Raw genomic sequence first — 55605 nt, forward strand, 5'->3', positions numbered from 1 at the left:
AGCCCGAAGGCCCGATGAAGGCCGTAACCGCCCGGTCCCGGATGTCCACGTCCACGTCCTTCAGCGCGTGGTTCTGGCCGTAATAGACCTGCACCCCCCGCGCCGAGATCTTCGCCGTCGCATTCTCCACGGCCGCTGCCGCCGCCCGAATGTCATCCATGACCTGCTCCGTGCCGCCAACATGGGCGATCGCCCACATTGCTCTAGACCGCCATGGTGAAGCATGTGCGACGATTTTGTAACAGAAGAATGACACGCCCGCCCCCCCTTGCAGCCGACCAGGCGGCTGGGCACAGTCTGCCGAGCCTGACCGGAGCATGCCCGTGACCCCACCACCCTATCGCTGGCCCGACCCCGACCGTGATTATGCGAACGGTGCCTTCATCCCCGGTGCAGCCGCCTATCCGCAGCGTTGGGCCGAAGCCGCCGCAGCCTTCCGGCAGGCCATGGGACGGCGCGCCGAGCTGGATCTCGCCTACGGCCCCTCCCCGCGCGAAAGGCTGGACCTGTTCCTGCCCGATGGGCCGCCGAAGGGCGTGGTGATCTTCGTCCACGGCGGCTACTGGCACCTGTTCTCGAAATCGCACTGGTCGCATTTCGCCGCCGGCCCCCTGGCCCGCGGCTATGCGGTCGCCATGCCCGGCTACACTTTGGCCCCGGCGGCCCGGATCGCCGAGATCACGGCCGAGATCGCCCGGGCCGCCTGGTTCGTCGGAACGCGCGTGCCCGGTCCGGTGGTGGTGACCGGACATTCGGCCGGTGGACATCTGGCCGCCCGGATGGGTTGCGCCGACATCCCGGTTCCGGTGGCCCGGGTGGTGCCGATCTCGCCCCTGTCGGAAATGGGGCCGCTGCTGGCCACCGGGATGAACGCGACGCTGAAACTGGACGAGGCCGAGGTCGCCGCGGAAAGCCCGGCCCGGCAGCGTCTCCGCGACGGGGTCGGCGCGCATGTCTGGGTGGGCGCAGGCGAACGCCCGGCCTTCCTCTGGCAGGCCCGCGTCCTGGCCGAGGAATGGGGCTGCCCCTGGACCGTCGATCCCGGACGGCACCACTTCGACGTGATCGAGGGTCTCCGCGACCCCGACTCTCCGCTCTGCGCGGTGCTGATGGACGGGCTCTGACCGGGGCTGTCCACGCCGGACAGTCCCGCCACGCCCAGCAATTCCAATGCCCTGGCTGCGGACATTCACGTCCCGTAAACCAAGGCGCAATCCCTCCGGACCGCTCGTCGTGCGACCCTGTCGCCTCCTCGCCGGGCGGCCCCCGGCGAGGAGCGACGCAGTCGACGACGAGCGTCCGGTCAGAGCATCGCCGCCTCGGCCCTCCGCGCCTCGGCCTCGCGTTCGGCCTCGATCCGCGCCTTGCGGCGGCGGTTGATCTCGTAGACCAGCGCCAGCACCAGGGTCACGCAGATCAACAGGAACGCGAGCGCGTTGATCGTCGGCGTGATCCCCGACCGCACCTTCGAGAACACGTAGACCGTCAGCGTATCCGCCCCGCCCCGGGTGAACTGGGTGACGTTGAAGTTCTCGATCGACTGGAAGAAGGCTACCGCCGCCCCGGCCCCGATCGCCGGGTAAAGGTGCGGCAGAAGGATCCGGCGCATCACCTGGGCGTGGCTCGCGCCGAGGTCCAAAGCCGCCTCTTCCAGCCCCGCATCAAAGCTTTGCAACCGCGCCAGCACCAGAAGCATCACCATGGCGGCGATGTAGCTGACCTGCCCGAGGACCGAGAGGTGCAGGCCAGGAATGAAAGGCCAGGGCTTGCCGTCCGGTCCGAACAGCGCACCGCCCAGTTTGGTCCACATGATCATGGTGGAAATGCCGATCACCACGCCTGGGATCAGGATGGTCGAGATCATCAGGCCATAAAGCACCGTGCGCACCCGGCCCGAGATCGAATTGATCAGGATCGCCGAGGCGGTGCCGATGATGACGGCGATCACCGCCACCGCCAGCGCGACCCAGAGCGTGTTGACGAAGGCCCACATCATGCGCTGGTCGTTGACCATCTCGGTGAACCAGACCGTCGTCCAGCCCTTCCACGGCACGATCGAGGGCAGCTTGCTGTCGTTGAACGCCGCCCCGGACATGACGACCAGCGGCGCCAGAAGGAAGACGAGAAACAGCACCATGTAGAGATGCGCGAGGTTCTGTCGCACTTTGTGCATGGCGGCTCCCTACTTCGCGATGTCCGACAGCTTCACGCGGAACACCCACATCGCCAGCGTGACGAAAAGGGTACAGACGAGAAGCAGCAGGAAGGCATAGGCCGAGGCCGTGTTCCAGTCGAGCGCGTCCTTGAACCACTGGTCGATGGTCTGGGTGAACCATTGCGAGGTGGTGGAACCCAGGATCGAGGGCACCAGCAGCGAGCCTGCCGACAGCATGAACACCATGACCGAACCCGAGGCGATGCCCGGCTTGGCATGGGGCAGCACGATGCGCCAGTGGATCTTCCACCAGGGCGCGCCCAGGTCCTCGGCCGCCTCGATCTGGTTCGAATCCAGCGACTGGATGGCGTTGTAGACCGGGAACAGCATGAACAGGACGTAGGTATAGACCAGACCGATCACCACGCCGGCATAGCCCATGTTGGTCCAGCGGATCGGGTCCTCGATCAGGCCGATGCCTTGCAACAGCGCATTGAGCGGCCCCTTGAAGGCCAGGATGATCCACCAGGCGAAGGCCCGCAGCACCTCGGACACCCAGAGCGGGATGAAAAGCAGCAGAAGCAGCGTCGGCAGCGACTTGGGGTTGACGATCTTGGCGAGGTAATAGGCCAGCGGATAGGCCATCAGGAAGCAGATCACCGTGACCAGCATCGAATAGAAGATGGTCAGCGAGAAGGTGTAGACATGCACCGGGATGGTGAAGGCGAAGCCGAGGAACGACTTTTCCACCTTGCCGTCGAATACCTTGAGGTAGTTGTTCAAGGAATAGGTGTCGCGCGGGCCGCCTATCTCGACCACCGGCAGATAGGGCCGGAAGCTTTGTTCGAACAGCGTGATATTCGGCACGATGACCAGCATCAGCAGCCAGAAGGCCACCAGAAGCCCCATCATGAAGGTCAGGCCCGGCCCATAGCGGCGAAGAAGGTCCTGCATCGGATCAGCTCCTGACGTTTGCGTCGGGTAGAAGCGCCGCGCGGGCGGGGTCGAAGCTCGCGTGCAACCGCGTCCCCAGTTCCGGCACCGTGGCCAGCCCGTCGTTGCGGATCTCGGCGGAAAGGATCATGCCCTTCTCGGTCCGGGCATGGACCGAGATGAAGGCGCCCTCGAAGGCGACTTCCGTCACCGTGACCGGGATCGAGTTTTCTCCCGCCCGGTCGGACAGAAGCGTGTGCTCTGGCCGGACGTACAGCTTGACCGGCTTGCCCTGCGCCTCGGGGGCGATGCGCGCGCGGAAGCTGCCCTCGGGCGTCTCGAAGGCGGCCATGCCATTGGACACCGCACCCACAGTGCCGGTGAAGATGTTGTTCTCGCCCACGAAACTGGCGACGAAGCCGTTCACGGGGTTGTTGTAGATGTCCTTGGGATCGGCGATCTGCTGGATGCGGCCCTGGCTCATGACGCCCACCCGGTCGGACATGGCCAAGGCCTCGCCCTGGTCGTGGGTGATGTAGATGAAGGTCACGCCAGTCCGCTTCTGGATCGCGCGCAGTTCCGCGCGCATGTGCTGGCGCAGCTTCAGGTCCAGCGCCGACAGGGGTTCGTCCAGAAGCATCACCTGCGGCTCGACCGCCAGCGCCCGCGCGATCGCCACGCGCTGCTTCTGCCCGCCCGACAGCTGGCTGACCATCTTGTCGGCCGCACCGGGCAGATCGACCAGTTTAAGCAATTCCTCGGCCTTCCTGCGGCGGGTGGCCTTGTCAACGCCCCGAACCTCCAGCCCGAAGGCGATGTTTTCCCAGATCGGCATCAGCGGGAAAAGCGCAAGGTTCTGGAAGATCAGCGCGGTCGGGCGCTGGTTCGGCCGTGTGCCCTTCACATCCTTGCCGCCGATGCGGATCGTGCCCTCGGTCGGCTCGATGAAGCCCGAGACCATGCGCAGGATTGTGGTCTTGCCGCAGCCCGAGGGGCCCAGGAACGAGAAGAACTCGCCGGGGCGGATGGACACGTTTGCATTATCCACGGCGCGGAAGGTGCCGAAATCGCAGCACACGTTTTCAAGATCGATACCGGCGCTCATGGCGCGTCTGTCTCCCTGAGGTCGTTTCTTGTTTTGGGGTGCAGGCTAGCAGGCCGGCAGGCCAGCGCAATGTGTATCGCCAGATCGCGGCAGAGTTTGCGTCCAGATTCCGTGCCAGCGCCCATAAAAGTCACGCCGGGCCGCTGGGGCCCGGCGTGGATCGCGGCAGGACGGCGATCAGGCCGCCTTGTACTTGTCGGCGTATTCGGTCCGCTTGGCGATGAACTCGGCCGACTGTTCCGGCCACCACCACAGCTTGTTCAGGGCCTCGTCGTTGAAGGTGCCGTTGTAGTATTCCGCCACCGCCGGGTCCATGAACTCGCTCGAGCCCTTGCCGACCGGGTTCGACGAGAAGGCGGTCGCCCAGAGCGCCGAGCCTTCCGGGGTCGAAGCCCACTTGGCCCATTCGTGCGCCTGCTCGACGTTCTTGGCGTTCTTCATCAGCACGAGGCCCTGGTGCCAGGCGAAGGCGCCTTCGGCCGGGGCGATGTACTTGTAGCCGTCATTGCGCAGGTTGAAGCCGGTCGAATCCCAGCACAGGCCGATGGTTGCACCGTTGGCGGTGAAGCCGGCATTGGCCTCGTTCTCGCCCGACCACCACTGCACGACGTTGCCCTTGGCCTTGATCGCCTCGGCCAGCGCGATGTCCCACAGCTCGGTCATCGCGGCCATGTCGGTGTAGCCGTCCATCCACGGGCGCGGCAGCTTGCCCTGGGCGTCCAGCCAGCGGCCCATCGCGGCCAGCGTCGAATGGGGGCGCAGCACGGCCGGGTTCTCCGGGTTGAACAGGTCGCCCAGCGAGGGCGGCGAGGACAGCTTGGCCTCGGCCTCGTTCACCACCAGCGCCTCGGTGCCCCAGTTTGACGGGACGTAGAACAGCTTGCCATCGGCGCGGCTGCGCTCGCCCGCCGCACCGTCGGCCAGGCCCGGCAGGTAGTTGTCCATCGCCAGTTTCGATTCGTCCCACGGCTGCAAGAGGCCGTTCGAGTTCCAGCCGCCCCAGCGGTCGATCGTCGGCTCGATCACGTCGATGCCGCCGGCTTCCAGCGCGACCTTCGCCTCGGCGAACATCGTGTCCTGGTCCGGCAGTTCCTTGAAGTTGACCTTGATGCCGGTCGCGGCCTCGAAGGTCGGGAAGATCTTCTCCTGGAACAGCGGATAGCCGGCCCAGCCGGTGAAGTTCAGTTCGCCCGACGAGGCAAGCGCCTTCGACGAGATGATGGCCGGAGCGGCCAGGATGCCGGCCCCGGCGGCCGAGCCCTTCAGGAACCGGCGGCGGCTGAAGGCAGAAGTGTCATGTTTCACGGTTGGTCTCCCAGTTTGATATCCCAAAGGCGCGAGCTGTCCCCGGATCTTTTCGTTCACGCGGGCGCGCTGGCCCCTCATTGCAATGCCCATGTAACAGGACGTTGTCAGCCTCAGGCGGCGGCCCATGCCGGGGAAGCTTCTCCCGCTTCGGGTGGGGCTGTCAACGACGCTCTGCGGCTCTTCAACCTGCGGTGAACCCCTGGCAGGGCCGCTGCACGCTGTGGCACTACCCTGCCGTCTGCCGGGCATCCCCGAACCCGCAGCCGGAGCCACGCGGACGGCGCGCGCCGAGTGCGCCGCCCTGCCCGGCCCCGCTGCATCCGTCGCCGCCGCAGGGCAAGAAAACCGTTGCATTTCGGTTCCGAAATGTTTCGGATACCTATCAAAGGGGTTTGAGTCAGATTGAATCGCCCATGGCCACGCTGAAAGACATTGCCCGCAGTCTCGACCTGTCGATCACCCAGGTCAGCCGGGCGCTGAACGATCATTCCGACGTCAGCGAGGAAACCCGGCTGCGCGTCAAGGCCACGGCGCGGGCGATGAACTATCACCCGAACGTCTCGGCCCGCAAACTGGTCTCGGGCCGGTCCGGCATCGTCGGCCTCGTGGTTCCGCAGCACCGCAACATTGGCCAGGACGGCATCTTCATGGAGGTTGTCGCAGGGTTGTCGGCCCAGTTCTCGGGCCGGGGGATGCAGTTCGTGCTGCACATCATGGCCGAACAGGAACCGCCGCTTCCTGTCTACCAGAAATTGATCGGCACGGCGCTTCTGGACGGCTTCGTCCTGATCGACCCGATGGAACGGGACCCGAGGATCGACTTCCTGCGCCGCGCCGGGATCGCCTTCGTCGTCCACGGCCGCAGCGGGGAAACGATCGACTATCCCTACTTTGATATTGAAAATGAACAACTTGCCTATGATCTGACCGAATATCTTCTTGCGCGCGGGCATCGGCGGATCGCCTTCCTGAACGGTATCGCCGGTCGAAGCTATGTCAGCAGGCGCGAGGCCGGCTATCTGCGCGCCCTGGGGGCTGCCGGGACGCCGCACATCCCCGAGTTGCATCTGAACGGCGACATGGACGAGGCGCAGGGCCTGACCGGGACCATCCGCCTCTTCTCGGGCAACGCCCCGCGTCCCACGGCGATCGTCTGCGGCAACGTCCGTCTGGCCCGCGGCGCCTACCAGGCCCTTGCCGCGCTTCGACTTTCGGTGCCGGGCGACGTCTCGGTCGTGGCGCATGACGACGAGTTACCGGCCCTGCGCGCCTCGGCCTTCTTCCCAGCGCTGACCGTGACCAAGGCCCCGCTGCGCGACAGCTGGGAGCCGCTGGCCGATTGCCTGGCCGGAGCGATCGCGGGCAAGCCGCTGGCCGGACTGCAACGCGTAGGCCACTACAGCTTCATCGAGCGTAACTCGGTCGCCCCGCCAGCCGACCGTTGACCCACATCGAATCGTTGACCGAAAGCGCTTTGGATACTATCTTTTCCGAAACGTTTCGGGATCGTCCGGACGTTTTTGCACCGAAGAAGGCATGCCACACCGGCGGCCCCAGGGAGGAAAACCAATGACCATCATGAAAGGCCGCGCCTTGCGCGCGACCGCCACCGCAGCCATGCTTGCAGTGTTCGGCGCCCCGATAGCGGCAGAAGAACTGTTCTATGTCTCCGGCGCCGTCGGCAACGCCGTCGAGAACTTCAAGGCGCTGGTCAAGCCGTGGGAAGAAGCCACCGGCAACACCGTGACGCTGGTCCCGATGCCGGCCTCGACCACCGACCAGTTCGGCCAGTACCGGCTGTGGCTCGCCGCCGGCGCGACCGACATCGACCTCTACCAGACCGACGTGATCTGGGCGCCGCAGCTGGCCGACCACTTCGTGGACCTGACCGAGGCCGCCAAGGACCTTATCCCGCAGCACTTCCCCTCGATCATCGAATCGCAGACCGTGAACGGCAAGCTGGTCGCGCTGCCGATCTTCACCGACGCGCCCGCGCTCTACTACCGCAAGGACCTGCTGGAGAAGTACGGCAAACAGCCGCCGAAGACCTGGGCCGAGCTGACCGAGACCGCGCAGATGATCCAGGACGCGGAACGCGCCGAGGGCAAGAAGGACCTCTGGGGCTTCGTCTGGCAGGGCAACGCCTATGAAGGGCTGACCTGCGATGCGCTGGAATGGGTCAAGTCGCACGGCGGCGGCCAGATCGTCGAGCCGGACGGCACGATCTCGATCAACAACCCGAACGCGGTCGCGGCGCTCGAGCAGGCGAAATCCTGGGTCGGCACGATCAGCCCGGCAGGCGTCCTGGCCTACCAGGAAGAGGAAGCCCGCGGTGTCTGGCAGACCGGCAACGCGGTCTTCATGCGCAACTGGCCCTATGCCTACACGCTGGGCAACGGCGACGACTCGGCGGTCAAGGGTCTCTTCGGCGTGACCACCCTGCCGGTCGGCAAGGAAGGTGATCCGTCGGCGGCGACGCTGGGCGGCTGGAACGTGGCCGTGTCCAAATATTCGACCAAGCAGGAAGCCGCGATCAGCCTGGCGATGTATCTCGCCGGCCCCGAGGCGCAGAAGCAGCGCGCGATCGCCGAATCGAACCTGCCGACGATCATCGCACTTTACGACGATCCCGACATCGCCGCCGCGCAGCCGATCATCCCGCAGTGGAAGGACGTGTTCCTGAACGCCGTTCCGCGGCCCTCGGCGCCCACGCTCGGCAAGTACAACGAAGTGTCGGCGAAGTTCTGGTCGGCGGTCCACAACACCCTGTCCGGCAAGGGCTCGGCGGCCGAGAACCTGGAACTGCTCGAAATCGAGCTGAACGACATCAAGGGGTCGGGCTGGTAAGTCCTCCCGGACCTGACTGACCCCACCGGCGGGCGGCTCCTGACCCCAGCAGCGGCCGCCCGCCTCGACAACAGACGGGCCTCGGAGGGGGGGCCCGCAGGGGAGGGACACATGTCAACACAGAACGGGACATCCAATGCCGGGGGGCTCAGCCTTACCCAGCAGCGCCAGCGCGCGGCCTTCTGGTTCATCGCGCCGATGCTGGCGGCACTGTTCTTCGTCGCGGCCTGGCCGCTGATCCGCACGATCTGGTTCTCGCTGACCAACACGGCGCTGTCGAACCTGTACGGCGGCGAGTTCATCGGCTTCGACAACTACCTGTCGCTGCGCATCCTGGAATCGGGGCGCTGGATCTGGCGCGGGACGCTGGTCGATCCGGCCTGGTGGAACGCGGTCTGGAACACGGTGCGCTTCGCCTTCGTCTCGGTCTTCTTCGAGACCGTCCTGGGCCTGATCGTGGCGCTGGTCCTCAACGCGGAATTCAAGGGCCGCGGCATCGTCCGCGCCGCGATCCTGATCCCGTGGGCGATCCCGACCATCGTCAGCGCGAAGATGTGGGCCTGGATGCTGAACGATCAGTTCGGGATCATCAACGACATCATGCTGAACCTCGGGCTCATCAGCCAGAAGATCGCCTGGACCGCCTCGACCGAGACGGCAATGTATGCCGTCCTCATGGTCGACATCTGGAAGACGACGCCCTTCATGGCGCTGCTGATCCTCGCGGGACTCCAGATGGTCCCCCGCGACATCTACGAGGCGGCAAAGCTGGACGGCATCAACCCGGTCAGGGTGTTCTTCAGGATCACCCTGCCGCTGATCCGCCCCGCGCTGGCCGTCGCGATCATCTTCCGCATGCTCGACGCGCTGCGCATCTTCGACCTGGTCTATGTGCTGACTCCCAACTCGGCCGCCACCAAGACCATGTCGGTCATCAGCCGCGAGAACATGATCGACTTCGACAAGTTCGCCTATGGCGCGGCGCAGTCCACGCTGCTCTTCGCCATCATCGCCGTCTTCGTCAGCCTCTACATCTGGCTGGGCAAGGTCGATTTGTCCGGGGAGGGCCAGAAATGAGCGGTCAGAAGCTTCTGTCGACCATCGGCTTCTACGCGCTGGTCGTGGTGATCGTCGTCTTCTCGGTCTTTCCGTTCTACTACGCGATCGTGACCTCGTTCACGACCGGGACGGACCTGTTCAAGATCAACTACTGGCCCCGGGTCTTCTCCTGGGCCAACTACGAGACGGTGCTGGGCGGGCGCAACTTCGTGCGCTCGATCTGGAACTCGGTCTTCATCGCAACGACGACCGTGGTCTTCGCCCTGTTCCTCGCCGTCACCGCCTCCTACGCGCTGGCCCGGGTGCGGTTCCGGGGGCGGGGGCTTCTGCTCATGATGATCCTCGCGGTGTCGATGTTCCCGCAGATCGCGGTCCTTGCCGGCCTGTTCGAGCTGGTGCGCTTCCTCGGCATCTTCAACACGCCCTGGGCGATGATCCTGTCCTATGTGATCTTCACCCTGCCCTTCACGGTCTGGGTGCTGACCACCTTCATGCGCGACCTTCCCGTGGAAATCGAGGAAGCCGCCATCGTGGACGGCGCTACCCCCTGGATCATCATCACCAGGGTCTTCCTGCCGCTTCTCTGGCCCGCCCTGGTGACGACCGGCCTCCTGGCCTTCATCGGCGCCTGGAACGAATTCCTGTTCGCGCTCACCTTCACCTCGTCCGAGACGACCCGGACGGTGCCGGTGGCGATCGGCCTTCTTTCCGGCGCAAGCCAGCAGGAGATTCCCTGGGGTCCGATCATGGCGGCCTCGGTCATCGTGACCGTTCCGCTCATCATCCTCGTCCTCATTTTCCAACGCAAGATCGTCGCGGGGCTCACCGCGGGCGGCGTGAAGGGCTGACATCATGGCAAAGATCGAACTGAAGAACGTCACCAAGTCCTATGGCGCCGTCCAGGTCATCAAGGGCATCGACCTGACCATCGAGAAGGGCGAGTTCATGGTCTTCGTCGGGCCTTCGGGCTGCGGCAAGTCCACGCTTCTGCGCCTGATCTCGGGGCTGGAGGAGATCACCACCGGCGACATGCTGTTCGACGGGGAAAGGGTGAACAACCTGATCCCGTCCAAGCGCGGCATCGCCATGGTGTTCCAGAGCTACGCGCTGTATCCGCACATGAAGGTCTATGACAACATGGCCTTCGGGATGAAGCTGGACAAGACCAGCGACGCCGAGATCAGGAAGCGCGTGGAGAACGCCGCCAAGCTGCTCCAGATCGACCACCTGCTCGACCGCCTGCCGAAGCAGCTGTCGGGCGGCCAGCGCCAGCGCGTCGCCATCGGCCGCGCCATCGTGCGCGACCCGCGGGTGTTCCTGTTCGACGAGCCGCTCTCGAACCTCGACGCGGCGCTGCGGGTGCAGACGCGGCTCGAGATCGCGAAACTCCACCACTCGATGTCGAACGTCACCATGATCTATGTGACGCACGACCAGGTCGAGGCGATGACCCTGGCCGACCGGATCGCGGTCCTGCGCGACGGGCGGCTGGAACAGGCGGGCACGCCGGCCGAGCTTTACGAGCATCCGAACTCGCTCTTCGTCGCGGGCTTCATCGGCAGCCCGAAGATGAACTTCCTGACCGGCAAGTTCGCCGAGGCCGAGGGCTGCACCACGCTCGGCGTCCGGTCGGAACATCTGGAGGTGGTGGACAACAGCCCCTGGACCGGCGAGGTCCTGCACGTGGAGGACCTGGGCTCGGACCATTTCCTCTTCGTGGAGATCGGCAGCGACGAACCCGTCATCGTCCGCCGCCCCGGCAAGGCGACGATCCCGGTGGGCACCCGCGTCTCGATCGCGCCGAAGCCCGGTCATCTCTACCGCTTCGACAAGGACGGCAAGCCCGTCCGCTGACACCTGTCCCGCGCGCTTGGGGCCGATCCCGGGCGCGCATCATTTCCAAGGAGACTATCCATGACCATCCGCGTCACCGTGTGGGGCGAGAACGTCCACGAGCAGAAGAACAAGGTGGTGGCCGAGGTCTACCCCAAGACCATGCACGGCACGATCGCCGAGTTCCTGAACAAGGAAGACGGGATCACCGCGACCACGGTCACGCTGCAGGACCCCGAACACGGGATGACCGCTTCGAGGCTCGCGGAAACCGATGTCCTGATCTGGTGGGGCCATGCCGCCCATGGCGAGGTCAAGGACGAGGTGGTGGAGCGCGTGGCCGAGGCCGTCTGGTCCGGCATGGGCGTGATCTTCCTGCATTCCGCGCATTTCTCCAAACCCTTCAAGCGTCTGATGGGCGCGCCGTGCAACCTCTCGTGGCGCGAGGCCGGGGAACGGGAGCGTCTGTGGGTCACCTCGCGCCAGCACCCCATCGCCCGGGGGATCCCCGACCACTTCGAGATCGAATACGAGGAAATGTATGGCGAGCCCTTCGGCGTGCCGGAGCCGCTGGAAACCGTCTTCGTGTCGTGGTTCCAGGGCGGCGAGGTGTTCCGGTCGGGCCTGACCTACCGGCGCGGCGCGGGCAACATCTTCTACTTCCGCCCGGGGCATGAAACCTATCCGACCTATCACCAGCCCATGGTGCAGAAGGTCATCGCGAACGGCGTCCGCTGGGCCTTCAACCCCGAGGCACGGCTGGCCAAACCCACCGATGCCCCGAACCGGCCGATCGGCAAGACGCTGGAGCCCTTGGAGGAACGCGGGCCCCGCCTGCACCACGACGGCGAGGCGGGGTTCCGCTGATGCAGCCCGTCCGCCTCCTGATCCTCGGCACCGGCGGCATGGCGAAGAACCATGCCGAACATTTCGCCGCCATCCCCGGCGTAACGCTCGTCGCCGGGATCGACACCCGGCCCGAACAGCTCGCCGCCTTCCGTGCCGCCCATGACATCCCGCATGGCTTTGCCTCGGTGGACGAGGCCCTTGCCTGGGGCGAGTTCGACGCGGTGACGAACGTCACGCCCGACGCCGCCCATTACGCGACCACCCTGCCCTTGCTGGCGGCGGGCAAGCATGTGCTGTGCGAAAAGCCGCTGGCCACCAATGCCGCCCATGCACAGGAAATGGCGGCGGCGGCGGCCAGGGCGGGCGTCGTCAACATGGTGAACCTCACCTACCGCAATGTCCCGGCCCTGCAGCAGGCCGCCCGGATGGTGCGCGAGGGCGCCATCGGCGACATCCGGCATTTCGAGGCGTCGTATCTGCAAAGCTGGCTCACCCAGCCCGCCTGGGGCCACTGGGACCGCGAGCCGCAATGGCTCTGGCGGCTGTCCACACGGCATGGATCGAAGGGGGTGCTGGGCGATGTCGGCATCCACATCCTCGACTTTGCGACCTTCATCGCCGGGATGGAGGCGACGCAGGTCTCCTGCCTCCTCCAGACCTTCGACAAGGCGCCGGGCGGGCGGATCGGCGATTATGTGCTGGACGCCAACGACAGCGCGACGATGCAGGTCCGGCTGGCCAATGGCGCGCTCGGCACCGTTGCGGCGACGCGCTTTGCCACCGGGCATCTCAACGACCTGCGGCTTCGGCTCTACGGGCTGAAGGGCGGAATTGAGGTGCGCTTCGAGAAGGGAATCAGCGCGCTGCGCGCCTGTCTGGGCGAGGAGGACATTCGCGAGGGCCGCTGGCACGACGTGGACTGCCCGCCCGTGCCGACCGTCTATCAGCGCTTCATCGCCGCGATCCGCGGCGAGGGCCCCGCCGAGCCCGATTTCGCCCGCGGCGCCGCATTGCAGGTGCTGCTCGACAAGGCCGAGGCCTCGGCAGGCCAGGACGGGAAACTGCTCGCGGTCTGACCCGTCCGGCGACGGGAGCCGAAAGGAGCGCTGACGCGCAAGCCTTTGCTCTCGTCGTCGGCCTGCGCCTCCTCCTCGGAGGGCGCTCCGCGCGGGAGTATTTGGAAAAAGGCAATTGCACTTGCCCTTTCACAAATACTCTCGGGGGGTTTGGGGGGCGAAGCGCCCCCAAGGACGCGAGGAGGAGGCGAAGGCCGACGACGACACGAGGAGTCTCCGCGCGTCAGCGCTCCTTCAGTAAACCGCCCCGCCCGGCGCTGCCTTCACCCGATCAGCGCCTTGACCCGTGCGGTGAAATCCTCGCCGCGCTTCTCGAAGTTCGGATACTGGTCGAAGCTCGCCGCCGCCGGGGCGAGGAGCACGACCTCTCCCGCCTGCGCCTCTTCGGCCGCGCGGGCCACGGCACGCTCCATCGTCTCGCAGATCTCGTGCGGGGTCTGCCCGATCTGCAAGGCGAAGTCGCGGGCGGAATGGCCGATGAGATAGGCCTTCACCACCGATCCCAGATGCGGCGCGAGCGCGGCGATGCCCCCCTCCTTGCCCAGCCCCCCGGCGATCCAGCGGATCCTCGGGAAGGCCTGCAACGCCTTGGCGGCGCTGTCCACGTTCGTGGCCTTCGAGTCGTTCACGAACCGCACCCCGCCGCGTTCGTCCACCAGCTGGCTGCGATGCGGCAGGCCCGCGAAGGAGTGCAACGCCCCCTCGATCAGCTTCGGAGCGATGCCGAGCGAGCGGCACGCCGCATAGGCCGCGCAGGCGTTCTGGTGGTTGTGCGCCCCCGGCAGGCCCTTGACCTCGCGCAGATCGATGGAGGCCACCTGCCGCCCCTTGCGCCATTCCGCCAGGAACCCCTTCCGGGCAAAGACCGACCAGCCGAAGCCTTCCAGCTTCTGCCCCGACGAAACCCGGATCACCCGGTCGTCCCCCGGCCCCTGCGCAAGTGCGCCGGCAAGATAGCGCCCCTCGACCTCGTCCACGCCCACCACGGCCCGGTCCGGCCCACCCATCGTGAAGAGCCGCGCCTTCGCCGCGAAATAGCCGCCCATCCCGCCGTGCCGGTCCAGGTGATCGGGCGAGAGGTTGGTGAAAACCGCCACATCGGGCGTAAGCGCCCGGGCAAGCTCGGTCTGGTAGGAGGACAGTTCCAGCACCACCACCTCGCCGTCGCCAAGCGGGTCAATCGACAGCACGCCCTTGCCTGTGTTGCCCGCCATCTGCGTGGGCTTCCCTGCCACTTGCAGGATATGATGGATCAGCGCCGTCGTCGTCGACTTGCCGTTCGAGCCGGTGATGGCAATGACGCGGGGGGGAGTCTCGAAATCGTCCCAGGCGGGGGTAGCGTAACTGGCGAAGAACAGGCCGATGTCGTTGTCGACCGGGATGCCCATCTCCAGCGCGCGGGCGATGATCCTGTTGGGCTGGGGGTAGAGGTGGGGGATGCCGGGCGAGGTGATCAGCGCGGCGACTCCGTCCAGCGCCGAGTGCCGGGTCAGATCGCTGAGGCTGTGGCCCGCCGCTTCGGCCTTGGCGCGGGCTTCGGGGCTGTCGTCCCACAGAAGCGGAGTGGCGCCCCCGGCGGCCAGGGCCTCGGCGGTGGCAAGGCCCGAGCGGCCGAGGCCGAGGACGGCCACCTTCTGGCCCTTGTAGCCGGTAACGGGGATCATGGGTGCCCTCCTTGCGTTCGGGGCAAGGGATAGGGGAGCGGGCGGGAGGCTGCAAGGGATTTGGACCCTTCCCACGGAGGAGAGGGGGTATGATGTAATAATTTCAACATGTTGGATAGGAGATCAGGGGCAGGATCTTATCGGCTGGCAGGACAGCTTGGCCTGCCAAACATCAAACCGGATCAGAGCAGGCGGTTCGGACTGGCACGGGAGGATTCCGCTTCCGTTGTCGCTTGGACCGCAGGCACTGCCTGCATAGAGGTCCCATGATCCCCAAAGGCCTCGTAGGTATAGGGTCGGAGCATTTGCAGGCGCAAATGCCGTTCGAGCAAATCGCCATCCAGATCGAGATCGGCCATTTCGGCACTGAGCTCCTGCAACACCCCTAGAGGCGAGATCAGGCGAATGAGCAAGGGGATGATCCAGACGAAGACAGGCGAAAAGGCCGGGGCATCCTTCGGATCAGGAAAATGATCGACAAGCCGGAAGAAGGCAGGACTGAAGGCCACCGGGTCCAGATCAAGGGTATGCGACCTTCCCTCTGGCTGAGGGGAATGCTGGTCCCCGTTTTCCGGCCCGTCCGCATGACGCAACGCAAATTCCGGGTCCGCCATTTCAATGACGCTGATCGGACGGGATGTCCGGAAATGGGAGATCACCGGCAGAAACCTGCCAAGGCACGCGCCCAGCGCCTCGGGGCTATCCGCGCCATTGGGCGGACCGGGCTGCGCCGCGCCCGCCCTAAGCCTGTCGGCGGATTGTTCGAGGCTTCTCAGCCGTTTGAAAAAGCCGCCCTCGGGCAACCGTGCTCTGGACAGGACAGCATCGGCGCAGTCTTTCGTCCGGGTGAAGGCAAGTGGTTCAAACCGGGGGAAAAGGTCGGGCAGATCGCTGATGGAGGCATAGCCTCTGGCCCGCAGGTCCGGGGTCGGCCAACGTGCAAATCCGTCGAACTGAGGATGCGCCGGTCGCGCAAGATGGGATGGCTAAGCCGCGTAAGGTCCGGCCAGCAATTCGTCGAAGCGACGCGACAGCACGCGGTGCATGAGACCCGAGCGGGGCGAGGACGCATCCTTGCAAAAGGCGTCGAAGGCCTGCCGGGCCTGATCAAGAGCCGAGTGCAGATCGGCCGAAGCCCGGTCCATGGCAAAGTGCTCGGCCATGAAGTCCCGATACCATTGCCAATGGGGAAAACGGCCATGCGCGACACCCGAGCGGCGATCGTGCTCAAAATCCTGGCGATCGAATCCGGGGATGTCGTAGAGGACCTCGCCAAGAAAGTCGTCGGCGTCGTCGGCGAGCGCGATCTCTTCGGGCAAGTCTGGCTCGGGGTCGACCCCGTAGTCCTTGCGGAAAGCCTCGATCATCGCGGTTTTTCGGCGGTCCAGAACCAGTTTCAAACCGTCCGAAACCTGCCCGGTGGCCGCATACTCGTGAAAAAGACGTGCGAACGTGAGATGCGATCCTGCAAACGCAACCTTCCGCATCGCAAGGAGAGCATCCCGAAGCCTGTCCTGAAGGGCGTTCGCCTCTTCCACCAGCGCGGGCACCTCGGGCAGGTAGATATCGAGCAGCGCGATTGTCCGGTCCTTGTCGGAGGACTGAACGCGCCGCAGGGCCAGCACGAGCGCCACGGACGAGGCGACAGCCGAAATGGCAAGACCGAGCGTGGATTGAACCAGCGGATAGGCCGCGGATTCACCGCTGGACAGCGGCACATCGGAGAAAAGGCGCAGCCAGAGCAAGACAGCGGCAAACAGAACCGATACCAGGACGATGGCCAACAGGAGAATGGCCGCATAGACCATCAGCCTGCGTTTGTGCCGCGTTCGTTATCGCACCTTCAGCGTGGCCAGCCCGATCATCGCCAGGATCAGGCTGATGATCCAGAACCTGATCACGATCTGCGGCTCGGCCCAGCCCTTCTTCTCGAAATGGTGGTGGATCGGCGCCATGAGGAAAATGCGCTTCTTGGTGCGCTTGTAATAGAGCACCTGGATGATGACCGACAGCGCCTCGACCACGAAGAGGCCGCCGACGATGGCCAGCACGATCTCGTGCTTGGTGCAGACCGCGATCGCGCCCAGCGCGCCTCCCAGGGCCAGCGACCCGGTGTCGCCCATGAACACCGCGGCCGGCGGGGCGTTGTACCACAGGAACCCCAGCCCCCCGCCGCAAAGGGCGGCGGTAAAGACCAGCAGTTCCGAGGTGCCGGGCACATAATGCACGTCGAGATACTGGGTGAAGTCCACCCGCCCCACGGCATAGGCGATGATGCCCAGCGTCGCGGCGGCGATCATCACCGGCATGATGGCCAGCCCGTCCAGACCGTCGGTCAGGTTCACCGCATTGGCGGCACCCACGATGACGATCATCCCGAAGGGCACGAAGAAGATCCCGAGGTTCACGAGCGCATTCTTGAAGAAGGGGAAGGCCAGTTCGTTGGTCAGCTCCGCCGGGTGGAACATCGCCGCCGCATAGGCCGCCAGTGCCGCGATCAGAAGGCCCAGGCCCATCCGCACCTTGCCGGAGACGCCCTTGGTATTCTGCTTCGTCACCTTGGCATAATCGTCGGCAAAGCCGATCAGGCCGAAGCCCATCGTCACCAGGATCACGATCCAGACGAACGGATTGTCAAGCCGCGCCCAGAGCAGCGTCGAGAACATCAGCGCCGACAGGATCAGGAGGCCCCCCATCGTCGGCGTGCCCGCCTTGGAGAAGTGGCTCTGCGGCCCGTCGTCGCGGATCGGCTGGCCCTTGCCCTGCTTGCGGCGCAGAAGGTCGATCAGCGGCCGTCCGAACAGGAACCCGAACAGCAGCGCGGTCACGAAAGCCCCGCCCGCGCGGACGGTGATGTAGCGGAACAGGTTCAGCACCCCACCGCCATCGGAAAACTCGGCAAGCCAGTAGAACATTTACTCGGTCCCTTCCTTCGGGCTGGCGGCCTGCCCCATTTTTCGCAGGGCGTCAACGACCAGACTGACTTTCGACCCCTTCGAGCCCTTGACCAGAAGGATGTCGCCCGCGTCGATCAGGCTGCGGGCGCGCGGGGCGAGTTCCGCCGCCGTCTCCACCCATTCCCCACGCTGCGCGCGCGGCAGGGCGGCATGCAGCGCCCGCATCCGCGGCCCGACGCAATGGATCACGCTGACCGCCGACAGACCCGGATGCCGGGCGATGGCCGCGTGCAGTTCGCCCTCCGTCGGGCCCAGTTCCAGCATGTCGCCCAGGATCGCGATGCGCCGCCCGCCGCCGACCCGGCCGATCCCGTCGGTGGGTTTCGCCGCGATCAGCACGTCCAGCGCGGCGGCCATCGACGCCGGGTTGGCGTTGAAGGCATCGTCGATCAGGTCGAAGAAGGTTTCTTCCACGATGTCGAGCACGATCCGTTCCCGCTGGCCCCGACCCGAGGGCGGCGCCCAGCGGCCAAGGTCATGCGCCGCGATCATCAGGTCCGCCCCCAGCGCCTCAGCCGCCGCCAGCGCGGCCAGCGCGTTCAACGCGAAGTGCCGCCCCGGGGAGGATACCTTGAACAGCAGCGGCTGCCCGGCCCCTTCGCCGCGCCGGACGCTTGCCCGGCAGACCGTCGCCTCGTCGCACAGCCGCGCCTCGGTCAGCCGCCAGTCCGCGCCCTCGCCTTCGCCGAAGCTGACCGCGCGTGCGCCCACCGCCCGCGCCTTGTCGCGCAGGATCGGCGTGGTGGCGATGTCGGCGTTGTAAAGCGCCACTCCGCCCGGCCTGAGGCCGTCGAAGATCGAGGCCTTCTCATGCGCGATGCCCTCGATGCTGTCGAAGGCCTCCAGATGCGCGGGGGCGACCGTGGTGACCATCGCCGCGTCGAGATCGGCCAGCCGGGCCAAGGGCGCGATCTCTCCGGGGTGGTTCATCCCGATCTCGATGACCGCATATTCCGTGTCGGCGGGCATCCGCGCCAGCGTCAGGGGCACGCCCCAGTGGTTGTTGTAACTCGCCTCGGCGGCATGTGTCCTGCCCTGCCCCGACAGGATTGCCCGCAGCATCTCCTTGGTCGAGGTCTTGCCGACCGAGCCGGTGACCCCCACTACCTTCGCCTGCGTCCGCGCCCGCGCCGCCGCGCCAAGCGCCGCCAAAGCTGCCAGAACGTCGGGCACGATCAGGAGCGGCGCGCCCTCGTCCACGCCCTCGGGGAGGCGGCTGACCATGGCCGCCGCCGCCCCCTTCTCCAGCGCCTGGGCCACGAAGTCATGCCCGTCGCGCACGTCCTTCAGTGCGACGAACAAATCGCCCGGCTGCAGGGTCCGCGTGTCGATCGACACGCCCGAGACCTGCCAGTCCCGCGTCACACGCCCGCCCGTGGCCCGCGCGGCCGCCTCCGAGGTCCAGAGCGTCATGCGTCCTCTCCTGACATCTGCCCGGCCGGGCGCTTCCCTCCCCCCTCGTGGGGGAGGGAGAGGGAGGGGGGGCTCGCCAAGGCGCACGAACGCCGCGCTTCGGCCCTCCAACAAGGCCGTTCGCCGGCCCCCCATCCCCTCCCCACCAGCGGGAGGGGAGGCGCGCTGATCTGCGGCCGGCTCATATCACACCATCCAGCGCGGCCACCGCCACGCTGGCCTGTTCCACGTCGTCGAAGGGATAGACATCCGTCCCCACGATCTGCCCGCTTTCATGCCCCTTGCCGGCGATCAGCAGCGCATCGCCCGGTTGCAGCGCATCGACCGCGCGCAGGATCGCCTCGGCGCGGTCGCCGACATCGTGCGCCTCGGGGCAGGCCGCAAGGATCGCGGCGCGGATCGCGGCGGGGTCCTCGGTGCGGGGGTTGTCGTCGGTGACGTAAAGCACATCGGCGAACTTCCGCGCCGCCGCGCCCATCAGGGGGCGCTTGCTCCGGTCGCGGTCGCCGCCCGCGCCGAAGACGATGACGATGCGCCCCATCACATGCGGGCGCAGCGCGCGCAGCGCCGTCTCGATCGCGTCCGGCGTATGGGCATAGTCCACATAGACCGCCGCCCCGTTCCGGCGCGTCGCGGCCAGCTGCATCCGCCCCCGCACGCCGGTCAGCCGGGGCAGGACGCCCAGCACCGCCTCGGGTGCCTCTCCCGCCGCGATGGCAAGGCCCGCCGCCACCGCCACGTTTTCGGCCTGAAACGCCCCGATCAGCCCCAGCCGCGTCTGGAACGCGCGGCCCTGCCAGAGATAGCGCACCTCCTGCCCCGTGGCGTCGGGGCGCGTGGCGGCGATCTGGAGATCCGCCCCCTGCCCCTTGCCCACCGTCAGCACCCGCAGGCCGCGGGCCAGCGCCAGTTCCGCCATCTCGGACCCCATCGCCCCGTCAAGGTTGATGACCGCCACCCCGTCATCCGGCAGAAGCCGGGTGAAAAGTTGCGCCTTGGCGGCGAAATAGGCCTCCATCGTGCCGTGATAGTCCAGGTGATCCTGCGTCAGGTTGGTGAAGCCCGCCGCCTTCAGCCGCACTCCGTCCAGCCGCCGCTGGTCGATGCCGTGGCTGGAGGCCTCCATGGCCGCATGGGTCACGCCCCCCTGCGCCGCTGCCGCCAGCAGCTTCTGAAGCGTCACCGGATCGGGCGTCGTATGCCCGGATGGCGCCGTCCAGGCGCCCTCGATCCCGGTGGTGCCGATGTTGATCGCCTCGCGGCCCAGCGCCGCCCATATCTGCCGGGTAAAGGTGGCGACCGAGGTCTTTCCATTGGTCCCCGTCACCGCGACCACCGTCTCGGGCTGGGCCCCGAACCAGAGGGCCGCGGCACAGGCCAGGGCCGCGCGCGGATCCTCGGCCACGACCAGCGCCACGTCGCTTTCGGCCAGCACCTCGGCCGCCATGCGTGCGCCTTCCGCATCGGTCAGCACCGCCGCCGCGCCCTGGTCCAGCACGGCCGGAATGAACTTCGCCCCATGCACCGCCGTCCCCGGCAGAGCCGCGAACAGCATCCCCGGACGCACCTGCCGGCTGTCCGCCGTCAGCCCCGACAGCGCGGGGTCGCGCCCGGCCCGGGCGGTCAACCCGAGGTCGGAAAGCCGTGTCGCGCGCGCTGTCATGTCCTGCTCCCGTCAGTTGCTGGCGGCAGTTACCGCATCCAGCGCGACAGGTTCAAGCTTGGGCCTGAGCCCCATCAGAGGCGCGACGCGGCGGATGATCTCGGCCGCGACCGGCACCGCTGTCCAGCCCGCCGTGCGCCGGGTCTCGGACAGCGAGGTGTCCTGGGGTTCGTCCAGGGTGACGATCAGCACATATTGCGGGTTCGAGGCCGGGAAGATCGAGGCGAAGGTGTTTACCACCTTGTCCTTGTAATAGCCGCCCGTGCGCTTGGGCTTGTCGGCCGTTCCGGTCTTGCCCGCGACCTCGTAGCCCGGGACCTCGCCAAGGCTCGCTGTGCCCTCGGTCACTACCCGGCGCAGCATGGCGACCGAGTCCTTCGCGGTCTTCTCGCTCATCACCCGGACGCCGGTCGTCGGTCCCTCGCGCTTCAGAAGCGTGGGCTTGATCATCACCCCGCCGTTGGCGATAGCGGCATAGGCGGCGGCCAGATGCATCGGGCTGGCCGACATGCCGTGCCCGTAGGAGGTGGTGATGGTCACGATCTCGGGCCATTTCTTCGGGATCAGCGGCTTGGCGCCCGGGGCCTCGACCAGCTCCACCGGCGTCGGCTCGAAGAAGCCCAGCGACTTGAGGAACGCCTGCTGGCGCAGGGGACCGATCATCAGCGCGATATGCGCCGTGCCCACGTTCGAGGACTTGGCGATCACGTCCGAGACCGACAGCAAGGGCCCGTAGTTCTTGTTCTCGAATTCCTTGATCCGGTGCTTGCCCCAGACCATCGGCGCATTAGCATCGACCATCGTCGAGGGATTGACGAGGCCCAGTTCCATCGCCTGCGCGACGGCGAAGATCTTGAAGGTTGAGCCGAGTTCATAGACGCCCTGCACCGCCCGGTTGAAGAGCGGGCTGTCGCCGGGTTCGGCATCCTTGTCCACCAGCGGATTGGGCCGGTTGTTCGGATCGAAAGTCGGCAACGAGGCCAGCGCCAGGATCTCGCCGGTGCGCGCATCCATCAGGATCGCCGCGGCACCCTTGGCGTTCAGCATGCCCATGCCGGCGGCCAGCACTTCCTCGATCGTGGCCTGAAGGCTCAGGTCGATCGACAGGGTCAGGGGTTTGGTGCCCTGCGCCGGGTCGCGCAGACGCGCGTCCAGCGCCTTCTCGATGCCGGCCACGCCCACCACTTCGGCCGAATGGACGCCCTCGGCCCCGAAAGACGTGCCGCCAAGGACATGCGCGGCCAGCGTCCCGTTCGGATACAGCCGCTTTTCCCGCGGGCCGAACAGCAGCCCCGGATCACCGATCTCGTGTACCGCCTGCATCTGCTCGGGGCTCAGCACCTTGCGGATCCAGACAAAGCTGCGCCCGTCGGTAAAGCGCCGCTCCAGCGCCTTGGCGTCGAGGTCGGGGAAGATCGCTGCCAGCTTCTGTGCCGATCCCTTCGGATCGACCATCACCTTGGGATGGGCATAGAGCGCATGCGTCGTCATGTTCGTCGCCAGCACCCGGCCGTTGCGGTCGGTGATGTCGGCGCGCTGCGCGATGATCTCGGCCCCCGGCGCGCGCGAACGCGGCTCGACCGGCTCGGTCGCCGCCATCAGCCCCATCCGCGCCCCGATCGCGCCGAAGGCCATGACGAAACTCGCGCACAGCACCACCAGCCGGAACTGCGCCCGGCCCCGCGCCTTCTCTCGCAGCGCCTCGTGGCGGATGCGCAGGTTCTCCTTCTCGATCGCGTCGGGGTTCAACCCGTCCTGACGGGCCTGAAGGATGCGGGCCAGCGGGCGAAGTGGAGTGCGCATGGCCTAAAGCCCCTCGTCCGGCAGGGCCAGCGTGCCCTGGATATCGGTGGAAAAGCTGATCTCGGGCAGCTTGGCGCGCGGATAGGCGACCTGCGCGGCGGTGCCGAACTGGCTGGGCTCCATCGGCAAGAGGCCCAGCCGGTCGAAGTTTGCCGTGGCGAGGTTCCGCAGCCGGTCGGGGCGGTTGAGGTAGGCCCATTCCGCCCGCTGCACCGACAATGCCTCGCGCAGGGCGGCGATCTCGCGTTGCAGGGCCTGCACCTCCTTCAGCGCGGCCTGGGTCGCGTAGTTTTCGCGATAGGCCCAGAAACCCAGCGCGATCAGCGCAAGGAAGGACAGGACATACAGCACGGGGCGCATCTAGCGGCGTCCTTTCTTCTGAAACTCGGGCAGGCCCAGATCGGCCGGGGCGATCGCCCGCGCCGGGGCCTGGGTTCGCCGTCCGACCCGAAGCTTGGCCGACCGCGCGCGGGGGTTGCGGGCGATCTCGGCATCGTCCGGGGCCACGGCCTTGCGGGTGACCATCTCGAAGCGCGCCTCGGTGTCGGCGCGGGCCGGGGCATAGCGGTTGGCATTGGCCTCCTGCCCGCTGGCCAGCTGGAAGAACCGCTTCACGATCCGGTCCTCCAGGCTGTGAAAGGTCACCACCGCCAGAAGCCCGCCCGGCTTCAGCGCCCGCTCGGCCGCCATCAGCCCCTCGGCCAGTTCCTCGAACTCGGCGTTCACGGCGATGCGGATCGCCTGGAAGCTGCGCGTCGCCGGGTGGCTCTGCCCCGGCTTCGGGCGCGGCAGGCATTTCGCCACGATCTCGGCCAGCCGGGCGGTGGTGACGATCGGCTCCACCCCGCGCGCGGCGACGATGGCATGGGCGATCCGGCGCGAGGCGCGCTCTTCGCCGTAGTGATAGAGGATGTCGGCCAGCACGGCCTCGGCCGCCGTGTTCACGAGATCGGCGGCACTGTCGCCCGACTGGCTCATCCGCATGTCGAGCGGGCCGTCCTTCATGAAGGAAAAGCCGCGCTCGGCCTGGTCGAGCTGCATCGAGCTGACGCCGAGGTCCAGCACGACGCCATCCAGCGCCTCGCCCGCGAGCTGGTCGAGGTCCGAGAAGGTCCCGGCCACCAGCCGGACCCTGTCGCCATAGGGCGCGGCCCAGTCCGCCGCCATCCGCAGCGCAAGGGGATCGCGGTCCACCCCGATCACCCGCTCTGCCCCCGCGGCCAGAAGCGCGCGCGCATAGCCCCCCGCCCCAAGCGTCCCGTCCAGCCAGACGCCCGCAACCGGCGCGCATTCGCGCAGGATCGCGTCGATCAGGACCGGAACATGGGGATCGGCGGGGCGGTCAGAGGCGGAAGGGCGCGGCAGCGGACCCGGCATGGCCTAGTCCTTCCGCTTGTGCCGCCCGACCAGCGTCAGCGGGTCGATATCGTCATCGTCATCGTCATCGTCGATCGCGCCGAACTCGGCGTCATACACATCGCGGCGGTAGATGCGGAACCGGTTCGACCGTCCGGCAAAGACGACCTCGGACTTCTCGGGCACCTCGCCCGCGAGCCCGATCTTCTCGCGCACGCGCGGAGGCAGGACGATGCGGCCGTCCGGCTCCACCTCGACCATGACCGACCGGGTGATCAGGTTCAGCTCTGCCTTGATCCGCTCGGGCGAGCCGTCCTCCATGGACTCGATGTCCGCGGCCAGCTTCTCGGCGCCGTCCTTGCTGTAGCACTCGACGAAGTTCCGCTTCTTGCCGCCATAGACCATGTAAAGCCGGGGGCGCTGCGAGTTCGAGGCGAGCGGGTCGTCGGCTTGCAGGATGGCCCGGAAGGCGGCCGGGATCGAGACCCGGGCCTTGGCATCTACCTTCTGGTAGATCTCGCCTATGAACCTTTCTGCCATCGCGTTCCGCGACCTTCACCAAAACTTCCAAGCCCTTGCGATGAAAAAGAAAAAGGCGGATCGGGTTGCTGCCACTACCCGATCCGCCGCTGTCCCATCGCTGGGCGTCCAGCTACGCTTGCCACCTGGGGGAGATGCTGCTCGCTCGCGCGCCGGATCTCTGTGCGACGATGAAAGGGGCTGCCTGTATGAAGCTGCCTACGCCTTGGTTCGGGGTCTTGAGCCGCCCCTGCCTTTCACTGCCCATCTCATCGTCGTGACCTCAAGGTGCACGGGATGCGATGGGAAATCAAGGGAAAAGTTGGGAGGAATGGGACATATTTTGTTTCCGCGACACTGGGAAAGCAGCATCTTGTGTCGGCGAAGAAGCGGCTCTGCCTATTTCTAGGCGACGCATCTGCGAAGGCCCTCTACATCTTGTGTTCGTGTCACGCGGGATAACAGTCCCGTGACCGCCCGGGATTTCCCAGATCCGGCCCGCCGGCGCAGCTTTTCCGGGTCTGTCCCGCAGGTTCCCCGAGGCGGAGTCGCCTGGCAACAGCCGTGACAGGCCGTTTCCCATGATTTCCCAAAACTGTGATTCGAAAGACTCAGTGCCCGTCACCGGGGCGACAGCCGGTCGGCGCGGGCCGTCTCAGGCTGCGGGACGGTCGAACGTGAGCCGCAGATAGCGTTCCAGGTGGTCGAAGGCCTCGCGCGCGGGCTCCGCATCGTTTGCGGCCTTAGCCAGGATGATCCCGCCCTGCACCACCACCTGCAACTGGCGGGCGAGGCCTTCCGCCGTCACTCCCGGCACCGGACGGGCCGCCAGCGCCTCGGCCAGGTGCGAGCGGACATGCTCCACGCCGGACTGGATGCTGCGTTCGGCCGCCGCACGGATGGCGGGCGAGGTCTCGTAGGCCTCCTGCACCGTCGTTCCCGCAACGCAGGTGAACTCGGGCAGGGCCTGGTCCAGGATCTCGCGGCGCAGGTCGAGATAGGCGAAGACCCGGTCCAGCGGATCGGGCAGGCTGTTGTAGGGATGCGCCGCGAACATCGCGCCCGTGGTTTCGGTCCAGTCGTCGATCAGCGCGACGCCCAGCGCCTCCTTCGAGGCGAAATGGTGGAAGAAGGCACCCTTCGTCACCCCCGCCGCGGCGCAAAGCTCATCGACCGAGGTCGCGGCAAAGCCCTTGTGACGCACGAGGTTCCGCGCGGCCTCCAGCAGCCGCGCGCGCGCCTCGCCGCGCGGAACGCGGGCGGGTGCGGTCATGCGGTGGAGTCCTGGCTCATGCCTCCTTGTCCCAGAGCGCGGGATCGGGTGTCAACACCGCCCATTTCAAGCCGAAGGGGTCGGCCAGAAGGCCCCACGTATCGCCCCAGAACTGCGGCTCGAAGGGCGCAAGCACGGCGCAGCCCGCTGCGATCGCCCGGTCCCACCAGGCCTGCCCGTCCGGCACCACCAGTTGCAGATGCCCGCGCGGGATCGGATCGGTGCCGCCGACCGCGCCGGACATCATGTCGTTGTCGGTCAGCATCAGCGCGCCGCCGTTGATCTCGACCTGGATGTGTATGAACTGGCCGGGCCTTCCCTCGAAGGGCATCCGGCCGATGTCCTTCGCGCCGAAGGCCTTCATGTAGAAATCGGCGGCTGCGCCTGCCTGTCCCGGCAGGGCCAGATAGGGGATCACCCCTTGCATGACCCGGTCCTCGGGACGGTAGCGCTGGTCGGCGGGGCTGTCGTTCATGGGGCTCTCCTCTCAGAAACTGCCGGCGTGAGGGCACCCGCCCGCTGCCGGCAAAGATGACCGCGGCCGCGGGATCCCGATCTCGGCGCCCGCAGAGCCCGGACGGCCGCAGCCTGCCGGATCTGCTCGCAGGCGCGTGGCGTCCGCATCGCGTCAGGCCACCGCCGCAACGGCAGCCTCGATCGGCGCCAGGTCGATCCGCTTCTGCTTCATCATCTCGGCCATCGCCGCACCTGCCACCCTGGCGTCGCTGTGCAATGTCAGTTCGATCAGCCGCTTCGGGAACACCTGCCAGGACAGGCCGAAGCGGTCCTTCAGCCAGCCGCACGTGCTTTCCTGCCCCCCGTCCGCCGTCAGCGCGTCCCACAGCCGGTCGCTCTCCGCCTGATCCTCCGTCTCGACCGAAATCGACACCGCCTCGGTCAGCTGGAAATGCGGCCAGGCGTCTAGGATCTGATAAGGAACCCCGCCAAGCGAGAAGTCGGTGACCGAGAACCCGCCCATGCCGTTGTCCGCGCCAAAGCTGCGCTGGACCCGGCTGTTCGGGATCAGGCCGCAGTAGAACGCCGCCGCCTCGGGTCCGCGCCCGTCGCGAAACCACAGGCAGGTGCGGATGGAATGGGCCATGGTCTCTCCTCCCCCTGGGCCGAGCCGTCCGGGCGACTCGCCTCGCCTGAGGGAGAATACCGACTAGTTGGTATGCAGACAACGATCAATCGCGCGCGCGGGGTCGATCGCCCGGAATTCTGCGAATACCGGGTCGGAGCCTGCACAGGCTCCGTCACGATTTCTTTGAAGAAATCGGTGGCGCGCCGGTTCAGCCCATCCCGCCCGCGATCAGCCGGTCGGCCAGCGCCAGATAGGGCTGGGCGAGCGGGCTGTCGCTCGCGGCGATGGGCGTGCCGCTGTCGCCGGCCACCCGCACGTCCAGCGCCAGCGGCAACTCGCCCAGGAAGGGCAGGTCCAGCTTCCGCGCCTCGGCCGCGACCCCGCCATGGCCGAAGATGTGGCTCTCATGCCCGCAGTTCGGGCAGATGTAGGTGGACATGTTCTCCACCAGCCCCAGGACCGGGGTCTTCAGCTTCCCGAACATGTCCAGGGCCTTGCGCGCATCCAGCAGCGCCACGTCCTGCGGTGTGCTGACGACGATCGCCCCGGTCAGCTGCGTCCGCTGGCACAGCGTCAGCTGCACGTCCCCCGTCCCCGGCGGCAGGTCGATGATCAGCACATCCAGCTTGCCCCAGGCCACCTGCCCCAGAAGCTGCTGCAAGGCCCCCATCAGCATCGGCCCGCGCCAGACGACCGCCTCGTCCTCCTTCAGCATCAGTCCGATCGACATCATCGTCACCCCATGCGCGACCAGGGGCTCGATGATCTTGCCGTCGGGGCTCGACGGCCGGCGGTTCACGCCCATCATCTTCGGCTGGGAGGGCCCGTAGATGTCAGCGTCCAGCAGCCCGACCCGCCGCCCCCGCCGCGCCAGCGCCACCGCCAGATTCGAGGCCACCGTGGATTTCCCCACGCCCCCCTTGCCGCTTGCCACCGCGATGATCCGGTCGATCCCCGAGATCTTCTGCGGCCCGCCCTGCTGCGGCGTCGGGTGCTGGCCGATCTTCAGGCTGGGCGGCGCCGCCTTCGCCGCCGGCCCGTGCGCCGTCATCACCACCTGCACCGAGGTCACCCCGGGCAGGGCCTTGACCTTCGCCTCCGCCTCGGCCTGCGCCGCACCCAGGCTGCGCGCCTCTTCGGGCGTCGCCGCCTCGATCACGAACCGCACTAGGCCGCCCTCGACCGTCAGCGCACGAATCAGATCCCGCCCCACCAGATCGCCGCCGCCGGGATGCGCGACCCCGCGCAAGACACCCAGCACCTGGTCCCGATCCACCGCCATCGTTTCAACTCCGCTGAAGATTTGCACTAAGGTCGTAGCCTTTCAGCCGAAGGGCAAGCACTGTTGACCAACTGCTCAAATTTTCGGCGAAGACCTTGGTAAATCATGACATTTCCGTGACCTCAGCCATGCACTTGCTGCATGGCAGCATTGCCGAAGGGCGCTATTGTGCATCTGCAGCATGGAGTCCATGTTACCGGCAACAGCGCGACAGAACGTTGCTGACGAACCTGAAGATGAGGCTTGAGTGACATGGCTTATGTGAACAGCACCCCCCTCGCCCGCAAGGGCCTGGCCGACCGCCTGGCTGTCCTGCGCGACGTCGTCCTGACCGCGATCGCCCAGCGCCGCACCTATGCGCGCACCGTGGCCGAGCTGAACGCCCTGACGGACCGCGAGCTGTCGGACCTCGGCATCAGCCGCATCTCGATCCCCGAGATCGCCCGGGAGGCCGCCTACGGCAAGTAAGAATTCGTGAGGTCCCCTCCTCCTCCCTGGGACCAGAGCGATATGCGGCGATGCCCTCCTCCTCCCTGGCATCGCCGCCCCCATCCGGCCGAAAGGCCCACGACGATCGGGTAGCCTATCCTCCTCCCGGGCTGCCTGGTACCTGCGGCGGTGCCCTCCTCCTCCCTGGCGCCGCCGCGCTGACTTCCGGGCCGCAAGGCCCGACCGGATTTCCGGGCCCACTCCTCCTCCCTTGGGCTTCGGGATCCTGCGGCGGTGCCCCTCCTCCTCCCTGGGCACCGCCGCGCAGAATTCCGGGCCTTGGGGCCCGACCGGATTTCCGGGCCCACTCCTCCTCCCTTGGGCTTCGGGATCCTGCGGCGGTGCCCCTCCTCCTCCCTGGGCATCGCCGCGCTGAATTCCGGGCCGCAGGGTCCGAACCGGATCGGACATCCCATCCTCCTCCCGGGATCTCCGATCTTGCGGCGGCTCCCTCTCCTCCTCCCTGGGAGCCGCCGCCTTTCTTCCCTTGCAGCCCCCTACAGGGCGCGGAATAGTCCGCCGGCCGGCTGATACGGCAAGCAGGGGAACTGGATGCGCCTCTCCATGATCTCGGCGGCAACCGTCGCCGCCCTCGTCGGTTATGCCTCCTCGGTGGCGATCCTGCTCTCTGCGGCCATGGCGCTCGGGGCCACCCCGGCCCAGACGGCAAGCTGGCTCCTGGCGATCTGTGTCGGCAAGGCCATCGGCTCGGCCTTCCTGTCCTGGCGGGCCCGGGTGCCGGTCGTGCTGGCCTGGTCCACGCCCGGCGCGGCGCTGATCGCCGCGACCTCGGGCATTTCCTTCGCCGAAGGGGTCGGCGCCTTCGTCGTGGCGGGTCTCCTGATCGCCGCGACCGGGCTGATCCGCCCGCTCGGCGCGCTGGTGGCCCGTATCCCCGATGGCATCGCCGCCGCCATGCTGGCCGGGGTGCTGCTGCCCTTCTGCCTGAAGGGCGCCACCGCCGCCCAAGGCCTGCCCGCCCTCGTCCTGCCGATGGTGGGGGTCTTCCTGGTCGTGCGGTTGTGGAACCCGGCCTTCGCGGTCCTGACCGCCTTCGCGACCGGCATCCTGCTGGCGCTGGCCACCGGGTCCGACCTGACCACCCTGCACCTTGCTGCGCCGGTCCTCGAACCCGTCGTCCCGGCCTTCCGCCTCTCGGTCGTCCTCGGCCTCGGCCTGCCCCTCTATCTCGTGACCATGGCCTCGCAGAACCTGCCCGGCTTCGCCACCCTCCGCGCGGCGGGGTATGAGCCGCCCGTGCAGGCCGCGCTGACCACGACCGGGATCATCTCGACCGTCACAGCCTTCTTCGGCGCGCATACCGTGTCGATGGCCGCGATCACCGCTGCGATCTGCCTCGGCCCCGATGTGCATCCCGATCGCGACCGCCGCTGGATCGTGGGCCTGTTCTACGCCGGGGCCTGGCTGGTCCTGGGCCTGCTCAGCCCCACGGTGCTCGACCTGCTGGCCGCGCTCCCGGCCGAGGTCGTCGCGGCCCTCGTCGCGCTCGCGCTCCTCTCGCCCCTGACCGGCGCCCTGACCGGGGCCTTCGCGCAGGCCGACCAGCGGCTGCCCGCCGCGCTCACCTTGGTGGTGACCGCCTCGGGCATGGCCGCCTTCGGCATCGGCGCCGCCTTCTGGGGGCTGGTCGTCGGACTGGCGGTCTGGGGGCTGGACCGGCTCAAGCCGCGGCGCGCCTGACCGGGTCCGGCCGCGCCGGCCCTTCAGCCGGCAGCGATGGCGATCACCTTGCAGATATTGTCGCGCACGACACGGTTTCCGGCAACCTGCCCCTGCTGGATCGTGAATATCCCCTCGATGGTGGTCTTGCCCCTGGATTCGGTCACGATGAAGCGCAGCGTCTGCGGACGCCCCGATCCGGTCGTCTCCTGCCAGGCAGAAACGACGCCGCCCTCGCGCTTGACGCCCTTGAAGCCTTCGTCCCGCAGGCGTGCGGCGATGCGCTTCGCCGCCGTCGTCCGGTCCAGACCCTTGTAGGTCGCGTGGGACTTGTACTGGATCTGGCTCAACAGAGGCAGACCCTCGACGGTGAAATTCTCCTTGCAGCCCGCAGTCGCGGCGCTTGCCACCAGAAAGGCTGCAAGGGTCGTGGAAAGGATCATACGCATGATTGTCTCCGGTTACCTTCCGGGTTGGTAGCAGGCTTCTCGCCGGCCCTCACGTCCGGTTTCCCGGACCCGAGGGCGCCACCGGGAGAGGTCCTAACAATTTCCTAATGGCCACGGCCAACCCCTTGAAATTCCAGCCATCGCCTCGCTTGTCCACCGTGGACAGAGCCCGCGCGCCCCGCTATTCTCGCCGCCGTCCAACCCCAGGGAGTCCCCCATGCAGACCATGCTCGGAGTGATCGGCGGATCGGGGGTCTACCAGATCGACGGCCTGGAAGGCGCCTCCTGGGTGAAGGTCAGGACCCCCTGGGGCAAGCCCTCGGATGAGGTGCTGGTAGGTCGCCTGAACAGCCTTCCCGTGGCCTTCCTGCCCCGCCACGGCCGGGGCCACGTCCATAGCCCAACCTCGGTCCCCTACCACGCCAACATCGACGCCCTGAAGCGGCTCGGCTGCACGGACATCCTCGCCGTCTCGGCCGTCGGCTCCCTCCGCGAAGAGTTCGAACCCGGCCATTTCGTGCTGGTGGACCAGTATATCGACCGCACCACCCAGCGCGCGCCGTCGTTCTTCGGCCCCGGCTGCGTCGCGCACGTCAGCCTTGCCGACCCGACCTGCCCCCGCCTGGGTGCGCTCGCCGCCCGGGCCGCCCGCGCCGAGGGCCTGACCGTGCACGAGGGTGCGACTTACCTCTCGATGGAAGGCCCGCAGTTCTCCACCCGCGCCGAAAGCCGGATGTATCGCACCTGGGGCGCGGATGTGATCGGGATGACCGGCGTCTCCGAGGCCCGCCTCGCCCGCGAGGCCGAACTCTGCTATGCCTCGCTGGCGATGGTGACAGACTACGACTGCTGGCACGACAGCCACGGCGCGGTGGACGTGGCCCAGGTGATCGCGGTGGTCCAGGCCAACGCCGCTGCCGCCCGCGGCCTGGTGGCGCGCCTGCCCGCCCTGATGAGCCCCGACCGCCAGCCCTGTCCTCATGGCTGCGACCGCGCCCTCGCCCACGCGATCATGACCGCCCCCGACAAGCGCGACCCCGAGCTTCTGGCGAAGCTCGACGCCGTCGCGGGCCGCGTTCTTTGAAGAATCCCCGATGAAGAAGACCATCAAGGACTACATCCGCACCATCGTCGATTTCCCGCACGAAGGCATACTCTTCCGCGACGTGACGACCCTCTTCGCCGATCCGCGCGGGTTCCGGATGTGCGTGGACCAGCTCCTCGCCCCCTATGCCGGCCAGCGGATCGACAAGGTCGCGGGGCTCGAGGCGCGGGGCTTCATCCTGGGCGGGGCAGTGGCCCACCAGCTCTCCACCGGGTTCGTCCCGATCCGCAAGAAGGGCAAGCTGCCGGGTCGGACCATCGCCCAGTCCTACAAGCTGGAATACGGCGAGGCTGTGGTCGAGGTGCATGACGATGCGATGCTGCCCGGGGAGAAGGTGCTGCTTGTCGATGACCTCCTGGCCACCGGCGGCACCGCCGAGGCCGGCATCCGCCTGATCGAGCGCCTCGGCGCCGAGGTCGTCGGCTGCGCCTTCGTCGTGGACCTGCCCGACCTCGGCGGCCGCCGGAAGCTCGAGGCGATGGGCATGGACGTCCACGCGCTGTGCGAGTTCGAAGGACTCTGAGCCCCGGCCCGCAGAAATTCCGGCCCCTCGCGCGCAGGGATGAGCATCCGTTAACCGTCCCGAAAGGGAATCACCCTACAAACGGGTTTGTCAGGGCCACCCACCCTGACCGCGCTGCTACCCACAGCGTGACCCCCACACCCCCCAAAGCACCCCGTCGCAGGTTTCCTGCGGCGGGGATGTTTGCCTTGGAAACCTGTTCACGCCCACCTCGGCACCGCCCATCCTGCGAGGAGGGACGCAGTCACCGACGAGCCCGCCATCAGCCCAGAACCGCCCCCGGGTTCATGATCCCGGCCGGGTCCAGCGCCGCCTTGATCGCCCGCATCGCGGCAAGCTTCCCCGGATCGCCATAGCGCGCGAGGTCCGCCACCTTCAGCCGCCCGACACCGTGTTCGGCCGCCACCGACCCACCAAGGGCATGCACCAGGTCATGCACCACCCGCTTCACCTGGTCGCGGACCCCATCATGCTCGGTCCGCGTGTGGCCCCGCTCCGGGAACACGTTCCAGTGCAGGTTGCCGTCACCCAGGTGCCCGAAGCAGTTGACCCGGAACGCCCCCAACCCCGCAATCGCGCGCGGGGCCTCGACGATGAAGCCCGGGATCGCCGACAGCGGCAGCGAGATGTCGTGGCTCGACACTGCCCCCACCCTGCGGTTCGCCAGGGGGATCGTCTCGCGCAGCGCCCAGATGGCCGCGGCCTGCGCATCCGAGGTCGCAATCACTCCGTCGGCCACCAGCCCGGCCTCCGCCCCGACGGCATACAGCGCGGCCATGGTCGTCTCCGGCTCCATCCCCGCCGGCAGTTCCAGTTCCATCAGCACTTGCCATTCCGGCACTGGATCGACAGGCGGGCGGAGGTCGAACCCCGTCTCCTGAAGGAAGTCGAACCCCATCCGGTGGATCAGCTCGAAGGCCGAGACCATCCCGGCCGCCCGCTCTCCGCAGAGCGCCAGCAGGTCCAGCGCGGCGCGAGGCGAAGGCACCGCCAACAGCGCCACCAGCCGCGCCGCAGGCTGCGGAAACAGCTTCAGACTTGCCGCCGTGATGACCCCCAGCGTGCCCTCGGACCCGATCAGCAGGTGCCGCAGGTCATAGCCCGCATTGTCCTTGCGCAGCCGCGTCAGGCCGTTGAACACCGTGCCGTCCGGCAGAACCGCCTCGAGCCCCAGGCAGAGATCGCGCGCGTTGCCATAGCGCAGCACCCCGGTCCCCCCGGCATTGGCCGCAAGGTTCCCGCCGATGCGGCAGCTTCCTTCCGAGGCCAGCGACAGCGGAAACTGCCGCCCTACCTTCGCCGCCTCGGCCTGCACCTCGGCCAACACCATCCCGGCCTCGACCACCATGGCGTTCTCTTCCGGCCAGACCCCGCGCAGGGCCGTCATCCGTTCCAGCGACAGCAAGAGGGGCGCCGGGCCGGACGCCATGATCTGCCCGCCGACAAGCCCCGTCCCCCCGCTGACCGGAACCACGCCCACCCGGGCCGCCGCGCAGGCCCGCACCAGCGCCGCCACCTCGGCCACGCTCCGTGGCCGCGCCAGCACGCCGGCCTGCCCGGTCCAGCGCCCCCTGGGTTCCTCCAGGTGCCGCGGCTCGGGGGCGGACAGCGTCCCGTCCGGCACCAGCGCGGACAGGCGCGCGACAAAGTCGGGATCGCACGGGTTCAGCATGGGCAAGGCTCCTTGCCCCCTAGGTAGCGCGGGTGGCACCGGGCCGCTAGTCGATATAGGCCGGTTCCAGCACCATCACCGTGGGCACCGAGGGCAAGTCACGCAACGACAGCGCAATCTGCGCGCCTCCGGTCTCGACCACGGTGAACTGGCCCGACATCTCGGCCAGAAAGCTGTCCAGCGAAGTGCGGCTGAACCAGTGCATCGGGATCACCACGCTGGACCGCAGCCGCTTGACCACCCCTGCCATGTCCTCAAGCCGCATCGTGTAGCCCCCATCCACCGGCACCATCACCACGTCCAGCCGCCCGATCGCGGCATACTGCTCATCCGACGGGATCTGGTGCAGGTGGCCCAGATGACCGATGCACAGGCCTGCGGCCTCGAATATGAAGATCGAATTGCCGTCCCGCCGCGCGCCCTCGCCGAAGGGGCCGCGCGTGTCGGTGGTCACGTTGCGCACCAGCATCGTGCCCAGGTCCAGCCGGTGGTCGGCCGCCCCCCCGGCCTCGCCCCAGCCCCGCAGCACGTTCGGGATGCGCGGATCGGGCGCGGCGGTCCAATGCGTTGAATGGGCGTTGTTCATCGTCACCACGTCCGGCACCAGGTCGGCCGTCCCGAGATAACCCGTGTAGTCCGTCACCGCGACCGTCCCGTCCGCCGTGACGATGGCAAAGCTCGCATGGTCGATATAGCGGATCAGGACCGCATTCGGCTCCAGCCCGTCCTGGAGCGCCACCGGCACCACCGAGGCCTCGCCCTGCGCCACCGCGATGCAATGCGACGGGATGCGCTCTTGCCCGAAGGTCGGGCTGGCAATCAGGATCAGGGCGGCAAGCAGTCGCATCGGGCACCTCCTGGTTTTGAACAACGGTAACCCGGATTGCCCCTAGGTCACGCGGGCCCGCAATCACGGATGCGCGATCATCGCGGCCAATGCGGCCAGCGTCCGCAGATTTCGCGCCGTCATCGGTTGCGGCAAGAGATGCGGCAGGCGTTCCGCGAGTTTCGAGGTGCCGTATCCCCCCGGGGTATGCAGCGTGAACCGGCGCGGGCCGACATGCCAGGCGTCCCCGGGCCTGGCCAGCGCGCGCAGGGCCGCCGCGTCGGGTGCAGGTGTCTCGCGCAGGAAGACGACATGGACCCGGGCCGGATCGGCACCGGCAAAGGGATGGTCGGTCAGCGCGGCCTCCAGTTCGGCGGGCGTCAGGACAAAGGCCTCGGGCGCAAAGCCGAACCGGGCGGCCACTGCATCACGGATCGCGGCTTCCAGATCGGCCGCCGTTCGGTCGCTGCAAAAGACCGCGTTGCCGGACTGGATATGTGTCCGAACCGCCCCTAGCCCCATCTCCGCCAGCATGTCGCTGAACTCCGCCATCGGCAGCCGTCCGGCTCCCGAGACGTTCACCCCGCGCAAGAGCGCCACCCGAAGCCTCATGCTTTCACCTGTCTGCAACTATCCCCGACGGAACGCGCGCCACCGGCGCACGGAGGCGAGGCTTTGGCTTGCGCCGCCGGGCGCGCGCGTCAACAGGCGTCCAACCCTCAGCCGACGTCGGTCCGTCCGCGCCGGTCGCCACGCAGGTTGGCGTAAAGCACATGGTTGCGCCAGCGTCCGTTGATCTGCAGATAGCTCTGCGCCACGCCTTCGTACTTGAAGCCGCATTTCTCCAGCACCCCGCGCGAGGCGGCGTTCTCGGGCAGGCAGGCGGCCTCCAGCCGCGACAGGTCGAGGCGGGTAAATGCGTGATGCGTCAGCGCGAGGATCGCCTCGCGCATGTAGCCCTGTCGGGCAAAGGGCGCGCCGATCCAGTAGCCGAAGGTGCCGGTCTGCGCCGGACCGCGGCGGATGTTGTCCAGCGTCAGGGCGCCCAGAAGCTGCTGGTCCTCGCGCCGGATCAGCAGCATTGGCAGCGCGGTGCCCTGCGCCTCGGCCCGTTGCGCCCAGTAGACCCGGTTGGTGAAGGAACGCCGCGAGAGATGGTCGTTCGACCAGACCGGCTCCCACCGGATCAGGAACTCGGCCGAGGCGGCACGCAATTCCGACCATTGCCGCCAGTCGCCATGCTCGGGAAGCCGCAGCGTCATCCGCTCGGTCTCGACCCGGACACGGCGCTTCAGCCCCAGCATCAGGCGGCAAGCCCCTTGCGGACCTCTTCGATGCCGGGCGCCCCGGAGACCGGCCCGTAGATCGCCAGCGCCGAGCGCGCCGTGGTCAGATCGGCCGCATAGTCCCGGACCGCCGCCGTATCCACCGCGTCGATCTTTGCCACCGCCTCGGCCACATCCGGCACCCGGCCCCAGATCGACAACAGCCGCGCATTGCGTTCCGCCCGCGAGGACGGGCTTTCCAGCCCCATCAGCATCCCCGCCTTCAGCTGCGCACGCGCACGGGCGACCTCAGCCTCGGTCATGTCCTCGGCGGCGCGCTTCAGTTCGTCCACCGTCAGCCGGGTCAATTCGCCGATCTCCGACTCGGAAGTGCCGGCATAGACGGTGATCTGCCCGGTATCCTCATAGGCCGCGGATTGCGCATAGATCGAATAGCACAGGCCCCGGTCCTCGCGGATCTTCTGGAACAGGCGGCTCGACATGCCGCCGCCCATCGCGGTGGCATAGACCTGCGCGGTATAGACCTTGTCGTCGCGGTAGCCCGGTGCCTCGAAGGACAGGGCGAAATGCACCTGCTCCAGGTCCTTCACCTCGCGCCGCTCGCCGCCGACAAAGCGGGCGGGCTCGACCTTCGGCGCGCCGACCGGCTTCAGGGCGCCGAAGATGCGCTCTGCCGCCGCGACGATTGCGTCATGGTCCACGCCGCCCGCCGCCGACAGGATCATCTGGTCCGGCCCGTAATGCGCCCCGATGAAGCCCTCGAAATCCGCCTTGCGGAAGGCCGAGACCCTTTCTTCCGGCCCGAGGATCGTGCGGCCGAAGGGCTGGTCGGGGTAGCTGACTTCATGCAGCCAGTCGAAGATGATGTCGTCGGGCGTATCCAGCGCCTGGCCAATCTCCTGCAGGATGACGTGGCGCTCGGTCTCGATGTCGGCCTTGCGGAACAGGGGATTCAGCACGATGTCGGCGATCACGTCCAGGGCCAGCAGCACGTCGCCCGACAGGACGCGGGCATAATAGGCGGTCATCTCGCGGCTGGTGTAGGCGTTGATGTAGCCGCCCACGTCCTCGATTTCCTCGGCGATGCGCAGCGCGCTGCGCCGGCGCGTACCCTTGAAGGCCATGTGTTCGAGGAAATGCGCGATGCCGTTCTGCTCGGGCGTCTCGTGCCGCCCTCCCGCCTCGACCCAGAGGCCGACGGACGCGGATTGCAGGCCCGGCATCGCCTCGGTGACGATGCGGAAGCCGTTCGGCAGGGTGTGCAGGCGCTGGGTCAAGGTCGGATCCCGGGGTTGGGTCGGCTGCAGCGGTGATACAACCCCGACGCGCGATGGAAAAGGGGCGCTCCGGAGCCCTCCTCGTTCGACTTCGTCTCCTCGTCGGAGAAATCCGCCGCAGCGAGGAGTGACGAAGTCATCGACGAGCGATCCTTTCGCGCACCAGCGCCTGGATGGTGCCCAGGTCGTTCGGAACCCGCGTGACACGTTCCGGCCGGTCGAAAAGATCGGCCATATGTGGCGGCAGCCCGGGACGCACCCCGGTCGCGCGTTCCACCGCATCGGGGAACTTCGCCGGATGCGCGGTGGCGAGCGTCACCATGGGCTCCGCGCCGATATGCTCTTCGGCCACCTTCACCCCCACGGCGGAATGCGGGCAGAGGAGTTCCCCCGTCGTCCGATAGTGCCGCGCGATCACCGCCAGCGTCTCGTCCTCGTCGCAGCGGCCCGAGGCGAAGGTCGCGCGCAGGAAGTCGATGGCCCCCTGGCTGATCGTGAAGCCGCCCGTCTTCATCTCGTCCATCAGCGCCGCCACCGCCGCCCCGTCGCGGCCATAGGCGTCGAACAGGACCCGCTCGAAGTTACTCGACACCTGAATGTCCATCGACGGGCTGATCGAGGGCTTCACGCCGTTGGTCCGGTAGTCCCCCGTCCGCAGCGCCCGGTCCAGAATGTCGTTCTGGTTCGTCGCGATCACCAGCCTGTCGATCGGCAGCCCCATGCGCTTGGCGATGTAGCCCGCGAAGATGTCGCCGAAATTGCCGGTCGGCACGGTGAAGCTGACCGCGCGATGAGGCGCACCCAGGGCGGTTGCGGCGTAGAAGTAATAGACCACCTGCGCCAGCACGCGGGCCCAGTTGATGCTGTTCACCCCCGCCAGCCGCACTCCGTCGCGGAAGGCGAAATCGTTGAACATGTCCTTCACGCGGGCCTGCGCGTCGTCGAAATCACCGTCGATGGCCAGCGCATGCACGTTCGCCTCGGACGGAGTGGTCATCTGCCGCCGCTGCACCTCGCTGACCCGGCCATGCGGGAACAGGATGAACACATCCACATTCGCCAACCCCCGGAACGCCTCCATCGCCGCCGACCCGGTGTCGCCCGAGGTCGCGCCGACGATGGTGATCCGCGACCCGGTCCGCGCCAGCGCTGCCTGCATCATCTGGCCGATGAGCTGCATGGCGAAGTCCTTGAAGGCGAGCGTCGGCCCGTGGAACAGCTCCAGCAGGAAATGGTTCGACCCGAGCTGCACCATCGGCGCACGGGCGGCGTGGTGGAAGCCCTGATAGGCCTTGGCGATCAGGCCCTGGAACTCGTCGTCCGAAAAGAACCCGCCCAGGTAGGGCCGCATCACCTTGAACGCGACCTCCTCGTACGGCGCCCCTGCCAGCGCGGCGATCTCGGCCTTCTGCATCACCGGCACGGTCTCGGGCACATAAAGCCCGCCGTCGCGGGCAAGGCCCGTCATCATCGCCTCGCCGAAGCCAAGGACCGGGGCCGCGCCGCGGGTGGAAACGTAGTTCATCGCCATCGCCTTCAAACCTTCCGCGTCCTGATACGCCAGAGGAGGAAACCTGTCATCCCCGCCCAGGTCGCCGCCAGCAGGAACCACTGGATCGCATAGCCCCAGTGGTCGTTGGGTATACCCGACGTATCGACCGGCATCGGCACGATCCCGTCACCGGTCGGCTGGCTTGCGACAATAAGTGTCGGTTCCGTCTTCAGCTTCGCGGCCATCGCCGGCACGTCGCGGGCGAACCAGAGGCCAGTCTTCTGGTCCGGCGGCGGCGTGAAGGCATTGGTGTCGTCCGGCCAGTGCAGGTTGCCCTCAACCTGCGCCTCGTGCGGAGACCGCGGAACCTTCCGCGCCTCCTCCGCGACGAAACCGCGCTGGACCATGATCCGGCGCCCGTCGGGCAGCGCAAAGGCCTCAATCACCATCACGCCCGGACTTGCGCCCTTCTGGCCCGCCAGCACCTCGATAAACTCGCCGGTGAACCGCCCCTCCGCCACCACGGCCTGAAACTTGTGCTGCCCCTCCTCGGGCCGGGCAGGCAACGGGATCGGGGCGTTCGAGATCCGCGCCTCGATCTCGTCCAGGTAGATCCGCTTCTCCTCCATTCGGCGCAGCTGCCAGAAGCCGAGGCTCATCAGGATCGCCACCCCGACGACGCCCATCAGGACCGGAAAGACGTAACGGCGCATGGCGTACCCCGGAATGGAAAGCGCAGGCCCGAAGGCCCGCGCTGATGGTAGATCAGACCGGAAGGGTCAGCCCTGGCCCCAGACGTAGACAGCGGCGAACAGGAACAGCCAGACCACGTCCACGAAGTGCCAGTACCAGGCGGCGGCCTCGAAGCCGACGTGCTTTTCAGGGGTGAAATGCCCCTTGAGCGCGCGGATAAGGCAGACGGTCAGGAAGATCGTCCCGATGATGACGTGGAAACCGTGGAAGCCCGTCGCCATGAAGAACGAGGCGCCGTAGATGTTGCCGGCGAAGCCGAAGGCGGCGTGGCTGTATTCGTAGGCCTGCATGATGGTGAAGATCACACCCAGAGCGATGGCGATGATCAGGCCATTGACCAGGTCCTTGCGGTTGTTCTCGTGCACGAGTGCATGGTGCGCCCAGGTCGCGGCGCAGCCCGACAGGAGAAGGATCAGCGTGTTGATGAAGGGCAGGTGCCAGGGGTCGAAGGTCTCGATCCCGGCGGGCGGCCAGACACCGTCCACCGCTGGGCTGTCCGGCCCCATCGGATAGAGACGGTGCTTGAAGAAGGTCCAGAACCACGCCGCGAAGAACATCACTTCGGACATGATGAACAGGATGAACCCGTAGCGCAGCCCGATGCGGACCACCGGAGTGTGATCGCCGGCCTGGCTTTCATGCACCACGTCCGACCACCAGGCGTACATGACGTAAAGCACGCCGGCGAACCCGATCAGTCCCATCCAGGGCCCCGAGCCGTGCATCCAGAGGACCGCGCCGAACAGCATCACGAACCCGGCGACTGCGCCGAACAGCGGCCAGATCGACGGTGGCAGGACGTGGTAGTCGTGGTTCTTGGCATGGGCCATGGCCGGTTTCCCTCTTGTCTTTTCTCAGTTCACTGCGGTTGCGTCGGCCGCAGCGGGTTGTTGCAGCGCCGCCTGATCCTCGGGCAGCGGTGTTTCGTGGAAGGTATAGCTCAGCGTGATCTCGCGCACAAACCGGGCGTCCGGGTCATCCATCATCGCGGGATCGACGAAGAAGGTTACCGGCATCTGCACGGTCTCTCCCGGTTGCAGCACCTGCTCGGTGAAGCAGAAGCAGGCGATCTTGGTGAAATAGCCCCCGGTCGTGTCGGGATAGACGTTGAAGCTGGCGGTGCCGGCGATCGGGCGGTCGGTCGGATTGTGCGCCTCGTAGAAGGCCAGGCCGGTCTCGCCGATGCGGATGTCCATCGACCGCACGACCGGCTTGAACACCCAGGGCATGCCCTGTTCCAGCGAAGCGTCGAAGCGGATCTTCACTGTCTGGTCGAGGATCCGGTCCGGAGCGACCTCGGCCACCGCGGGCGTGCCGCCGTAGCCCGTCACCCGGCAGAACCAGTCGTAGAACGGCACCGCCGCGAAGGACAGGCCCAGCATGGTCAGCGCGACCAGCACCAGCTGCGCCGCCGTCCGGTTCTTGCCCTGAAGACGCGGGAAGATCATGGCTTCGCCTCCTCTTTCGGCAGCAGCGCCGGCGAATAGGTATGATCGTAGCCCTGCATGGGTTCGCCACGCTTTACCTTCACGACGGTCAGCGCGAAGACCAGCGCCACGAAGGCCGCCAGCGTCAGGCCGAGGCCGAGGTTGCGGCTGAAGCGGCGCCTGTGCAGTTCGTGTTCGGGACGGAATGTCATCTCACCAGCCCCCGACGCCCGCGGATTTCAGCGCCGCTTCCGCGAGGAAGGTCGCGAAATGCAGGAAGAGATACAGGAGCGAAAACCGGAAGAAGGCCTTCTCCACGGTATAGTTGTCCGCCTCGGCCATGGTCTCGTCACGCCGCCAGATGCGGAAGGCCCCGACCACGAACCAGGCGTTCAGCACCACCGCCACCGCCAGCGTCAGCGGCCCCCCGATCGAGGTCAGTGCGGCCCAGATCGCGACAGGAACCAGAAGAAGCGTATAGACCAGCACATGCACCCTGGTCGCCTTGCGGCCATGGGTCACGGTCAGCATCGGCACGCCGGCCCTGTGGTAATCCTCCTTCATGAACAGCGCCAGCGCCCAGAAATGCGGCGGCGTCCACATGAAGATCAGGCCGAACATCAGGCAGGCCTCGAGCGAGATGCTGCCCGTGGCGCAGACCCAGCCGATCATCGGCGGGAAGGCCCCGGCGGCGCCCCCGATCACGATGTTCTGTGGCGTCGACCGCTTGAGCCACATCGAATAGACCACGGCATAGAAGAAGATGGTGAAGGCCAGAAGTGCCGCGGCCATCAGGTTGGTGGCCAGCCCCAGCATCACCACGCTGATCCCCGAGAGTGCCAGGCCCACCGCCAGCGCCTCGCCGGCCTGGACGCGGCCAGCGGGCACCGGCCGGCGCGCGGTGCGCTTCATCACCGCGTCGATGTCGGCGTCCCACCACATGTTCAGCGCGCCGCTGGCCCCTGCCCCCAGCGCGATGAACAGGATCGCCGCAAAGGCCTCGACCGGATGCAGCGACACCGGCGCGACCAGCAGGCCCACCAGCGCGGTGAACACCACCAGTGACATGACGCGCGGCTTCAGAAGCAGCACATAATCGCCGAACCCAGGCTCGTATGGGGTGGCGTTTGCGCCCTGATATGCTGCGGTATCGCTCATTCCGGTCCTATCCTTGCAGAGGGAAGGCCAGGCGAACGCCCGGCCCCGTCACTCGCTGGCACCCCTCGCGCGGTCAGTCGTTCGACGCGACCTGAACCGGCGCCGGTGCTGCCACCGAGGACAGCTGCACGTCGCCTGCCTTGGCCTTGGCGAGCCACTCGGCATAGGCGGCCTCGGAGACGACCTTCACGGTAATCGGCATGTAGGCGTGCATCTGCCCGCAGATTTCCGAGCACTGGCCGAAATAGATGCCTTCCTTCTCGGCCTTGAACCACAGGCCGGCGGTCCGTCCCGGGACCGCGTCCTGCATCACGCCGAAGGCCGGAACCTTCCACGAATGGATCACGTCCGAGGCGGTGACCTGGACCACGACGACCTTGTTCACCGGAACCACGACGGCGGTGTCCGTCGCCAGCAGGAACTGCTCCTTCGTGTAGCCGGCCGCCTGAAGCTGCGCCTCGACCTCGGGGGTCAGCATGTTGGTGCCGCCGGTCGCGGGCGAGCCGATCATGTAGCTGTCGAAGGCGATGTCCTCGTCGACATATTCATAGGACCAGTACCACTGGTTGCCGGTGGCCTTGATCGTGACTTCGCCCACCGGAATTTCCTGCTGCTTGAACAGGATCGGCAGCGAGAAGGCGCCTATGAACACCAGGATCACGATCGGGATCAGCGTCCATGCCACTTCCAGCGGCGTATTGTGGGTGAAGCGGGCGGGCGTCGGATTGGCACGCCGGTTGAAGCGGACGATCGTGTAAAGCAGAAGCGCGGTCACGAAGATCACGATGGCGGTGATGATGTAGAGGATCATCGTGTCCAGCCAGACAAGGTCGTGCTTGACCTCTGTCACCGAAGGCTGGAAGCCCATCCCACCCGGTTCGGGCTGGCCGATGATTTCCAGCGCCTGCTGGGCAAGGGCCGATCCAGCCGCCAGCATGGCGATGGCTGCGGCGGCAATCCCGTTCGTCACAGTCGAAAGACGCATGTCGCTTATCCCGTTCACGTCGCGGCTTGCCGCCGCTTTGACGGATCCCGGCGTCAAGGCCAGAATCCCGTTGGTTCCCTTTGGTCCTCAAACCATATTAGTGTGCCCGCGACAAGCAAAACCGTTGCGACATAACTTCGCCCACGGTCACTTGACAGGACTGGATCGCATGATGCTGGGCATCTTCAAACTGACGCTGATGACCTTCGGCGTCCTCTACGGCGCGGCCCTGACGGGGATCTACGCCTTCCAGCGCGATCTCCAGTATTTTCCGACCCACCGCGACCCCGCGCCCGCGGCGCTTGGCCTGGCCGGGGTAGATCGCGTCACGCTGGCCGCCCCGGATGGCGTGCGCCTCGTCCTGTGGCTTTCCCTGCCCGATCGGCCGGCACCGGTGATCCTCTTCCTGCATGGCAACGCGGGCGAGATCGCCGACCGCGCCGACCGGATGGAGTTCTACCGCGACCGGGGCCTCGGCGCGGCCTTCCTGTCCTGGCGCGGCTATGGCGGGTCGGGCGGGCGGCCGTCCGAGGCGGGGCTCTTGACCGATGCGCAGACAGCCTACGACCACCTGCGCGGGCTCGGGGTGGCGCCCGACCGTATCGTCATCGTCGGAGAATCCCTCGGCACCGGTCCGGCGGTGATGCTGGCCGCGCGGAAGCCGGTCGGTGCGGTGATCCTGGAGGCGCCCTATTCCGCTGCCGTGGATATCGCCCGCGCCGCATATCCCTGGCTGCCCGTGGGCCTGCTGATGAAGGACCAGTTCCGCGCCCGCGACCACATCGCGGCGATCGGCGCGCCGCTTCTCATCCTGCACGGCGAAGCGGACAGCGTCATCCCCATCGGGCACGGCCGCCGCCTCTACGACCTTGCGGCGGAACCCAGGACCTTCCGCTCGCTCGGTCCCGTCGGGCACGACGCGCTGTTCTCCCCCGCCACCTGGGAGATCGAGGCCGACTTCATCGCCCGGACCATCGGTCCTTGACCCTGCCCGCGCGTCGGCCCATCTCTGGGGCCTCAGCGCACGAGGCCCCCGATGACCGACGCCCCCTTCCGTCCCTTCGACACCCATCTCGACGAGGGAGCCGCCCTCGCCACCCTCCGCGCGGCGACCGCGGGCGCGGACGATGGCGAACTGTTCCTGGAACGCCGCCGGGCGGAAACCATCGTTCTGGATGACGGTCGCATCCGCCAGGCGACCTATGACGCCTCGCAGGGCTTCGGCCTGCGCGCCGTGCGCGGCGAGGTCGCGGGCTATGCCCATTCGACCGAGATCAGCGAGACCGCGCTGCGCCGCGCATCGGAAACCGCGCGCCTCGCCGTGGGGTCGGGCGGCGGCACCCTGGCCGCTCCGCCGCGCGGCACCAACACCCGGCTCTACCGCGCCGAGGATCCGATGGCCGAGGCGACCTTCCCGGTCAAGATCGAGCTCTTGCGCGAGATCGACGCCCATGCCCGCAGCCTCGACCCCCGCGTGGTGCAGGTCTCCGCCACCCTGTCCGCCAGCCTGCAGGAGGTCGAGATCCTGCGCCCCGAGGGAACCCGTCTGGCCGACATCCGCCCGATGGCGCGGCTGAACGTCAGCGTCATCCTGGAAGAGAACGGCCGGCGCGAGACCGGCGGCATGGGCAAGGGCGGGCGGCACGGCCTGGCGCAGCTGATGGCGCCCGAGACCTGGAAGCCGATGATCGAGGAAGCCCTGCGCATCGCGCGTGTCAACCTCGGCGCGGTCGAGGCCCCGGCGGGGGTGATGGATGTGGTGCTCGGCCCCGGCTGGCCCGGAATCCTTCTGCACGAGGCCATCGGGCATGGTCTGGAAGGCGACTTCAACCGCAAGGAAACCTCGGCGTTTTCCGGGCTGATGGGGAAACAGATCGCCTCGAAGGGGGTGACTGTCCTGGATGACGGAACGATCCCCGACCGACGCGGCTCGATCACCATCGACGACGAGGGCACGCCCTCGGGGCGCAACGTGCTGATCGAGGACGGGGTTCTGGTGGGCTACATGCAAGACCGGCAGAACGCCCGGCTGATGGGGGTGGCGCCCACCGGCAACGGCCGGCGCGAAAGTTTCGCGCATATCCCGATGCCGCGGATGACCAACACCTACATGCTGGCCGGCCAGGACGATCCGGCAGGCATCGTCGCCAGCCTGAAGGACGGCATCTATGCCGTGGGCTTCGGCGGCGGGCAGGTGGACATCACCTCCGGCAAGTTCGTGTTCAGCTGCACCGAGGCCTACCGGGTGCGCAACGGCGTGGTGGGCGAGGCGGTGAAGGGCGCGACGCTTATCGGGGACGGGGCGACCGCGCTGAAGGGCATCCGCGCCATCGGCAACGACCTGCAACTCGATCCGGGCATCGGCAACTGCGGCAAGGCCGGGCAATGGGTGCCGGTGGGCGTGGGCCAGCCGACGCTGCTGATCCAGGGCCTCACGGTCGGCGGCGCGGCGGCCTGACCGGCAGGGACGACCCGCTCAGGCCACCTGCCGCGCCTTGCGGAAATGGACCCTTGCCCAGCGCAGGAACGGGGCGATGCGCGGATGGCTCGCCTCGTCCCGGTCGGCCAGCAGCCAGACCGGCGTCGCCTCGGGCACCGGCAGATCCAGCCGCCGCACCCGCCCGTCCGCCAGCCGTTCCGGCAACAGCGCCACCCCCTGCCCGCGCGCGCAGGCCTCCAGCATCGCCAGCGGGCTTGAGGACATCAGCGCCAGCGTCCCGCCCTGCGCCGCAAGCCAGGCATAGGTCGGCACCCGCGCCAGCGAGCCCGAGGCCACGATCACCCGATGCCCGGCCAGGGTCCCGGCAACCGGGTGCCGGCGCAGATAGTCCGGCGCGGCGAAAAGCGCACAGTCCAGCTGGCCGATCCGCTCTCCCGCCGTGCCTTCGGGCGGGGTCTCGAAGGGTGAGACCAGCACGTCATAGCTCGACCGCGGCAGGCTGAAGAGATCGTCATGCACCGAATGGTCTGCCGGCTGGCCCCGCGCCGCGGACCATTCCGGCAGGGCATCGGCCAGGAACAGCCGCGCCGTCACCTCGCAGCTGGCGATACGCAAGGGCGCGGGCAGCGCCTCGGTCCGGGCGAAGGCGCGGGCCATCTGGCGGGCGGCGGCCACCAGCGCCGCGCCGCGCGGGGTGAGGCCACCGTCGGGGCCGAACACCGGCCGCCCCCCGGCCTGCACCGCCGCGATCCGGCGCGACATGGTGGACTGGCTGACCCCCAACACCCGCGCCGCCGCCGACAGGCTGCCGGCCTCGTGCACGGCCAGCACCCAGCGCGCCTGGTTCCAGTCGGGGTCGGACATCGCGGCCAAGCCATGCGAAAACGGATGGCCCCCTGCACTATCGCGGATGGACCCGTGACCGTCAATCCGGCATCCCGCCGCCGTCCAATCCACGGAGCCCGACATGTTCGACCTTGACGCTTATCTCTCCCGCATCGGCCACCGTGCCGGGGCCCCGGGCCTTGCCGCCCTGGCCGCCCTGCAACGCGCGCAGATGGCCGCCATTCCCTTCGAGAACACCGACCCCTTCCTCGGCCGCCTGCCCGACCTTGCGCCGGATGCGCTGTGGCGGAAGCTGGTGCTCGACCGTCGCGGCGGCTACTGCCTCGAACTCAACGCGCTGTTCGGGGCGGGGCTGGCGGCGCTTGGCTACACGGCGCAGCCGATCCTCGGCCGGGTGCGCATGGGTGCCCCGGTCGGCGGGCCGCGGGCGCATCTGGCCTGGCTCGTGCGGCTGGACGGGGAGGATTACCTGGCCGACACCGGCTTTGGCGGCCCCGGTCCCGACCAACCCCTGCGGCTGCACCGGTCCGAACGGGTAGAAACCGCGCTTGGCGCCTTCCGCCTCCGCCCCGAACCCGGCTCGGGCGAATGGGTGCTGGAACGCGAGACCGATTCCGGTTGGTTCGCCCTATACGGCTTCGACCGCCAGCCACCGGCCAGGGGAGAGATCGAGGCCGCCAACCGGATCTGCGCCCTGTCGGACCGCTCGCCATTCCCGGCCAACCTGATGCTGTTCCGCATCGCCGATGGCGCGCGGGCCGGGCTGATGAACCTGCGCCTGACCCAGGGCGACGGCACGCGCCGGATCGAGGGCTACGAGGATTTCCGCCAGGTCCTGACCCGGACCTTCGCCCTGCCCGATGCGCCCGACCAGATGCGCGCGCTCTGGGACCGGCTGGTCACGCTGCCCGAGCCCGCCGAGGCCTAGCGTCCGAACTTGCCCTTCAGCGCCTCGGCAAAGGCATTGCCCCCGCCTTGCGGCCCGGCCTGCATCGGCCCCCGCGCGGGCTTGGCCGGGGCCGGGCCACGCTCGCGCGACTGGTCGCGGGCCGAGGCGCCGCCGTCCGATTTCATCGACAGGCCGATCCGCTTGCGCGGCACATCGACCTCGACCACGCGGACGCGTACCACATCGCCCGCCTTCACCACCGCATGCGGATCCTTCACGAAGCTGTCGGACAGCTGGCTGACGTGTACCAGCCCGTCCTGGTGGACACCGATGTCCACGAAGGCCCCGAAGGCAGCGACGTTGGTAACGGTGCCTTCCAGCACCATCCCAGGTTTCAGGTCGGTGATCTCGTTGACACCTTCGGTGAAGGTCGCCGTCCTGAAACTGGGCCGGGGGTCGCGGCCCGGCTTTTCCAGTTCGGCCAGGATGTCCTTCACCGTCGGCAGACCGAATCGTTCGTCCACGAAGGCCGCCGGGTTCAGCTTCTTGAGCGCGGCGCCGTCGCCCATCAGGCTGCGGATATCGCGCCCGCAGGCCGCGACGATCTTGCGCGCCACGTCATAGGCTTCCGGGTGGACGGAGGAAGCATCGAGTGGCTCCTTTCCCCCGGTGATCCGCAGGAAGCCCGCGGCCTGCTCGAAAGCCTTCGGCCCCAGCCGCGCGACCTTCAACAGGTCCTTCCGCGTGGCGAACGGCCCGTTCTGGTCGCGGTGCGCGACGATGGCCTCGGCCAGCCCAGGCCCCACGCCCGAAACCCGGGCCAGAAGGGGGGCGGAAGCCGTGTTCAGATCCACCCCCACCGCGTTCACCGCGTCCTCGACCACCGCGTCCAGCGACTTCGCCAGCCGGTGCTGGTCCACGTCGTGCTGGTATTGGCCGACGCCGATGGCCTTGGGTTCGATCTTCACCAGTTCCGCCAGCGGGTCCTGCAAGCGTCGGGCAATCGAGACCGCGCCGCGCAGGGACACGTCCAGATCTGGAAACTCGCGCGCGGCGAGTTCAGAGGCCGAATAGACCGAGGCGCCGGCCTCGGAGACCACGACCTTGACCGGCTTCTCGGCTCCCGCCGGCAAGAGCGCCAGAAGGTCGGCCACAAGCTTTTCCGTCTCGCGGCTGGCGGTGCCGTTGCCAATGGCTATGAGCTTCACCCCGTGCTGCCCGATCAGCCGGGCAAGCGTCATCTGCGCGCCCTTCACATCGAGCTTCGGCTGGAAGGGGTAGACCGTATCCGTCGCCACCAGCTTGCCGGTGGCATCGACCACCGCGACCTTGACCCCGGTGCGGATGCCGGGATCGAGGCCCATCGTCGCCTTGCCTCCGGCAGGGGCCGCCAGAAGCAGGTCCTTGAGATTGCGGGCAAAGACCCGGATCGCCTCGGCCTCTGCCGCCTCGCGCAGTTCGGCCATCAGGTCCAGCGTCAGCGAGGTGCGGATCTTCACCCGCCAGGCCCAGGCCGCCGCTTCGCGCAGCCATTTGTCGCCTGCGCCCTGCCCCGAGGCCCCCACCGCAGCCGCGCAAGCCCGTTCCGCCGGGCTTTCGCCGCGCGGGCTGTCGGCATCCACATCGAGGTCCAGCGTCAGAACCTCTTCGTTGCGGCCCCGGAACATGGCCAGCGCCCGATGGCTCGGCACGCGTGAGAAGTCCTCGGAATGTGCGAAGTAGTCGGCGAACTTGGCACCTGCGGCCTCTTTCCCCGCTACGACCTTCGCCGACAGCTTGCCCACCTTGCGCATGTGATCGCGGAGCCGGCCCAGCAGGGTAGCATCCTCGGCCAGCCCTTCCGCCAGGATGTCGCGCGCGCCCTCCAGCGCCGCCTTTGCGTCGGGAAAGCCCTCGGACAGGAACCCCGCCGCCAGCGCCACCGGATCGGCAGTCCGGTCGGCGAGGATCGCATCCAGCAGTCCCTGCAACCCCGCCTCGCGGGCGATCATCGCCTTGGTGCGGCGCTTGGGCTTGAAAGGAAGGTAGATGTCCTCGAGCTCGGCCTTGGTCGCCGCCCCGGCGATGGCGCGGGCCAGGTCGTCGGTCATCTTGCCCTGTCCGGCGATGGACTCGGCAATCGCCGCCCGCCGCGCCTCCAGTTCTCGCAGATAGCCCAGACGTTCCTCCAGCCGGCGCAGCTGGCTGTCGTCGAGGCCCCCGGTCACCTCCTTGCGGTAGCGCGCGATGAAGGGGACCGTGGCGCCGCCGTCCAGAAGCTCGACCGCGGCAATCACCTGCGGGGACGTGGCCCCGATCTCGGCGGCGATCAGGCTGGGGATGCGGGTCGGGCTCATGCGATTCCTCTTCGGTCAGGGGCGGGCACATTAGCCGCGCCGTCCGCCGGGGTGAAGCCCGGGCCTGTACCTCAGCGCGCCCGCGCCGGGCTGTGCCCAAACCGCTTGCGGAAGGCCTTGGAAAAGCTGGACCGCGAATTGAACCCGGTGGCCAGCGCCACCTCTAGGATCGACATGGTGGTGTCGGACAACAGGTCGCGCGCCTCCTGGAGACGCAAGCCGAGATAATAGCCTTTCGGCGTCTCCTGCACCACCTGCTGGAAGATCCGCTCCAGGTGCCGGGGCGAGCGGCCGAAGACGCTGGCCAGTTCGTCGCGGTCAAGCGGCGTGGCGATGTTCGCCTGCATCGCCGCGATCACCCGGGCCACGGCGGGATGGCGGGCCAGCATTGGCGCGGGATAGACCCTCTTCTGCGTGGTGTTCGCCTCGCGGCGGCGCGAGTGCAGGCACATCTCGGCCACGGCATCGGCCAGCTTCTGCCCGTGGTCGCGCGCGATCAGCGCCAGCATCAGGTCCACCCCCGCCTCGCCGCCCGCGCAGGAGAAATGCCTGCGCCCGATGACGTAGATTTGCTCCAGCGGCTCGACATCGAACAGCTCGCGGAAGGCCGGGCGGTTTTCCCAGTGGACCGCCGGCGCGTCCTCGCCCAGCAGCCCCGCGCGCGCCAGCGTGTAGGCCCCGGTGCAGACCGCGCCCAGCCCCCCGCCGCGCCGGGCATGATCGCGCAGCCAGGCCAGCACGCGCTTGTCCGCCGCATCGCTTGCATCGGTGCCCGAACAGACGATCGCCGTGGTCTCGCGGCCCAGCGGCTCCAGCCCCTGATCCACCTCGACCCGCACGCCCGAGGAACTTTCGACCGGCGCCGCGTCCATACTGACCAGACGGTAGCGGTAGAGCGGCTGCTGCGTCAGCTGGTTGGCGATGCGCAGGGGTTCGATGGCAGAGCTGAAGGCCAGTAGGGTAAAGCGCGGCAGGACGAGGAAGGCGAAGTCGCGGGTGACCACCGGCCCTTCCAGCCGCACATGCGCCACCCCGCGCGGGATGACCGCACGGGCCTGGGCGAAGGATCGGTCGGGGGCAGAGCGGGTCACGGGGAACAACCCTGTGCGGGGAACTGCTACATCTCCGCTTCTGCGCCGGGGACCGCACCCTGTCAATTCCCGCAAGCATGAGGCGGTTGCGGCAGTTATCCTGCCGCGGCACTCCGACCGGCCGGCGCGCCCGCGCCTAGCGCGGCCTGAGATCCCGCAGATGGGCGATCAGCCGGGCTTCCGTCTCGGCGTTCCAGCCGTCCGGGTTCAGGGCGGCGGCCCAGGCGGGAATGTAGTGCCGCGCGGCGTAGTCGTGCCCGTATCCCAGAGTGCCGACCGCGACCGCCATGTCGACCCCTACCTGCAGCATGGTGACGACGGGCACCCATCGCATCATCGGAGACACATCCGGCGCGCGGGTGGCGCCAAGCCAGTCCGGCCGCCGCCAGGCAAGCGACCAGTCGAAGAACACGATGGGATCGCTGCCGTATTGCAGGAACACCAGCCGCATCGGCCCCCAGTCGGCCGTCGCGGACGCGAATCTGGCGTCCTGGTTATCGGCCCGGATCAGGGATCCGTTGCCGAACTGCGGCCGCCATGCCGGGCTACCGTCCTGCCGGCGATCGACCACCATGCGCCAGAAATCGCTCAGAAACGGCGATCCGGCCCACATGGCTCCGTTCGGCATGTCGCCCAGCACATCGAGAAGCGGTAGGGTTTCCTGCGACAGGAAGGCTCCAAGGCTCAGCCCGTGCAGGTAGAGCCGGGGGCGCCTGTCCTTCGGCATGGCCGTCCAGCGCCGGTAGACCAGATCGAACAGCGCCTGCGCCTCGGCGATGCCATGCGTCGGATCGACCGCAACCGACACCGGACTTGGCAGATAGCTGTACTGGACCGCCACCGTGGCGACATCGCCCCGCGTGATGTAGTCCAGAGTGTCCATGGCGCCGGGATCCAGCCAGCCGGACCCGGTGGGCATCGCAATCACCAGCACCGCGCGCTCGAACCCACCGACGCGCTCCAGTTCAGCCATGGCCAAGGCCGCACGCTCCTCTGCCGTTTCGGCCGCGTTGAGACCGACATAGACCCGGATCGGCGGCCTTGCCGGGGCGTTCCAGAATGCGGCAATCTCCTTCTCACCCGGCCCGGACGTGACAAAGCTTCGCCCCCAGCGCCCCAGATCCTCCCACGCCACCAGCGAGGCCGCGCTGCCGGACTTGAGCGGATCGTCGGGCGGGCTGACATCCGGGGGAATAAGCGCGTCGGCAATCTGCGCCGACCGGTCGGCGCCGCGCAGCACCGAGCGGAACAGGACCCCGTCCACCAGCGCGGCGAGCAGCGCGAAAGCGACCGCCAGACCGAAAAGGTTGGCCAGCCTCGGCGGCAGATAGCGCGTGCCCTTCCGGCTCCAGCGCCGGAACACGACGGCGAGAACCCGCGCGACCATCAGGAGAATCACAAAGACCGCAGCCGCAATGCCGGCCACCGTGAACGGCGCGACCGAGTCGACATCGGGAAGGCCCCACAGACTGCGGATCGAATTCTGCCAGACGACACTGCGCCAGAGGCACCAGATCGAAACGGCGGCGCTGGCCGCAAGGGTTGCACGGGGAAGCCAACCGGGAACCTGCCATACGGGATATCCGGCCCAGAGCCAGCCGGTCACGCCGCGCAGCATGGACCAGACCCCGTAGCCAAAGGCGAACACGACGCCGGACAGAACGCCCTGCAATTCCGGCTGGCGCGGCACCATGGAGGGCGTCAACGACAGGCAGGCCAGAACGGCGCCCGCAACCAGTCCACCGACGCTGGCCCGCCGGAACATCCACGCACCCAATCCAACCGAGGGCCTGCGATTCCCGGATTTGCGGTCGCCTTCCGACAAGCGGTCACCTCGGATTATTCGGACGCCTGATTACAACTAGACAGGTATAAGACGTCCGGCAAAGCAATAATGGGGGGTCATCGACGCTTGGCAAGCGCAGCGCGGGGGGGGCACTCGTGGTCGAGCCGACGGATACCCGCATGTGCCTGCTTCATTGCCGGGCAGGCCTTCCCGATCACAGCTCGGAGTTCGATGGTACCGCCTCCCCGGCTCGAACGGGGGACCCCCAGATCCACAATCTGGTGCTCTAACCAACTGAGCTAAGGCGGCACTCGCGGCGCGATTTAGCCCCGCCGACCCCCGAATGCAAGCGCGAATCCTTTCCCCCCGAAGCGGGCCGCGCAAGGTTTTCCTTGCACCCCGCGGCGCCTGCCGCTACCCGTCCGGCAAAGCCGGAGCATTCCCATGGGCATCAATTCCCCCAGCGACATCGCAGCCAACCTGCAGATCGGCCCCACTGACGCGGGCATGGTCCGCATCTACATCGAGGCCGAGGGCGGTATCGACCTGCCGCTCGACTTCGACCCCGAGGAGGCCGAGGAAATCGCCGAGGAACTGCGCGCCGCGGCCGAGGCGGCCCGGGCCATCGGCGACCGGCCGACGTCAAAGCCGAAGAAGCGCTAGGCCGGCGCGCGGGAAGGCCAAAGACCTTCGAAGGAATTTGCAAAACTCTTCGAAGAGTTTTGCGGCTCCCGGCCGGTTGACCGCATCCCGTCGCCCCGCCACCATGCCGACGCACGACCCGGAGGATTCTTCCATGGCCGCAGACGGACCCGCCCTCGACACTGACGAAGAAGACGCGGGCGACTGGGGGCCCTTTGGCAAGCCGCTCTTCGATGATCCGTCCGCCCGCGCCCTGTCGCGGGTCGGTGTCGTGGATGTCGGCTCGAACTCGGTCCGTATGGTCGTCTTCGACGGTGCGGCACGCAGCCCGGCCTATTTCTACAACGAGAAGATCATGTGCGGTCTGGGCAAGGGTCTCGCCCAGACCGGGCGGCTGCATCCCGAGGGCAAGAAACGGGCACTGGCCGCGTTGAAGCGCTTCGCCCTTCTGGCGAAGGGCATGGACATCTCGCCCTTCACCGTGGTCGCCACCGCAGCCACGCGCGAGGCCGAGGACGGCCCCGAATTCCAGGCCGAAGTCCTGCGCGAGACCGGCCTCAGGCTCCACGTCATCGACGGGGCCGAGGAGGCGCGGCTGTCGGCGCAGGGCGTGCTTCTGGGCTGGCCCGACGCCAGGGGGATCGTCTGCGACATCGGCGGCAACTCGATGGAACTGGCCCGGATCGGCGACGGCAAGGTCGGCAAGCGGGTCTCGACCCCCCTTGGCCCGTTCCGGCTGCAACAGGTTTCGGGTGACGCGAAGAAGCGGAAGGCGCATATCGACGCGATCCTCGAGGCCGCGAGCAAGGATCTGAAACCCAGCGGCGACCGCATCTACCTTGTCGGTGGCAGCTGGCGCGTCATCGCACGGCTTGACATGGAACGCCGCAACTACCCGCTGACCGTCCTGCACGAATACCGCATGACCCCGGACGGCCTTCTGGCCACGCTCGACTGGCTGGCGACCACAGATCTTGCCGCGCTGCGCGGCCGCACCGGCACCAGCGCCGAACGGATGGAACTCGTCCCCCTCGCCTGCGAGGTCCTGCGCGAGATCATCCGCCTGCTGAAGCCCTCGGAAATCGACGTCTCGGCCTACGGCATCCGCGAGGGGCTGCTTTTCGAACAGATGCCGGAACGTCTCCGCGCCCGCGACCCGCTGATCGAGGCGGCGCGGATCACCGAATTGACCCAGGCCCGCATCCCCGGCTTCGGCAAGAAGCTCTTCGCCTTCCTCGAACCCCTGTTCAAGGGCGCGACCCCGGAACGGCTGCGGCTGATCAAGGCCGCCTGCCTCTTGCACGACACCACCTGGCGCGCGCACCCCGACTACCGGGCCGAAGCCTGCTTCGACAATGCCACCCGCGCCAACCTCGGCGGGCTCGACCATCCCGGCCGGGTGTTCCTGGGTCTCGCGCTTCTCCACCGCTACAAGAACAGCCGGGCCGGCAGCCGGATGGAACCCCTCTTCCGCCTGCTGTCGGAAACCGACATCCAGGAGGCCGAGGCGCTTGGCAAGGCGATGCGCTTCGGGGCCATGTTCTCGATCGGGGACCCGTCCAAGGCGGGTGCCCTGCGCTGGAATCCGAAGAAGCGCGTGCTGACCCTCGCGCTGACCGAGGACGGCGTCAGCCTCTTCGGCGAGGTCGCGCAGGCCCGCTTTGCCGCGCTGGCCCTGGCACTGAAGGCGCAGGCCAAGGTCGAACTGAGGGACGCGGAATGATGCTGGCGCTGGATCACCTCGCCGTGTCGGCCGCCTCGCTCGAGGAAGGCGCGGCCTGGGTCGAGCAGGCGCTTGGCATCCCGCCGGCCGGGGGCGGCAAGCATCCGCACATGGGCACGCACAACCGGCTTCTTTCGCTGGGCGATCTCTACCTCGAGGTCATCGCCATCGACCCGGCCGCGCCGAAACCCGGCCATCCGCGCTGGTTCGACCTCGATCGCTTTCGCGGCCCGCCGCGCCTGACCAACTGGATCTGCCGCAGCGACGACCTCGACGCAGCCCTGGCCATGGCCCCGCCCGGGACCGGCACCGCGACGGACCTGCAACGCGGCGACTACCGCTGGCGCTTTGCCGTGCCGGCTTCGGGCCGGCTTCCCTTTGACGACTGCCACCCCGCGCTGATCCAGTGGCAGGGCGACCTGCACCCCGCGCGCACGTTGCGCGACCACGGCATCCGCCTGACCGGGCTGGAGATCACCCACCCCGAAGCCGACGCCCTGCACGCCGCGCTGGCCGGCCTGTCCGATCCCCGCGTCGTGGTCGAGCGCGGC

General features: G+C 67.7%; 53 protein-coding genes, 1 tRNA gene and 2 pseudogenes (1 of these 56 only partly in view). 18 read left to right on the plus strand and 38 right to left on the minus strand.

Annotated elements, in window-relative coordinates; translation table 11 throughout:
• Window positions 1–160, minus strand: a pseudogene (locus ACK4IU_RS03505) (phosphate ABC transporter ATP-binding protein); the annotation flags it as partial.
• A 163-nt stretch (window positions 161–323) separates the two neighbouring features.
• Between ACK4IU_RS03505 and ACK4IU_RS03510 the strand changes: the two are divergent.
• Window positions 324–1124 carry an alpha/beta hydrolase gene (locus tag ACK4IU_RS03510; RefSeq protein WP_409731729.1) on the plus strand — a complete coding sequence of 267 codons (801 nt, stop codon included), beginning with the start codon at window positions 324–326 and terminating at the stop codon, window positions 1122–1124.
• 179 nt (window positions 1125–1303) lie between these two features.
• On the opposite strand, the gene ACK4IU_RS03515 is transcribed toward ACK4IU_RS03510, so the two are convergent.
• From ACK4IU_RS03515 to ACK4IU_RS03530, 4 genes are all read right to left on the minus strand, one after another.
• Entirely contained in the window at window positions 1304–2173 is an 870-nt protein-coding gene (locus tag ACK4IU_RS03515) for an ABC transporter permease (RefSeq protein ID WP_409731731.1), read from the minus strand.
• Between the two features lie 9 nt (window positions 2174–2182).
• Window positions 2183–3109: an ABC transporter permease gene (locus ACK4IU_RS03520; protein ID WP_409731733.1), complete on the minus strand. Its 927-nt coding sequence runs from the start codon at window positions 3107–3109 to the stop codon at window positions 2183–2185.
• A gap of 4 nt (window positions 3110–3113) precedes the next feature.
• Complete coding sequence (locus tag ACK4IU_RS03525; RefSeq protein ID WP_409731735.1) at window positions 3114–4193, minus strand: ABC transporter ATP-binding protein; 1080 nt, start codon at window positions 4191–4193, stop codon at window positions 3114–3116.
• A 177-nt stretch (window positions 4194–4370) separates the two neighbouring features.
• On the minus strand, window positions 4371–5498 hold the full coding sequence (locus tag ACK4IU_RS03530) for an extracellular solute-binding protein (protein ID WP_409731737.1): 1128 nt from the start codon (window positions 5496–5498) through the stop codon (window positions 4371–4373).
• Window positions 5499–5914: 416 nt separating this feature from the next.
• Between ACK4IU_RS03530 and ACK4IU_RS03535 the strand changes: the two genes are divergently transcribed.
• From ACK4IU_RS03535 to ACK4IU_RS03565, 7 genes are all read left to right on the plus strand, one after another.
• Window positions 5915–6946, plus strand: coding sequence for a substrate-binding domain-containing protein (locus ACK4IU_RS03535; protein WP_409731740.1), 1032 nt, complete (start codon window positions 5915–5917; stop codon window positions 6944–6946).
• Window positions 6947–7070: 124 nt separating this feature from the next.
• A complete protein-coding gene (locus tag ACK4IU_RS03540) occupies window positions 7071–8348 on the plus strand; it encodes an ABC transporter substrate-binding protein (protein ID WP_409731741.1) in 1278 nt (425 codons plus the stop codon).
• A gap of 111 nt (window positions 8349–8459) precedes the next feature.
• A complete protein-coding gene (locus ACK4IU_RS03545) occupies window positions 8460–9425 on the plus strand; it encodes a carbohydrate ABC transporter permease (RefSeq protein WP_409731744.1) in 966 nt (321 codons plus the stop codon).
• Window positions 9422–10255, plus strand: a complete 834-nt coding sequence (locus tag ACK4IU_RS03550; RefSeq protein WP_409731746.1) for a carbohydrate ABC transporter permease — start codon at window positions 9422–9424, stop codon at window positions 10253–10255. The genes ACK4IU_RS03545 and ACK4IU_RS03550 overlap by 4 nt, the downstream gene beginning before the upstream one ends.
• Window positions 10256–10259: 4 nt before the next feature.
• Window positions 10260–11261 carry an ABC transporter ATP-binding protein gene (locus ACK4IU_RS03555; protein WP_149588868.1) on the plus strand — a complete coding sequence of 334 codons (1002 nt, stop codon included), beginning with the start codon at window positions 10260–10262 and terminating at the stop codon, window positions 11259–11261.
• 60 nt (window positions 11262–11321) lie between these two features.
• Window positions 11322–12107: a ThuA domain-containing protein gene (locus tag ACK4IU_RS03560; protein WP_409731749.1), complete on the plus strand. Its 786-nt coding sequence runs from the start codon at window positions 11322–11324 to the stop codon at window positions 12105–12107.
• Window positions 12107–13165 carry a Gfo/Idh/MocA family protein gene (locus ACK4IU_RS03565; RefSeq protein WP_409731751.1) on the plus strand — a complete coding sequence of 353 codons (1059 nt, stop codon included), beginning with the start codon at window positions 12107–12109 and terminating at the stop codon, window positions 13163–13165. Before ACK4IU_RS03560 ends, ACK4IU_RS03565 begins: the two co-directional genes overlap by 1 nt.
• Before the next feature lie 263 nt (window positions 13166–13428).
• Here the strand turns inward: ACK4IU_RS03565 and murD are convergent, their stop codons facing one another.
• The 14 genes from murD to ACK4IU_RS03635 all read right to left on the minus strand — a co-directional run bounded on the left by murD (window position 13429) and on the right by ACK4IU_RS03635 (window position 28179).
• Window positions 13429–14829 (minus strand): UDP-N-acetylmuramoyl-L-alanine--D-glutamate ligase, encoded by a 1401-nt coding sequence (murD, locus tag ACK4IU_RS03570; RefSeq protein ID WP_409731753.1) that lies wholly within the window; start codon window positions 14827–14829, stop codon window positions 13429–13431.
• Window positions 14830–15011: 182 nt separating this feature from the next.
• Entirely contained in the window at window positions 15012–15632 is a 621-nt protein-coding gene (locus ACK4IU_RS03575) for a hypothetical protein (RefSeq protein ID WP_409731755.1), read from the minus strand.
• A gap of 183 nt (window positions 15633–15815) precedes the next feature.
• Entirely contained in the window at window positions 15816–16637 is an 822-nt protein-coding gene (locus ACK4IU_RS03580) for a hypothetical protein (RefSeq protein WP_409731757.1), read from the minus strand.
• Window positions 16638–16661: 24 nt separating this feature from the next.
• Complete coding sequence (mraY, locus tag ACK4IU_RS03585) at window positions 16662–17744, minus strand: phospho-N-acetylmuramoyl-pentapeptide-transferase (RefSeq protein WP_149588862.1); 1083 nt, start codon at window positions 17742–17744, stop codon at window positions 16662–16664.
• Window positions 17745–19199, minus strand: a complete 1455-nt coding sequence (gene murF, locus ACK4IU_RS03590; protein ID WP_409731759.1) for a UDP-N-acetylmuramoyl-tripeptide--D-alanyl-D-alanine ligase — start codon at window positions 19197–19199, stop codon at window positions 17745–17747.
• Between the two features lie 181 nt (window positions 19200–19380).
• Window positions 19381–20862, minus strand: a complete 1482-nt coding sequence (locus ACK4IU_RS03595) for a UDP-N-acetylmuramoyl-L-alanyl-D-glutamate--2,6-diaminopimelate ligase (protein WP_409731761.1) — start codon at window positions 20860–20862, stop codon at window positions 19381–19383.
• A gap of 12 nt (window positions 20863–20874) precedes the next feature.
• A complete protein-coding gene (locus tag ACK4IU_RS03600) occupies window positions 20875–22665 on the minus strand; it encodes a peptidoglycan D,D-transpeptidase FtsI family protein (RefSeq protein WP_409731763.1) in 1791 nt (596 codons plus the stop codon).
• A 3-nt stretch (window positions 22666–22668) separates the two neighbouring features.
• Complete coding sequence (locus tag ACK4IU_RS03605) at window positions 22669–23025, minus strand: cell division protein FtsL (RefSeq protein ID WP_409731765.1); 357 nt, start codon at window positions 23023–23025, stop codon at window positions 22669–22671.
• Window positions 23026–24042 (minus strand): 16S rRNA (cytosine(1402)-N(4))-methyltransferase RsmH, encoded by a 1017-nt coding sequence (rsmH, locus tag ACK4IU_RS03610; protein WP_409731767.1) that lies wholly within the window; start codon window positions 24040–24042, stop codon window positions 23026–23028.
• A 3-nt stretch (window positions 24043–24045) separates the two neighbouring features.
• Entirely contained in the window at window positions 24046–24561 is a 516-nt protein-coding gene (locus ACK4IU_RS03615) for a division/cell wall cluster transcriptional repressor MraZ (RefSeq protein WP_409731769.1), read from the minus strand.
• A 634-nt stretch (window positions 24562–25195) separates the two neighbouring features.
• Entirely contained in the window at window positions 25196–25813 is a 618-nt protein-coding gene (locus tag ACK4IU_RS03620) for a TetR/AcrR family transcriptional regulator (protein ID WP_409731771.1), read from the minus strand.
• Window positions 25814–25829: 16 nt separating this feature from the next.
• On the minus strand, window positions 25830–26288 hold the full coding sequence (locus ACK4IU_RS03625; RefSeq protein ID WP_409731773.1) for a VOC family protein: 459 nt from the start codon (window positions 26286–26288) through the stop codon (window positions 25830–25832).
• A 153-nt stretch (window positions 26289–26441) separates the two neighbouring features.
• Window positions 26442–26915 carry a VOC family protein gene (locus ACK4IU_RS03630; RefSeq protein WP_409731775.1) on the minus strand — a complete coding sequence of 158 codons (474 nt, stop codon included), beginning with the start codon at window positions 26913–26915 and terminating at the stop codon, window positions 26442–26444.
• Window positions 26916–27105: 190 nt separating this feature from the next.
• The gene (locus ACK4IU_RS03635) at window positions 27106–28179 is read right to left on the minus strand and encodes an Mrp/NBP35 family ATP-binding protein (protein ID WP_409731777.1); all 1074 of its coding nucleotides are present in this window, start codon (window positions 28177–28179) and stop codon (window positions 27106–27108) included.
• Window positions 28180–28431: 252 nt separating this feature from the next.
• On the opposite strand from ACK4IU_RS03635, the gene ACK4IU_RS03640 reads away from it, so the two are divergent.
• Both ACK4IU_RS03640 and ACK4IU_RS03645 read left to right on the plus strand, forming a co-directional pair.
• Window positions 28432–28647, plus strand: coding sequence for a DUF1127 domain-containing protein (locus ACK4IU_RS03640; RefSeq protein WP_409731779.1), 216 nt, complete (start codon window positions 28432–28434; stop codon window positions 28645–28647).
• A 573-nt stretch (window positions 28648–29220) separates the two neighbouring features.
• Window positions 29221–30369, plus strand: coding sequence for a benzoate/H(+) symporter BenE family transporter (locus ACK4IU_RS03645; protein ID WP_409731781.1), 1149 nt, complete (start codon window positions 29221–29223; stop codon window positions 30367–30369).
• A gap of 23 nt (window positions 30370–30392) precedes the next feature.
• Here the strand turns inward: ACK4IU_RS03645 and ACK4IU_RS03650 are convergent, their stop codons facing one another.
• Window positions 30393–30797 (minus strand): hypothetical protein, encoded by a 405-nt coding sequence (locus tag ACK4IU_RS03650; RefSeq protein ID WP_409731783.1) that lies wholly within the window; start codon window positions 30795–30797, stop codon window positions 30393–30395.
• A 217-nt stretch (window positions 30798–31014) separates the two neighbouring features.
• Here ACK4IU_RS03650 and ACK4IU_RS03655 point away from each other — a divergent pair, with 217 nt between their 5' ends.
• Both ACK4IU_RS03655 and ACK4IU_RS03660 read left to right on the plus strand, forming a co-directional pair.
• Entirely contained in the window at window positions 31015–31881 is an 867-nt protein-coding gene (locus ACK4IU_RS03655) for an S-methyl-5'-thioadenosine phosphorylase (protein WP_409731785.1), read from the plus strand.
• Window positions 31882–31891: 10 nt separating this feature from the next.
• Entirely contained in the window at window positions 31892–32425 is a 534-nt protein-coding gene (locus ACK4IU_RS03660; RefSeq protein ID WP_409731787.1) for an adenine phosphoribosyltransferase, read from the plus strand.
• Window positions 32426–32687: 262 nt separating this feature from the next.
• Here the strand turns inward: ACK4IU_RS03660 and ACK4IU_RS03665 are convergent, their stop codons facing one another.
• The 13 genes and pseudogenes from ACK4IU_RS03665 to coxB form a co-directional block, all read right to left on the minus strand.
• On the minus strand, window positions 32688–34097 hold the full coding sequence (locus ACK4IU_RS03665) for an FAD-binding oxidoreductase (RefSeq protein WP_409731789.1): 1410 nt from the start codon (window positions 34095–34097) through the stop codon (window positions 32688–32690).
• Window positions 34098–34143: 46 nt separating this feature from the next.
• The gene (locus ACK4IU_RS03670; protein ID WP_409731791.1) at window positions 34144–34944 is read right to left on the minus strand and encodes an MBL fold metallo-hydrolase; all 801 of its coding nucleotides are present in this window, start codon (window positions 34942–34944) and stop codon (window positions 34144–34146) included.
• 63 nt (window positions 34945–35007) lie between these two features.
• Window positions 35008–35535, minus strand: a complete 528-nt coding sequence (locus ACK4IU_RS03675) for a DUF1697 domain-containing protein (protein WP_409731793.1) — start codon at window positions 35533–35535, stop codon at window positions 35008–35010.
• A 107-nt stretch (window positions 35536–35642) separates the two neighbouring features.
• A complete protein-coding gene (locus tag ACK4IU_RS03680) occupies window positions 35643–36227 on the minus strand; it encodes a GNAT family N-acetyltransferase (protein ID WP_409731796.1) in 585 nt (194 codons plus the stop codon).
• A complete protein-coding gene (locus ACK4IU_RS03685; protein ID WP_409731798.1) occupies window positions 36227–37486 on the minus strand; it encodes a M16 family metallopeptidase in 1260 nt (419 codons plus the stop codon). Before ACK4IU_RS03685 ends, ACK4IU_RS03680 begins: the two co-directional genes overlap by 1 nt.
• Before the next feature lie 136 nt (window positions 37487–37622).
• Window positions 37623–39011: a threonine synthase gene (gene thrC / locus ACK4IU_RS03690; RefSeq protein ID WP_409731800.1), complete on the minus strand. Its 1389-nt coding sequence runs from the start codon at window positions 39009–39011 to the stop codon at window positions 37623–37625.
• 11 nt (window positions 39012–39022) lie between these two features.
• Entirely contained in the window at window positions 39023–39691 is a 669-nt protein-coding gene (locus ACK4IU_RS03695; protein ID WP_409731802.1) for an SURF1 family protein, read from the minus strand.
• 66 nt (window positions 39692–39757) lie between these two features.
• Window positions 39758–40561, minus strand: coding sequence for a cytochrome c oxidase subunit 3 (locus ACK4IU_RS03700; protein WP_149588839.1), 804 nt, complete (start codon window positions 40559–40561; stop codon window positions 39758–39760).
• Window positions 40562–40585: 24 nt separating this feature from the next.
• Window positions 40586–41179 carry a cytochrome c oxidase assembly protein gene (locus ACK4IU_RS03705; protein ID WP_409731804.1) on the minus strand — a complete coding sequence of 198 codons (594 nt, stop codon included), beginning with the start codon at window positions 41177–41179 and terminating at the stop codon, window positions 40586–40588.
• The gene (locus ACK4IU_RS03710; protein ID WP_409731806.1) at window positions 41176–41370 is read right to left on the minus strand and encodes a hypothetical protein; all 195 of its coding nucleotides are present in this window, start codon (window positions 41368–41370) and stop codon (window positions 41176–41178) included. Before ACK4IU_RS03710 ends, ACK4IU_RS03705 begins: the two co-directional genes overlap by 4 nt.
• A gap of 1 nt (window position 41371) precedes the next feature.
• A complete protein-coding gene (cyoE, locus tag ACK4IU_RS03715; protein WP_409731808.1) occupies window positions 41372–42316 on the minus strand; it encodes a heme o synthase in 945 nt (314 codons plus the stop codon).
• 48 nt (window positions 42317–42364) lie between these two features.
• Window positions 42365–42481, minus strand: coding sequence for an SWIM zinc finger family protein (locus tag ACK4IU_RS03720; RefSeq protein ID WP_409731810.1), 117 nt, complete (start codon window positions 42479–42481; stop codon window positions 42365–42367).
• Between the two features lie 46 nt (window positions 42482–42527).
• Window positions 42528–43301 (minus strand): annotated as a pseudogene (coxB, locus tag ACK4IU_RS03725) (cytochrome c oxidase subunit II); the annotation flags it as partial.
• 169 nt (window positions 43302–43470) lie between these two features.
• Between coxB and ACK4IU_RS03730 the strand changes: the two are divergent.
• Entirely contained in the window at window positions 43471–44286 is an 816-nt protein-coding gene (locus ACK4IU_RS03730; protein WP_409731812.1) for an alpha/beta hydrolase, read from the plus strand.
• Between the two features lie 51 nt (window positions 44287–44337).
• Window positions 44338–45759: a metalloprotease TldD gene (tldD, locus tag ACK4IU_RS03735; RefSeq protein ID WP_409731814.1), complete on the plus strand. Its 1422-nt coding sequence runs from the start codon at window positions 44338–44340 to the stop codon at window positions 45757–45759.
• Window positions 45760–45777: 18 nt separating this feature from the next.
• On the opposite strand, the gene ACK4IU_RS03740 is transcribed toward tldD, so the two are convergent.
• Entirely contained in the window at window positions 45778–46605 is an 828-nt protein-coding gene (locus tag ACK4IU_RS03740; RefSeq protein WP_409731816.1) for a LysR family transcriptional regulator, read from the minus strand.
• Window positions 46606–46708: 103 nt separating this feature from the next.
• Here ACK4IU_RS03740 and ACK4IU_RS03745 point away from each other — a divergent pair, with 103 nt between their 5' ends.
• On the plus strand, window positions 46709–47515 hold the full coding sequence (locus ACK4IU_RS03745; protein WP_409731818.1) for an arylamine N-acetyltransferase family protein: 807 nt from the start codon (window positions 46709–46711) through the stop codon (window positions 47513–47515).
• On the opposite strand, the gene ACK4IU_RS03750 is transcribed toward ACK4IU_RS03745, so the two are convergent.
• The 4 genes from ACK4IU_RS03750 to ACK4IU_RS03765 all read right to left on the minus strand — a co-directional run bounded on the left by ACK4IU_RS03750 (window position 47512) and on the right by ACK4IU_RS03765 (window position 52998).
• Window positions 47512–49812, minus strand: a complete 2301-nt coding sequence (locus ACK4IU_RS03750; protein WP_409731820.1) for a Tex family protein — start codon at window positions 49810–49812, stop codon at window positions 47512–47514. The genes ACK4IU_RS03745 and ACK4IU_RS03750 overlap by 4 nt on opposite strands.
• Before the next feature lie 71 nt (window positions 49813–49883).
• The gene (locus ACK4IU_RS03755; RefSeq protein ID WP_409731822.1) at window positions 49884–50903 is read right to left on the minus strand and encodes a GlxA family transcriptional regulator; all 1020 of its coding nucleotides are present in this window, start codon (window positions 50901–50903) and stop codon (window positions 49884–49886) included.
• A gap of 136 nt (window positions 50904–51039) precedes the next feature.
• Window positions 51040–52668, minus strand: a complete 1629-nt coding sequence (locus ACK4IU_RS03760) for an alpha/beta hydrolase (RefSeq protein WP_409731824.1) — start codon at window positions 52666–52668, stop codon at window positions 51040–51042.
• A 253-nt stretch (window positions 52669–52921) separates the two neighbouring features.
• Window positions 52922–52998, minus strand: a tRNA-His gene (locus ACK4IU_RS03765).
• 135 nt (window positions 52999–53133) lie between these two features.
• Here ACK4IU_RS03765 and ACK4IU_RS03770 point away from each other — a divergent pair.
• The 3 genes from ACK4IU_RS03770 to ACK4IU_RS03780 all read left to right on the plus strand — a co-directional run.
• The gene (locus ACK4IU_RS03770; RefSeq protein WP_409731826.1) at window positions 53134–53352 is read left to right on the plus strand and encodes a DUF6324 family protein; all 219 of its coding nucleotides are present in this window, start codon (window positions 53134–53136) and stop codon (window positions 53350–53352) included.
• A 133-nt stretch (window positions 53353–53485) separates the two neighbouring features.
• The gene (locus tag ACK4IU_RS03775; RefSeq protein ID WP_409731828.1) at window positions 53486–55054 is read left to right on the plus strand and encodes a Ppx/GppA family phosphatase; all 1569 of its coding nucleotides are present in this window, start codon (window positions 53486–53488) and stop codon (window positions 55052–55054) included.
• Window positions 55054–55605, plus strand: the 5' portion of a protein-coding gene (locus ACK4IU_RS03780; protein ID WP_409731924.1) for a VOC family protein. The gene runs 60 nt beyond the window's last position; only the first 552 of its 612 coding nucleotides appear in the window; the start codon lies at window positions 55054–55056; its stop codon lies off the right edge, out of view. The genes ACK4IU_RS03775 and ACK4IU_RS03780 overlap by 1 nt, the downstream gene beginning before the upstream one ends.

Source organism: Tabrizicola flagellatus, from assembly GCF_046295235.1.
Taxonomy (GTDB): domain Bacteria; phylum Pseudomonadota; class Alphaproteobacteria; order Rhodobacterales; family Rhodobacteraceae; genus Tabrizicola; species Tabrizicola flagellata_A.

Excerpts from the sequence above, each read along its gene's own strand:
- ACK4IU_RS03515 (WP_409731731.1), bottom strand. The coding sequence starts at position 2,173 with ATGCACAAAGTGCGACAGAACCTCGCGCATCTCTACATGGTGCTGTTT.
- ACK4IU_RS03520 (WP_409731733.1), bottom strand. The coding sequence starts at position 3,109 with ATGCAGGACCTTCTTCGCCGCTATGGGCCGGGCCTGACCTTCATGATG.
- ACK4IU_RS03525 (WP_409731735.1), bottom strand. The coding sequence starts at position 4,193 with ATGAGCGCCGGTATCGATCTTGAAAACGTGTGCTGCGATTTCGGCACC.
- ACK4IU_RS03535 (WP_409731740.1), top strand. The coding sequence starts at position 5,915 with ATGGCCACGCTGAAAGACATTGCCCGCAGTCTCGACCTGTCGATCACC.
- ACK4IU_RS03540 (WP_409731741.1), top strand. The coding sequence starts at position 7,071 with ATGACCATCATGAAAGGCCGCGCCTTGCGCGCGACCGCCACCGCAGCC.
- ACK4IU_RS03545 (WP_409731744.1), top strand. The coding sequence starts at position 8,460 with ATGTCAACACAGAACGGGACATCCAATGCCGGGGGGCTCAGCCTTACC.
- ACK4IU_RS03550 (WP_409731746.1), top strand. The coding sequence starts at position 9,422 with ATGAGCGGTCAGAAGCTTCTGTCGACCATCGGCTTCTACGCGCTGGTC.
- ACK4IU_RS03555 (WP_149588868.1), top strand. The coding sequence starts at position 10,260 with ATGGCAAAGATCGAACTGAAGAACGTCACCAAGTCCTATGGCGCCGTC.
- ACK4IU_RS03560 (WP_409731749.1), top strand. The coding sequence starts at position 11,322 with ATGACCATCCGCGTCACCGTGTGGGGCGAGAACGTCCACGAGCAGAAG.
- ACK4IU_RS03565 (WP_409731751.1), top strand. The coding sequence starts at position 12,107 with ATGCAGCCCGTCCGCCTCCTGATCCTCGGCACCGGCGGCATGGCGAAG.
- murD (WP_409731753.1), bottom strand. The coding sequence starts at position 14,829 with ATGATCCCCGTTACCGGCTACAAGGGCCAGAAGGTGGCCGTCCTCGGC.
- ACK4IU_RS03580 (WP_409731757.1), bottom strand. The coding sequence starts at position 16,637 with ATGGTCTATGCGGCCATTCTCCTGTTGGCCATCGTCCTGGTATCGGTT.
- mraY (WP_149588862.1), bottom strand. The coding sequence starts at position 17,744 with ATGTTCTACTGGCTTGCCGAGTTTTCCGATGGCGGTGGGGTGCTGAAC.
- murF (WP_409731759.1), bottom strand. The coding sequence starts at position 19,199 with ATGACGCTCTGGACCTCGGAGGCGGCCGCGCGGGCCACGGGCGGGCGT.
- ACK4IU_RS03595 (WP_409731761.1), bottom strand. The coding sequence starts at position 20,862 with ATGACAGCGCGCGCGACACGGCTTTCCGACCTCGGGTTGACCGCCCGG.
- ACK4IU_RS03600 (WP_409731763.1), bottom strand. The coding sequence starts at position 22,665 with ATGCGCACTCCACTTCGCCCGCTGGCCCGCATCCTTCAGGCCCGTCAG.
- ACK4IU_RS03605 (WP_409731765.1), bottom strand. The coding sequence starts at position 23,025 with ATGCGCCCCGTGCTGTATGTCCTGTCCTTCCTTGCGCTGATCGCGCTG.
- rsmH (WP_409731767.1), bottom strand. The coding sequence starts at position 24,042 with ATGCCGGGTCCGCTGCCGCGCCCTTCCGCCTCTGACCGCCCCGCCGAT.
- ACK4IU_RS03615 (WP_409731769.1), bottom strand. The coding sequence starts at position 24,561 with ATGGCAGAAAGGTTCATAGGCGAGATCTACCAGAAGGTAGATGCCAAG.
- ACK4IU_RS03620 (WP_409731771.1), bottom strand. The coding sequence starts at position 25,813 with ATGACCGCACCCGCCCGCGTTCCGCGCGGCGAGGCGCGCGCGCGGCTG.
- ACK4IU_RS03625 (WP_409731773.1), bottom strand. The coding sequence starts at position 26,288 with ATGAACGACAGCCCCGCCGACCAGCGCTACCGTCCCGAGGACCGGGTC.
- ACK4IU_RS03630 (WP_409731775.1), bottom strand. The coding sequence starts at position 26,915 with ATGGCCCATTCCATCCGCACCTGCCTGTGGTTTCGCGACGGGCGCGGA.
- ACK4IU_RS03635 (WP_409731777.1), bottom strand. The coding sequence starts at position 28,179 with ATGGCGGTGGATCGGGACCAGGTGCTGGGTGTCTTGCGCGGGGTCGCG.
- ACK4IU_RS03640 (WP_409731779.1), top strand. The coding sequence starts at position 28,432 with ATGGCTTATGTGAACAGCACCCCCCTCGCCCGCAAGGGCCTGGCCGAC.
- ACK4IU_RS03645 (WP_409731781.1), top strand. The coding sequence starts at position 29,221 with ATGCGCCTCTCCATGATCTCGGCGGCAACCGTCGCCGCCCTCGTCGGT.
- ACK4IU_RS03650 (WP_409731783.1), bottom strand. The coding sequence starts at position 30,797 with ATGCGTATGATCCTTTCCACGACCCTTGCAGCCTTTCTGGTGGCAAGC.
- ACK4IU_RS03655 (WP_409731785.1), top strand. The coding sequence starts at position 31,015 with ATGCAGACCATGCTCGGAGTGATCGGCGGATCGGGGGTCTACCAGATC.
- ACK4IU_RS03660 (WP_409731787.1), top strand. The coding sequence starts at position 31,892 with ATGAAGAAGACCATCAAGGACTACATCCGCACCATCGTCGATTTCCCG.
- ACK4IU_RS03665 (WP_409731789.1), bottom strand. The coding sequence starts at position 34,097 with ATGCTGAACCCGTGCGATCCCGACTTTGTCGCGCGCCTGTCCGCGCTG.
- ACK4IU_RS03670 (WP_409731791.1), bottom strand. The coding sequence starts at position 34,944 with ATGCGACTGCTTGCCGCCCTGATCCTGATTGCCAGCCCGACCTTCGGG.
- ACK4IU_RS03675 (WP_409731793.1), bottom strand. The coding sequence starts at position 35,535 with ATGAGGCTTCGGGTGGCGCTCTTGCGCGGGGTGAACGTCTCGGGAGCC.
- ACK4IU_RS03680 (WP_409731796.1), bottom strand. The coding sequence starts at position 36,227 with ATGCTGGGGCTGAAGCGCCGTGTCCGGGTCGAGACCGAGCGGATGACG.
- thrC (WP_409731800.1), bottom strand. The coding sequence starts at position 39,011 with ATGAACTACGTTTCCACCCGCGGCGCGGCCCCGGTCCTTGGCTTCGGC.
- ACK4IU_RS03695 (WP_409731802.1), bottom strand. The coding sequence starts at position 39,691 with ATGCGCCGTTACGTCTTTCCGGTCCTGATGGGCGTCGTCGGGGTGGCG.
- ACK4IU_RS03700 (WP_149588839.1), bottom strand. The coding sequence starts at position 40,561 with ATGGCCCATGCCAAGAACCACGACTACCACGTCCTGCCACCGTCGATC.
- ACK4IU_RS03705 (WP_409731804.1), bottom strand. The coding sequence starts at position 41,179 with ATGATCTTCCCGCGTCTTCAGGGCAAGAACCGGACGGCGGCGCAGCTG.
- ACK4IU_RS03710 (WP_409731806.1), bottom strand. The coding sequence starts at position 41,370 with ATGACATTCCGTCCCGAACACGAACTGCACAGGCGCCGCTTCAGCCGC.
- cyoE (WP_409731808.1), bottom strand. The coding sequence starts at position 42,316 with ATGAGCGATACCGCAGCATATCAGGGCGCAAACGCCACCCCATACGAG.
- ACK4IU_RS03720 (WP_409731810.1), bottom strand. The coding sequence starts at position 42,481 with ATGCCGAGTGGCTCGCCAAGGCCAAGGCAGGCGACGTGCAGCTGTCCT.
- ACK4IU_RS03730 (WP_409731812.1), top strand. The coding sequence starts at position 43,471 with ATGATGCTGGGCATCTTCAAACTGACGCTGATGACCTTCGGCGTCCTC.
- tldD (WP_409731814.1), top strand. The coding sequence starts at position 44,338 with ATGACCGACGCCCCCTTCCGTCCCTTCGACACCCATCTCGACGAGGGA.
- ACK4IU_RS03740 (WP_409731816.1), bottom strand. The coding sequence starts at position 46,605 with ATGTCCGACCCCGACTGGAACCAGGCGCGCTGGGTGCTGGCCGTGCAC.
- ACK4IU_RS03745 (WP_409731818.1), top strand. The coding sequence starts at position 46,709 with ATGTTCGACCTTGACGCTTATCTCTCCCGCATCGGCCACCGTGCCGGG.
- ACK4IU_RS03750 (WP_409731820.1), bottom strand. The coding sequence starts at position 49,812 with ATGAGCCCGACCCGCATCCCCAGCCTGATCGCCGCCGAGATCGGGGCC.
- ACK4IU_RS03760 (WP_409731824.1), bottom strand. The coding sequence starts at position 52,668 with ATGTTCCGGCGGGCCAGCGTCGGTGGACTGGTTGCGGGCGCCGTTCTG.
- ACK4IU_RS03770 (WP_409731826.1), top strand. The coding sequence starts at position 53,134 with ATGGGCATCAATTCCCCCAGCGACATCGCAGCCAACCTGCAGATCGGC.
- ACK4IU_RS03775 (WP_409731828.1), top strand. The coding sequence starts at position 53,486 with ATGGCCGCAGACGGACCCGCCCTCGACACTGACGAAGAAGACGCGGGC.